This is a genomic window from Pseudomonas sp. SCB32, assembly GCF_009189165.1.
Classification (GTDB): domain Bacteria; phylum Pseudomonadota; class Gammaproteobacteria; order Pseudomonadales; family Pseudomonadaceae; genus Pseudomonas.
Map to the genome: position 1 here is coordinate 4412373 of NZ_CP045118.1, position 57671 is coordinate 4470043.

Genomic DNA, 57671 nt, shown 5'->3' on the forward strand with positions numbered 1-57671 from the left:
TCCAGCCAGCCAGTTCTGGTTGCAGGAACGCTGGATTCATCTGGAAAGCCGCCTGGGACTGACAGTCACGCCGAATATTACCGCCCCCGCGCCTTCACGCTACAGCGACAGCCCGCGCACGCTCGCCCAGTGTATCAAGCCCGGCAATGTGATCGATGACGAGGTGCGGGCCTGCGTGAAGGGGTATCGACCGAAGACCTGGTGAGCCAAAGCACCGGTATCGCATGGATCGTAGGGTGTATAACGCTCCGCGTTATACACCGATTGGCCTTGGCTGACTGTACATTTGGAGTTGGGCTTAACGTTGGAATTGCGCCCGGCTCGGCCACGGAGACAACGGTGAAATGGGCGTATCGGCTACGACTCCTCGCTCTGCCCCAACCCATGCTGGCGCAGCTTGTTGGCAATGGTGGTGTGCGACACCCCCAGGCGCTTGCCCAACTGCCGGCTGCTCGGATGCTCGCGGTAGAGGCGCTCCAGCACGGCCTTCTCGAAGCGGCCGACGATGACATCCAACCCGCCTTCCAGTGAGAAGTCGCCCAGTGGGTGCGGCGCGCCATAGTCCGGTAGGCGGATGTGCTCGGGCTTGATGGTGCTGCCCTCGCACAGCGAAACCGCCTGGAACAGCACGTTCTCCAATTGCCGCACGTTGCCCGGCCAGTGATAGCGACCAAGGCGGTCCAACGCCTGGGGCGCGAGCTTGGGCAAGGCACAGCCGATCTGCCGGCTGGCCTGGTCGAGGAAGTGCTCCACCAGCGGCTCCAGGCCATCCAGGCATTCGCGCAACGGCGGGATGTGCAGCGACAGCACGTTGAGGCGGTGGTAGAGGTCCTGGCGGAATTCGCCCTTGCTGCAGAGTTCGGACAGGTCGACCTGGGTCGCGCAGATCACCCGTACGTCGAGGTACACCTCCTCGTCACTGCCCACCCGGCGGAAGCAGCCGTCCTGCAGGAAGCGCAACAGCTTGGCCTGCAGGCGCGGGCTCATCTCGCCCACGCCGTCGAGGAACAGGGTGCCGCCGGCAGTCAGCTCCAGCAGGCCGAGCTTGCCTTCCGGGCGTGCGCCCTCGAAGGCACCGGGGCCGTAGCCGAACAGCTCCGTCTCGGCCATGGACTCGGGCAGGCCGGCACAGTTCAGCGCCATGAACGGCGACTGCCCGCGCGGGCTGGCCAGGTGGCAGGCACGGGCCAGCAGCTCCTTGCCGGTACCGGTTTCGCCTTCGATCAATAACGGTGCGTCCAGAGGCGCCATGCGCCGGGCTTCGCGCACCACCGCCGCCATTACCCGCGAGCTCTGGAAGATGCTGTCGAAGCCGCGCAGTTCCAGGCGCCGCACGTTGTAGATGCGCTCGCCGACGCGGTCGGCGCGGTGCAGCGTCAGCACGGCGCCGGCCAGCGCTTCGCTTTCATCGTGCTCGGATTGCAGCGGCGCGATATCGGCGAGGAACACGTCGCCCTTCACCTTCACCCGCAGGCCATTGATACGCGCCTTGTTGGCCCGTACCAGCTCCGGCAGATCGAGGTCCTCCACGTAGCGCGACAGGGGGATGCCCGGCACCTCGTCGACGCGCACCCCCAGCAACTGCGCGGCGGCTCGGTTGCCGGCGACGATCTGCCCGGCCATGTCGATCGACAGCACCGGGAAATCCAGCGCCGCCAGCAGCGCGTTCAACTCCAGGTGACGGCGCTCGCTGGGCATCAGGCCGACGCGCTTGACCCCGAACACGCCGGGCACCGCTTCGAGCTTGGGCTTGAGCGACTGGAACTGCAGGTTGATGAGGTTCGGACAGAGCAGGTAGATGGCGTTGCCCTGCTCGCCGCCGACTTCGCCGCGGTTGACGTTGATGCCGTAGTCAACCAGCAGGTTGAGGATGTCGCGCAGAATGCCGACGCGGTTCTGGCAGTGCACTTTGATACGCATGGCGGGCCCGTGATTGTGGTTCTGGTGGGCGTTCCGGCACGGATTTTCACAAGGCGGCCGGAAATTTCCGTCAAGAATATGTGACACATGGACGCACCTTCAAGCCATGACCGGGTGCTTTCACGCCCAAGCGTAATCATTTCTTTACAGATTTGATGACTATCCGGGTCGCCAAGGCTCTATCCGGGGGCTGTGCGCCGACATCGCTCGCGCTATTTGTGGGTCATCACAACAACAAAGGCCTCGATGCCGGAGGACTCATGAAAGCAACGCAGTACGTGGCCCGCCAACCTGACGAGAACGGTTTCATCCATTACCCGGAAGCCGAGCACCAGGTCTGGAACACCCTGATCACCCGCCAGTTGAAGGTGGTCGAAGGCCGCGCGTGCCAGGAATACCTGGACGGCATCGAACAACTCGGCCTGCCACACGACCGCATCCCGCAACTGGGTGAAATCAACCAGGTGCTGCAATCCGCCACCGGCTGGCGCGTGGCGCGGGTGCCGGCGCTGATTCCCTTCCAGACCTTCTTCGAACTGCTGGCCAGCCAGCAATTCCCGGTGGCCACCTTCATCCGTACCCCGGAAGAGCTGGACTACCTGCAGGAACCGGACATCTTCCACGAGATCTTCGGCCACTGCCCGCTGCTGACCAATCCCTGGTTCGCCGAGTTCACCCACACCTACGGCAAGCTCGGCCTGGCCGCCAGCAAGGAAGAGCGCGTGTACCTCGCCCGCCTGTACTGGATGACCATCGAGTTCGGCCTGCTCGACACCCCGCAGGGCACACGCATCTACGGTGGCGGCATCCTCTCCTCGCCGAAGGAGACCGTCTACAGTCTCTCCAATGTCCCCGAGCACCAGGCCTTCAACCCGCTGGAGTGCATGCGCACCCCCTACCGCATCGACATCCTGCAGCCGCTGTACTTCGTCCTGCCGGAACTCAAGCGCCTGTTCGAGCTGGCCCACCAGGACATCATGGCGCTGGTGCGCGAAGCCATGCAGCTGGGCCTGCACGCGCCGAAATTTCCGCCCAAGCAGGCGGCCTGATCCGCTGCAATTACCCCAATCTGCGCCTAGGACCGGACTCAATCGCGAACGTAAGATGATTCGCGAGTCCGCTCCTACGCCTCCAACAAGGCCCCTTTTGAGGAGAACCCCATGACCGCACTCACCCAAGCCCATTGCGAAGCCTGCCGCGCCGACGCCCCGAAGGTGTCCGACGAAGAACTGGCGGTACTGATCAAGCAGATCCCGGACTGGAACATCGAAGTCCGCGACGGCCACATGGAGCTGGAGCGGGTCTTCCTGTTCAAGAACTTCCGCCATGCCCTGGCCTTCACCAACGCCGTCGGCGCCATCGCCGAGAAAGAAGGCCACCACCCCGACCTGCTGACCCAATGGGGCAAGGTCACCGTCACCTGGTGGAGCCACGAACTCAAGGGCCTGCACCGCAACGACTTCATCATGGCCGCCCGCACCGACGAGGTGGCGCAAACCGCCGAGGGCCGCAAATGAGCCATTTCGCCAAGGTTACCCGCGTGCCGGGCGACCCGATCCTCGGCCTGCTCGACGCCTACCGGGCCGACCCGAACCCGGCGCGGCTCGACCTTGGCGTGGGCGTCTACAAGGACGCCCAGGGCCTGACGCCGATTCCCCGCGCGGTGAAGATCGCCGAGCAGCGCCTGGTGGAGACCGAAACCACCAAGAGCTACGTCGGCGGCCACGGTGACGCGCTGTTCGCCGCGCGCCTGTGCGAGCTGGTGCTGGGCACCGACTCGCGCCTGCTGGCCACCCAGCGCGCCGACGCCACCCAGACCCCGGGCGGCACCGGCGCCCTGCGCCTGGCGGCGGACTTCATCGCCCGTTGCCTGCCCGGCAAGAGCGTGTGGCTGAGCGACCCGACCTGGCCGATCCACGAAAGCCTGTTCGCCGCCGCTGGCGTGCGCGTGTCGCACTACCCCTACGTCGATGCCGACAATCGCCTCGATGTCGAAGCCATGGTAAGCGCCCTGGAGCGCGTGCCCCATGGCGATGTGGTGCTGCTGCATGCCTGCTGCCACAACCCTACCGGCTTCGACCTGGCCTACAACGACTGGCAGCGTGTGCTGGACGTGGTGCACCGGCGCGAGCTGCTGCCGCTGCTGGACTTCGCCTACCAGGGCCTGGGCGACGGCCTGGAAGAGGACGCCCGCGCCGTGCGGCTGTTCGCCGACAACCTGTCGGAAATGCTGATCACCAGTTCCTGCTCGAAGAACTTCGGTCTCTACCGCGACCGCACCGGCGCGCTGATCGTCTGCGCCGGCAGCGCCGCCAAGCTCACCGACGTGCGCAGCCAGCTGGCGCTGATGGCCCGCAACCTCTGGTCCACCCCGCCCGCCCATGGCGCCGAAGTGGTCGCCACCATCCTCGGCGACAAGGACCTCAAGGGGCTCTGGATGGAAGAACTGGACGGCATGCGCGCACGCATCGCCGACCTGCGCCAGGGGCTGGTGGAGGCGCTGCGGCCCCACGGGTTGGCCGAGCGCTTCGCGCACATCGCCATCCAGCGCGGCATGTTCTCCTACACCGGCCTCACGCCGGAACAGGTGCGCCGCCTGCGCGAAGAGCACAGCGTGTACATGGTCGGCAGCGGCCGTGCGAACATCGCCGGGCTCGACGCCGAACGCCTGGGAGACCTGGCGGCGGCAATCGCCTGCGTCTGCCGCTGAAGCTGCTTTCTTCCCCCTCGACCGGCCCATTGGCCGGTCTTTTTTTGATCGGCAGAAAGGTTCGATACAAGTGTCGGGACGGTAGGAGCAACTGTCTTCTGGGCTCCCGCCTTCGCGGGAGTGACGATGTCGTCCACCGCGCTCCGCAATCGTCTTCCCCGCGAACGCGGGGATCCAGAAAACAATGTAGGCGGACCTTGTCCGCGAAGGTCCGCCACTGAATTCTTGCAGCCGGATGAACACCTGTAGGAGCGAGCTTGCTCGCGAACCGCCCAACTCCGATGCGGCCGGGAAAATCTATTCGCGAGCAAGGACTTGGCTTCCCCCTCGGCCCTGCGAAAAGCAACCGCCGCACAACCCGTAGGGCATAACGCGGAGCGTTATCCGCCGTGATGGGTATCGCTTCGCTCCACACCATCCTACGGGCCCACCCGGGACAGTTGCTCCCACGCGGGCGCCTGCGCCCGTATCAGGACGGCTGGAACAGCATGTCCCCCTGACGCTTCCACCGCCCCGGCGCCTGCCCCGTCCAGCGCTGGAACGCGCGGGAGAAACTGGCCGCCTCGGCATAGCCCAGGCACTGGGCGATCTCCTGCAGGTCCATCCGTGACTCACGCAACAGGCGCTCGGCGAGACGCTGCTTGATGCCGTCGTTGAGCGTCTGCAGGCTCTGCCCCTCCTCAGCCAGGCGGCGCTGCAGGGTGCGCTCGGACAGGCCCAGCCGCCCGGCCACCTCGCAGCCCCCCAGCAGGCTGGCGGACTCACGCAGCAGCAGCTGTTGTACCAGGCGCGCGGTAGGCGTCGCGGCAAGGGTCAGCGCCAGCTCGCCGCACAACTGCTCGCACAGTTGCTCACCACTGTCGCGGGCGCTGATGTGCGCCTGCGGCAACGGCGCGAGCAGGTCCTGCCGGGCGAACAGCATCGCGTTGCGCGACGCGGCGAAGCGCGGGATGAGCCCGAACAGCTCACGGAAGGGCGTGACGTCCGCAGGCCGGGCGCCTTTCAGCTCGATGGCCAGCGGGTGCAGCGAGCGTTGCAGCAGCTCCCGCGACAGTTGCAGGCAGCCGGCGATGCCGCGCTCCACCACAAAGGGCCGGGCGTCCTCGGGTAGCACCGTGTCGTCGTAGACCAGCCAGACGCCGCGCGCCTCGGACTCGCTACTCACCGGGCAGAGGGTCAGCGCCAGGCTCTGGAAACGTCCGAAGGTCTCGAACGCCTCCTGCAAGGTACGGCTGGCGAGCATGGTGAAACCCAGGTGACCGAGGGAGGTCAGGTGGTAGCGCTGGCCGGCCGCCAACCCCAGGCCGGGACGGCCGATACGCTGCAGCACGTTGCGGATCACCGCCAGCTCCTGCCAGGCCTGGATGCGCACCGCGCGCGACTGCAGGTCCGCCAGCGCGATGGCGCTGCCCACCAGGCAGGCATCCGGCGCCAGCCCGGCTTCGCGGGCGGTATCGAGCAGGTAGCGCACTCCGGTGATTTCTCGGATCTGACGCCAGTCCATCGCGGGCTCCCTGCCAACACTCGTTGGCGGCTCTCGTTGGCGGAGAAAGTCAATTTTTGGCGCTGATCATCATGGAAGAAAGCGCGCACGCTGACCATCCTTGATGAGCCAATAACACCCACAAGAGGCCTCCCCATGTTCGAGTTCTTCTACGCCCTGCCGAGCCAGAACCGAGCGGCAGACTACCGCCACTTCAGCATCGTCCCCGCCACCGGTGCCATTGGCGCGGACGTCACCAACGTCGATCTCCGGCAGTTGGGCGAGGACGGTTACGCCGAGCTGCGCCAGGCTCTGCTGGCGCACAAGGTGCTGTTCATTCGTGGCCAGTCGCTGGGCGTGGAAGACCTCGAAGCCGTGACCCTGCGCTTCGGTGAATTCGGCCGCGAGCCCTATGTGGTCGGCATGGAGGACCATCCCCATGTGGTGCGGGTGGTCAAGGAAGCCAACGAGAAGACGCCGGTGGTCTTCGGCGGCGCCTGGCACACCGACTGGTCCTTCCAGGAGCGCCCGCCGGCCTTCACCCTGCTCTACGGCCACGACATTCCGCCGTTCGGCGGCGACACCCTCTACGCCAACCTGGCGCTGGCCTACGAATGGCTGTCGCCCAAGCTGCGCGCCCAGCTGGAAACCCTCGACGCCATCCACAGCCCGGAGCGCGCCTACGGCGCCGAGGCCAAGCACAACGACCTGATGGAAAACATGGCGGTGCGCTACGGCAACCACGACGGCGAAGTGCGCTCCCACCCACTGGTCACCCGCCATCCGGAAACCGGCAAGAAGGTCCTCTTCATCAACCCTGCCTACACCAGCGGCATCAAGGGCATGCGCCCCGCCGAATCGCAGCCGCTGCTGGACTACCTGTTCGGCATCGCCACCCAGCCCGCCTTCACCTGCCGCATGCGCTGGACCCAGGGCACCCTGGCGATCTGGGACAACCGCAGCACCTGGCATTACCCGGTGTCGGACTACCACGGCATGCGCCGCGAGATGTTCCGCACCACCGTGGTCGGCGACATCCCTTGCCGCTGAGGAGAAGCACCATGAGCACCGACAACCATCACGCCGCCGCCCGTGCCCTGGCCCAGGCGCGGGCCAGCCGAACGCCCATCGCCGCGCCGGCGGCCACCTACACCCTGGCCGGACTCGACGATGCCTACCGCGTGCAGGCGCTGGGCCTCGACCTGGCGCTGGCAGCCGGTCAACGCCTGGCCGGTGCCAAGGCCGGGCTGATCTCGCCGGTCATGCAAGCCGCGCTGAAGGTCGACGAGCCGGTCTACGGCCGTCTGCTCGCCGAATTGCGCTGCCCGAGCGGCGCACGCATCTCCCGCGAGCGCCTGCTGCAGCCGCGCATCGAAGCCGAGATCGCTCTGCTGGTAGGCCGCGACCTGCCCGCCGGAGAGCCGGACCTCGCCACCCTGCGCACCTGCCTGGACGGCGCCGTCCCCGCCATCGAGATCAACGACACCGCCGTGTCCCACTGGCAGATCGGCCTGCTCGATTCGGTCGCCGACAACCTCTGCGCGGGCCTCTACCTCACCGGCAACCAGCCGGTCGCACTGGAGAAGCTGGACGGCGCGGCGCTGGCGGTGCAGTTGCTGCGCAACGGCGCATCGGCCTTCCCGCCCACCCAGACGAATATTGCGGCGGTACTCGATATCGCCCTGTGGCTGGCTCGGCGCATGGCGCGCCTGGGGGCGCCGCTGAAGGCCGGCGACGTGCTGCTGTGCGGAGCACTGGCGCCGATGTCGCAGGTTGCGCCGGGGGATGCGTTCGAGCTGGAGATCGAAGGGCTGGGGCGGGTTGGTTGCAGCTTCGAGGGCTGATGGCCTTGGCGAGCACCAACTGGACGTCTGTCGCGCCTACAGGAACAGTACCGGTTCTGTAGACGCGAGCCTGCTCGCGAACGGAGATTCCGGCGGTGCCGGAGCTGGGCGGCTCCCCTCTATCGTAGGAGCGCGCCATGCGCGCGATCGCGGGCATGGCCCGCTCCTACGGGGTGGTCACGCGTCCGGGTTTAACCCACCTGCCCGGCCATCCAGCGCCGGTACTGGCGGGTGCGCCGCTGTGTGCGCCATTGGTCCAGCAGCAACGCGCGCAGTGGCGAGGCTTGCGGGTCGGGGCGACGGCTGTCACCCAGGCGACGCAGCTGCAACTTGACCAGTGCCATGTAGGCCAGAGCCGCCAACGGCTTGGAGCGCCAGCGGATCGGCTGCAATTGCGGCTGCGCGTCACGGCCGGCGCGCCAGTGTTCGACCAGCCCGGGCTCCAGCGCCAGCGCGGTGCCGATGCCGACCATGTCCAGGCCGCTGTCCAGCACCTGTTCGGCGACCGCCAGGCGGCGGATGCCTCCGGTGACCATCAGCGGCATCCGCGCGGTATCGCGCATTTCGCGGGCGAATTCGAGGAAATAGGCCTCGCGTGCCAGGGTGCGGCCGTCGCGTGCTTCACCCTGCATCGCCGGGGCCTCGTAGCTGCCGCCAGAGAGCTCGACCAGGTCCACCGCCTCGGCGTTCAGCCACTCGATCACCTGGCGGGCATCGCTGGCATCGAAGCCGCCGCGCTGGAAGTCCGCAGAGTTGAGCTTCACCCCGACGCTGAAGGACGCCGACACCTTGCTCCGTACCGCGCGGACGATCTCCAGCAGCAGGCGCGCGCGGTTCTCCAGCGCCCCGCCCCAACGGTCCTTGCGGCGATTGCTCAACGGCGAGAGGAACTGGCTGAGCAGATAACCGTGGGCGGCGTGGATCTGCACACCGCTGAAGCCTGCCTGTTCGGCCAGGACGGCGGTGCGGGTGAAACGTTCGATGACCTCGCGGATGTCCGCTTCGCTCATTTCCCGCGGCACGGCGAACATCTTGGAGAAGCGCCCCATCTCCAGCGGCACCACCGAGGGCGCCCACGCCCCCTGCCCCAGGTTGGCCTGCACCTGGCGGCCGGGGTGATTGATCTGCAGCCAGAATTGCGCGCCGCGCGACCGCCCGATGCGCGCCCACTGGCGGAAGCGTTCCAGCTGCCGCTCGTCCTCCAGCACCACGCCGCCGGGGCCGGTCATGGCGCGGCGGTCGATCATCACGTTGCCGCTGATCATCAGGCCGGCACCGCCCTCGGCCCAGGCCTGGTACAGGCGCATCAGTTCCGCCGAGGGAGACTGCTGGGCATCGGCGAGATTTTCCTCCATGGCGGCCTTGGCCACACGGTTGGGAATTTCACTGCCGTTGGGCAGGCGCAGGGGCTGGAAGGGGGACATGGCGCGACTCCGTGGTTGTGGTGCTGGCGAGGTTAAGTTTAAAGTTCACTTTAAGGTCAAGCCCCTTTCGGAGCCCTCCATGAAAATCGGTGAACTGGCGAGCCTCAGCGGGCTGGCGGCCTCACGCATCCGCTTCTACGAAGCCAGCGGGCTGATCGCCCCGGCACGCCGCCTGGCCAACGGCTATCGCGAGTACCCGGCGGAAACCCTGGACCTGCTGGAAATCATCCGCTGCGCCCAGCAGACCGGTTTCAGCCTGGAGGAAATCCGCCACCTGCTGCCCCAGGCCACGCCGGGCAACACCGGCCACGATGAGCTGCTCGCCGGTCTCAAGCGCAAGGTCGCCGAGATCGAGGCGCTGCAGCACCAGCTGCAGCAGAATCGCCTGCAGTTGCTGGCGGTGATCGACGGAATCGAGAACAAGCCCGAAGGCATGGCTTGTGACGCCAACGCCGAACGCATGCTGGCGCAGATGCGCGAGCGCAAGGGGCGCGTCAGCTAAGTCCGGGTAGTCGGTGCAGAACCGTGGGCTTGGAGTCTTTGGATTCCCGCGTTCGCGGGAATCCAATAGCCGCCCCCTAAGCCCCGAACCTCACTCAAATAATCTCATCCCACAAGTCGCGCCAATCCGGATTGAACGACTCGATCAGCTCCAGATTCCACTCCCGCCGCCATTTCTTCAGACGCTTCTCGCGGGTAATGGCCTCCAGCATCGAATCGTGCAACTCGTAGTACACAAGGCAGTGCACTCCATAGCGCTGAGTAAAACCCTGAACCAGCGAATGACGGTGCTCATAAGCCCGACGAACCAGATCACGGGTTCCTCCAATGTAAAGCGTGCCATTACGCTGACTGGCGAGCAGGTAGACCGCAGGTTGCAAAGGCATGGGGCGAGATCCATCCAGGTGGAGCTCACAAAGCTAGTTGGCGCCTGCCTCCGGACTGACCCAAGGACAGAAATCGAGAATCCATACGGTTAAACCCCGCTGTTTCCCACAACCACATACCTCAGTAATCCACCTTTCCCCGCCCGGCCTTGATCGTCCCGCGCTTGCTCTTGCCGTCCAGTCGGCGCGTCTTCGAGCCCAGCGTCGGCTTGGTCGGGCGGCGCTTCTTCTCCACTTTCGCGACGCTGCGGATCAGCTCCGCCAAGCGGTTCAGCGCGTCCTCGCGATTCTGCTCCTGGGTGCGGTACTGCTGCGCCTTGATCACCACCACGCCCTCGACGGTGATGCGCTGGTCGCTCAGGGCGAGCAGGCGCTCCTTGTAGAACTCCGGCAACGACGAGGCGCTGATGTCGAAGCGCAGGTGCACGGCGCTGGACACCTTGTTGACGTTCTGCCCGCCAGCGCCCTGGGCGCGGATGGCGTTCAGCTCGATCTCGGCGTCGGGGATCTGCACCGCGTTGGAAATCTGCAGCATGGCAGCGGTTCTGGCTGGAAATATCCGCAGCATATCGCGCCGCTGGCTATCTGTCGCCGAACTATCTAGGCCGCTGTCCAGAGCCTTTTCCTGACTTTCGGATCAATTTTTGTATACGAAACTGTGTACAAGTTTTTCTTGCAATGTCCTCAATTCACCATTAGAACCCTCTCCTGTCACCGGCCGCAGCGCGAACTGCGGCACGCGGGCCCCATAACAAAAACAAGATGAGGTGCAGCATGTCTTCAACCGTGTTGGCGCCAGCGGCCACTGATGCCGCCCGCCTTCAACCGCGTTCCAGCCGCCGCCTGAGCAACGGTCGCTGGCTCGCCCTCGGCACCGCGCTGATCGTCGCCCCCTGGGGCGCGGCGCAGGCCGATGATGGTCGACTCTTCGAATGGACCAGCAACTCCCTCGGGTACCGCTACGGCAAGGACTTCACCAACCCGAACAACCCGAACTACATCAGCAAGAACATCTTCAGCTTCACCCACGCGGACGGCTATCGCTACGGCAGCAACTTCTTCAGCCTGGACGTGCTGGAATCCGACAGCAACGACCCGCGCGAGGGCACCCGCGAGGGCAGTAGCGAGGAATACGGCGTATTCCGCAGCCAGCTGTATGCCTCGCGGGTGCTCGACACGCCGCTAGGCACCGGGCTGGTGAAGGACTACGCCTTCACCTTCGGCTTCGACGCCAGCCGCAACAACAACCGCGCCTCGGCGAAGAAGCGCGCCCTGGTGTTCGGCCCGACCCTCAAGTTCAACAGCCCCGGCGTGTTGGACCTCTCGCTGTTCTACTACCGCGAGAAGAACCACTCGGGCATTCCCAACGTGAAACACCCGGACCACACCTTCGACGCCACCTACATGGTCAATCTGGTCTGGCTGCGTCCGTTCCAGCTGGGCGACCACGGAGCGAAGTTCCAGGGCTTCATGAACTACACCGGGGAAAAGGGCGGGGACTACAACGACAACGACACCGCGCCGGAAACCCTGATCCGCACCTCGCTGATGTTCGCCACCCTGCCGGGCACCAAGCGCCAGCCGAACTTCTGGGTCGGCGTGGGTTACGAGTACTGGCACAACAAGTTCGGCGTGGACGGCGGTCGTGGCAGCCGCACCTCGACGCCGACGGTGAACCTGGAGTTCACCTTCTGACACGCGGTTTGTAGGAGCGCGCCATGCGCGCGATCGCGGGCGTGGCCCGCTCCTACGGGAGAACCCAGCGCGGGGAGATGGCTTTCGTAGGAGCGGACTCCGTCCGCGATTTCCGGCACGGGGCCGATCGCGGACAGAGTCCGCTCCTACACGTATGCCTGGCACCGCAACGAAACACGCGTCCATGAAAAGGCCCGGCATCTGCCGGGCTTTTTCATGGGGTCGCGAAAGCGGATCAGTTTTCCTTGCAGGCCACGCCATCCGCCGGCTCGCCGCCCTTCCAGTCCTTGTACAGGGTGGCCTCCTTGCCCTTGGTCCACCACACGTACTGGCCGGCAGCGTACTTGGCGCCGGAGGCGGAGATGACGTTGGCGAACACCAGTGCCGAGGCATCGGTGACCGGCACCACGGCGAGGCTGTTGTCGCCCTTGTTGAGGTACTGGACGCCGATCTTGCGGCCGTCCTCGCACTTGTAGGAGACGCTGCGCGATTCCAGCTTGGCATCGCCTGGCAGGACCAGCGCGTCGACCTGGGGCGCTTTCTTCTCCTCGCCGCCGCAGGCAACAAGCAGGACCGGCACGGCAGCCGCGAGCAGCCAAAGTGCTTTTTTCATGAGTATCCCCCTGACGAAAAATGGCTCGGTCACTCTAGGAAAGGTCGGTCCGCGTGGTCAATCGAACGCGGCCCAACCCTACGTAGGATCAGGCCGCTCGGTCAGTCGGCAAGCACTGCGTTGCGCTCGCCATGCGCCGCCGGCTGACGCTTGAGGCGATAGCAGCCGTACATCACCAGCAGCCACACCGGGATGGCGTAGACCGACACCTGGATGCCCGGCGTGAGCAGCATGACGCCCAGGATGAACACCACGAAGCCCAGGCACAGCCAGTTGCCCAGCGGGTAGCACACGGCGCGGAAGGCGGTGCGCTTGCCCTCGGCATCCATGCGTGCGCGGAACTTCAGGTGCGCCAGGCTGATCATCGCCCAGTTGATCACCAGCGCGGCGACTACCAGGGACATCAGCAGCTCCAGCGCGCGGGCCGGGACCAGGTAATTCACCAGTACGGCGAGGAAGGTCACCGCCGCCGACACCAGCAGCGAGCGCACCGGCACGCCACGCTCATCCACCTTGGCCAGCGCACGCGGGGCGTCGCCCTGCTCGGCCAGGCCCACCAGCATGCGACCGTTGCAATAAGTGCCGCTGTTGTAGACCGACAGCGCGGCGGTCAGCACCACGAAGTTGAGGACATGGGCGGCGGTGCTGCTGCCGATCATCGAGAAGATCTGTACGAAGGGGCTGCCGCTGTAGGCGTCGCCGGAGGCATTCAGGGTCTGCAGCAGGCTGTCCCAGGGGGTCAGCGAGAGCAGCACGGTGAGCGCACCGATGTAGAAGATCAGGATGCGGTAGATCACCTGGTTGATCGCCTTGGGGATCACCGTCTTCGGCTGGTCGGTCTCGGCGGCGGTGAAGCCGAGCATTTCCAGGCCACCGAAGGAGAACATGATGATCGCCATCGCCATCACCAGCCCGCTGATGCCGTTGGGGAAGAACCCGCCGTGGCTCCACAGGTTGCTCACCGCCGCCTGCTCGCCACCCGAGCCGCTGGCCAGCAGGTAGCAGCCCAGGACGATCATGCCGACGATGGCGACGACCTTGATGATGGCGAACCAGAACTCCGCCTCGCCGAAGGCCTTCACGTTGAACAGGTTGATGGCGTTGACCACCACGAAGAACAGCGCGGCGGTAACCCAGGTTGGTACGTCCGGCCACCAGTAGTGGATGTACTTGCCCACGGCGGTGAGTTCCGACATGCCCACCAGGATGTACAGCACCCAGCAGTTCCAGCCGGAGAGGAAGCCGGCGAAGCCACCCCAGTACTTGTGCGCGAAGTGGCTGAAGGAGCCGGCGACGGGCTCCTCGACGATCATCTCGCCGAGCTGGCGCATGATCAGGAAGGCGATGAAGCCGGCGATGGCGTAGCCGAGGATCATCGAGGGCCCGGCGGACTTGAGCACGCCGGCGGAACCGAGAAACAGCCCGGTACCGATGGCGCCGCCGAGGGCGATCAGCTGGATATGGCGATTCTTCAGGCCGCGCTGGAGCTGGCCTGCGTGTTGAGTTTCACGCGTCATGCGTCACCTGTTGTTTTTATCTGTGACGTGAATCGGCCGCCCGGCTCGTGGCTGGGCGGTGCGGGCAAGGCATTACGAACGGTGTTGCTATTTATTGGGTCCCCGCGTTCGCGGGGATGACGGGGACGAGCTACCGGCGTGTCACTCCCGCGTTCGCGGGCATGACGGGGGACGAGCTACCGGCGTGTCACTCCTGCGTTCTCGGGGATGACGGGGGACGGGCTGCCGGCGTGTCTCTGCCGCGTTCGCGGGGATGACGTGAAGCACATGCCGCTCTTCGTCATTCCCGCGAACGCGGGAACCCAGATAAAACATACTCACTGAGCGTCGGGCTGCACCTCCGGGACGGCCTGCTGGAAGGCTTCGAGGGCCTCGCAGCGTGCCGCGATGGCGAGCAGGCGCGGGCAACCGGAGAGGTCGCAGTCGAAGCGCCGGGCGTTATACAGCTGGGGAATCAGGCAGGCCTCGAAGTAACCGGGGCGCTCGCCAAGGGACAGCGGGCCGGGCCAGGCGGCGACGCCCTCCTCCACCGCACGCAGGCCGGTCTCGACCCAGTGGCGAATCCACGTGTTCTTCGCCTCGTCCGCCACGCCCAGCGGGCCGCTGAGGTACTGCAGCACGCGCAGGTTGTTCAACGGGTGGATATCGCAGGCGATGTGCAGCGCCAGGGCACGCACCTGGGCGCGTTGCAGCGGGTCGCGCGGCAGCAGGCTCGGTTGCGGATGGGTTTCTTCGAGGTACTCGAGGATGGCCAGGGACTGGGGGATGCGCGCCTCACCGTCCACCAGCAACGGTACCAGCTCCTGCGGATTGAGCGCCTTGTAGTCGTCGGCGTGCTGCTGGCCGCCGTCCTTGACCAGATGCACCGGCACCTGGCGGTAGGCCAGGCCCTTGAGACCGAGTGCGATGCGCACACGGTAGGCGGCGCTGGAGCGCCAGTAGGAATAGAGGGTCAGCATGACGGCTCTCCGGCGCCGACCGCGAATGGGAGCGGTCGGCGCGCGTGACGGTTACTTGGTCTCGGAGATCACGCCACGGCGAATCTGGTCTTCCTCGATGGATTCGAACAGCGCCTTGAAGTTGCCCTCGCCGAAGCCCTGGTTGCCCTTGCGCTGGATGATCTCGAAGAAGATCGGGCCGATCACCGTGTTGGTGAAGATCTGCAGCAGGATGCCGTCGTCGCCCGGGGCGCCGTCGATCAGGATATTCAGCTCGCGCAGCTGCTCCAGCGGCTCGCCGTGGCCGGCGACGCGGGTGTCGACCTTCACGTAGTAGGTGTCCGGGGTGACCATGAAGTCCACGCCATTGGCGCGCAGCTTGCGCACGGTGGCGTAGATGTCGTCGGTGGCCAGCGCGATGTGCTGGATGCCTTCGCCGTGGTACTCGCGGATGAATTCCTCGATCTGCGACTTGTCGTCGGCCGACTCGTTGATCGGGATGCGGATCTTGCCGCAGGGCGCGGTCATCGCGCGGGACAGCAGGCCGGTGAGCTTGCCTTCGATGTCGAAGTAACGGATTTCGCGGAAATTGGCGATGCGCTCGTAGAAGCCGGACCAGACATCCATCTGGCCACGCTTGACGTTGTGGGTCAGGTGGTCGATGGACAGCAGGCCGACGGCGTTGTCGTTGGCGCTGCGGCCTTCGATGAACTCGAAGTCGACGTCATAGATGCTGTGGCTGCCGTAGCGGTCCACGAGGTACAGCAGCGAACCGCCGATGCCTTCGACGCAGGGGATATTCAGTTCGCCGAAGTTGGCGTGGCTGCCGACCAGCTTGGCGCCCTGGGATTCGACGTAAGCGGCGGCTTGCGCGGCGTTCTTCACCCGGAAGGCCATGGCGCAGGCGCTCGGGCCGTGCTTCTTGGCGAACTCGTGGACGTGGCCGGTGGGGCTGCCGTTGAGCACGATGTTGATGTCGTTCTGCTGGAACAGGAAGACTTCCTTGGAACGGTGCTTGGCGGTCTCGGTGAAGCCCATGCCGGTGAACAGCTGACGCAGTTGTTCGATGCCCGTGGCGTCGGGAGCAGTGAATTCGACGAACTCGAAGCCGTCAGTACCGATAGGATTGTGTTGCGCGATCTTGGACACGGCGTTCATCCGGCCTCCTCGTTGTCGTTATCGGCTGGTGCGGCGCGGGGCCGTCCAGGCGTCTGGATGCCTTCATCTCAACCGTCAGCGCCCCTGCGGACAAGCCACCCCGGCGCCGCGCCAAGCGCCCCTGGCCTGGCCGCGCGGCAAGAAAACCTTACGCCGCCCAAAGCCCCCTGCGGCGCGCCGTCGCACCGTAAGGAATTCGTTACAAGGCGGTGCGCCAGCGTTCCACTGCGTACGGCCCGGCTCGCCAGCGATCACGCCCAGCGGCTACCATGCGGCGCATCTCCACCGCCGAATACCTCCATGGCCCGCGCCGCTCCACCCGACTTCGACGCCACCACGGCGTCCCTCCGTGCCCTGGCCCGCAACTATCCGCGTGGCCTGCACATCGAGCCGCACTCCCATGACTGGGGGCAGGTGCTCTATGCGATGTCCGGGGTGATGTGGGTGGAGACCGCACAGGAAGCGCTGCTGGTGCCACCCAACCGCGCCGTCTGGCTACCACCGCAGGTGCCCCATGGCATCCGCGTGGTCAGCGAACTGCAGATGCGCAATATCTACCTGCGGCCTGGGACAGCGGACTCCCTGGGCGAACAGGTACAGGCCTTCGAGGTCGGCGGCCTGCTGCGCGAGCTGATCGTGCACCTGGTCGAGCACGAGCGCGCACCGGACACCGACTATTACCAGGCGCTGTCGCACCTGGCCGTGCTGGAGCTGCAACGGGCGCGCAGCCTGTTGCTACGGGTGCCGCTGCCGGATGAGTCCGACCGCCGCCTGCTGAACCTTTGCCTGGCGGTAATGGCCGAGCCGACCCAGGAGATTTCCTTCGAGCAACACGCCGCCGACGCCGGCGCCAGCGTGCGCACCCTCGCCCGCCTGTTCCAGCGCAGCCTGGGCATGGGCTTCGCCCAGTGGCGACGGCAGGTGCAGCTGGCCACCGCGGTGGCGCAACTCAGCGAGGGCCTGCCGGTGGGCCAGATCGCCCATGGCCTGGGTTATCAGCCGGGGAGCTTCAGCGAGATGTTTCGGCGGGAGCTGGGGGTGGCGCCGTCGGAGTATTGCGGGAAGTAGTCGATCTGCAGGTGGGCATAAAGCGTTATCCACCGTCTTGTTCGGTGTTTCTGCGCCGCTTCGGCGTGTGCTGAGAGATCTTGTTTCGCCCCCTCGGGCAAGTCACTTTGCCAAACGACGGATGGCCGCCCCACGCAAAGTAACCCAAAGTCTCGTCCCGACATCCGGCCCCGGCTTCGCCGGGGTCCCCTCGCTCCGGTATCGCTCCGAGGGTCGGCGTAGAAGGGCCATCCCTGGCCCTCTACGCCTCTCGCGGCATCCATGCCGCTCGCCCCTCTGCGCAATACCTCCACTCGGCCTCCTGACGGGACTCTGCGCGCGCCGGAAACTCTGGCTGCTTCATGCTGAATGGCGCTTCGTAGGATGGCGTAGAGCGAAGCGAAACCCATCAAGGCGGATAACGCTGCGCGTTATTCGCCCTACGGGTGTTCATCCTGCAGCATGGGGGCAAAGGTGAGCCTTCGCGGACAAAGGCTAGGCGCCCCCATCTCTCCTACGAAAAGCGGTTTCCAGAGAAACTTCCGCACGCACCGGAGCGCCCCTTCAGGAGGCCGAGTGGAATCGGAGTTTCAGGGGTTGAGCGACATGGATGTCGCGAGAGCGTCGTTGGGCCATGGATGGCCCGTCGACACGGGCCCCTGAAACTGCGATGGAGCGAGGGAAACGGAGCGCAGCGTAGTAACAGCCGAAGGCTGGCCCGCAGGGTGAGCGAAGCGAATCAGTCCCGCGAAGCGGGACCCGGATGCAGGGGCAAGACCTTTGGTTACTTTGCGTGGGGCGGCCATCCGTCGTTTGAGAAAAGTGACTCGCCCGAGGGGGCGAAACAAAACCTATCAGCACACACCGAAGCGGTGCAGAAACACCCAAACAAGAAGCATCGCGGACGGAGTCCGCTCCTACGAAAAAAAAGCCCAGCACATCGATCCAATCCCACCACACATCTGTCCGATATTCCGAAGCCATTGACCGGCGCCAGCCGATCCCCCGCCCTAGACTTCATTCATCCCACTTCAACCGCCGAGCGCCGCGCGGAGAACACCATGAGCTACCTGATCTCTCTGGCCATCGGCACCGCCGTCGGCCTGGCCTACCACTTCCTCGATTTCCGCTCCCCGGCGCCGCCGCTGGTGGCGTTGGTCGGCCTGCTGGGCATGCAGATCGGCGAGAACGCCATGCCGCTGCTCAGCCGCTGGCTGCACTGACTCGACCTTCCATCCACTGTTACGGACCCGTGCCATGAAAGCCCTGCAATTCGACCGCACCGGCGACCTCGCCGCCCTGAGCCTCACCGAACTGCCCGACCCGATTCCCGCCGCCGGAGAAGTGCTGGTGGAAGTCCATGCCGCCGGCCTCAACCCCAGCGATGTGAAGAACGTGTTGGGCCGCTTCCCCTACACCACCCTGCCGCGCGTGCCGGGCCGCGACTTTGCCGGCATCGTGGTGAAAGGCCCGGCCGAGTTGCTCGGAAAATCCGTCTGGGGCACCGGCAAGGGGCTGGGCTTCACCCGCAATGGCAGCCACGCGCAACTGATGAGCGTGCCGGCCGGCGGCGTGGCACCAATGCCCGAGCGCATGAGCTTCGCCCAGGCCGCCAGCTGCGGCGTGCCCTATACCACCGCCTGGGACGCTCTGGAGCGCAGCCAGGTGGGCGCCGGCACGCGCCTGCTGGTGATTGGTTCGGGCGCCGTTGGCGCAGCGGCGATCGCCCTGGCCAAGGCCCTTGGCGCCGAGGTGCTGGGCGCGGTGCGCCGCGCCGAGTCGCAGGCGGAGCTGCAGGCGCAAGGCGTCCGGAGCATCCTGCTGGGCTCTGCCGACACCCTGCCCGCGCAGGTAGAAGAGCATTTCCCCGGCGGCGCCGAGGTGATCTTCGATACCACCGGCTTCTGGCTGCCGGCGGCGGTCTCCGCGCTGGCCACCTTCGGCCGCATCGCCATCATCGCCGCACCGGTGGACGGCCATGTGCATTTGCCGGCCCTGGCGCTGTACCGCCGTGGCGGCTCGGTGGTCGGGGTCAATTCGCTGCTCTACGACACGGTGGCCTGCGCCAACATGCTGCGCCAGTTCGGCCAGTGGTTCGATGACGGCAAGCTGCCGCTGCCCACCGGCCTGCGCGAAGTGCCGCTGAGCGAGGGGGTGCAGCGCTATCGGGAAATCAACGAGGGGAGCAGCGAGAAGATCATTCTGTTGCCCTGAGTGGTTTGTAGATCAGGTGCCCTCATTCCCACCCGCTCCCAGCGGGCAGGAGTGAGGGCAAGCCCCCAGCGCCGAGCCTACCCCGCCGCCTGCATCGGCCGCCGCCGCGAGCCGCTGTGCGCCTGCTCCAGCGCCATGCAGTGATCGAGGAACATGCGCATGTAGCCGAAGCTCTTGCAGATCGCCTCGCGCAGGGACAGGCAGCGCGGCACCGCGAGTTGCGGGCCGCAGAGGGTGCAGATGATCTCCAGCGCTTCCCACGGGTGGTCGTCGTCGTAGCGGGCGTGCATCTTCAGCCAGCGCATGGCGTCCTTGCGACTGCCGGCAGGAAGGGTGCGCTCGTAGGCGTCGGTGGAGCACACCAGCGCCGACCACTCGCCGGTAACGCCTTCGATGGCGTAGTTGGTGGCCGCCATGGCCAACGCCAGCTCATCGCTGGAGCTGGTGTGCCAGCACCAGTGGCTGAGCGCATGCAGCTCGCCCGGCACCAGTTGGGCCTTGAGCTCGGCCAGGGTCACGCCGTAGCTCTCGGCCCAGCGCAACCAGTAGTCGGCATGATTGAGTTCGACGCGGATGTTGCGCATCAGCCAGCGCCGCGCCATGTCTTCGCCAGGGCTGCGGCCGAAGCGGGTCTTGAGCAGGTTCTGCGACATGTACAGGGGGAACTGCTCCACCACCGGCCAGCCGCCGATCAGGAAGGCGCGCAGGGTCTGGCGGCTGAGCTGGCCGTCGCGCATGCGTGCGTAGAAGGGGTGGCCGACCACCGCCTGACGACTGCTCTCGCACTCCTGCACCAGGCGCTGGGCCCAGAGGGGGTAACTGGAAAGCTCCTTGAGCGGCCCACTACGAACAAAGGTCTCGTTCATCCAAGGCTCCGTTGCCGATCGATCCATGCAAGCACCGGTCAAACTGGCCTCAGATTAGTCCTCCGCGGCTCCGGCGTCACCGTCTGGAGGTTGTGTTCGCTCCAGCGGTCGCCATTTCCGTCTCCCGCAGGAAGCTGCGGTTGAAGGGTTGCGGCCGGGCGAGGCCATAGCCCTGAGCATAGTCGACGCCGATTTCCCGCAGGACTTCGAGTATTTCCATCGACTCGACGAACTCGGCCACCGTGCGCTTGCCCATGACGTGGCCGATCTGGTTGATCACCTGGACCATGGCCCGGTCGATCGGATCGTCGAGCATGTCCTTGATGAAGCTGCCGTCGATCTTCAGGTAGTCCACCGGCAGGTGCTTGAGGTAGACGAAGGAGGACATGCCGGCGCAGAAGTCGTCGAGGGAGAAGCGGTAGCCCAGGGCCTTGAGCTCCTGGATGAAGCGCGTCGCGTTGACCAGGTTGGCGATCGCGCTGGTTTCGGTCACCTCGAAGCAGATGCTCGCCGGGGCGATGCCATAGCGCGGCTGCAGGTCGCGCAGGAAGTCGAGGAAAGTGTCATCGCCGATGGTCGCTCCCGACAGGTTGATCGCGCAGGTATGGATCGGCTCGTAATCCCCTTCCATCGCACGGGCTGCCAGGGTCTTGAAGGCACTCTCGACCACCCAGCGGTCGATGTCGGGCATCAGTCCGTAGCGCTCCGCGGCGGGAATGAAGTTGATCGGGGCCACCAGGCGGCCACTTTCATCGTTCAGGCGCAGCAGCAACTCGACATGGGCGCCCTCGTCCGCGCGCGCATCGACCGGGAAGATCGCCTGCGCATAAAGACAGAAGCGCTCCTCGTCGAGGGCCAGGCGGATGCGCTGGACCCACGCCATCTCGCCCACACGGGTCGACAGCTCGGTATCGTCGGGGCGGAACACCTGGGCGCGATTGCGGCCCTTCTCCTTGGCCATGTAGCAGGCCATGTCGGCGCAGCGCAGCGCCTCCTCGACGGACACCAGCATCGACGAGACATGCACCACGCCGATGCTGACGGTGATGTTGAACGGCCGGGTTTCCCAGATGAAATGCAGGCCCTGGATGGTCAGGCGGATACGTTCGCCGATCTGTTCCGCCATTTCCGGCGGGCAGTTCTCCAGCAGGATGCCGAACTCGTCGCCGCCCAGCCGCGCCAGGGTGTCGCCGTCGCGCAGGCACTGCTGCAATACCGAGCACACCTGGCGCAGCAGCTCGTCGCCGGCGGCATGGCCGCAGGTGTCGTTGACCAGCTTGAACTGGTCCAGGTCCAGGTACATCAGCGCATGGCGGTCATCCATGTGCACCGAGCGTTCCATCGCCTGCTTTAGGCGGAATTCGAACTCGCGGCGGTTGGTCAGGCCGGTCAGCGCATCGTGGGTTGCCTGCCATGACAGGCTGGCCATGTACTGGCGCTCGCGGGTCATGTCATGCATCACCAGCACCACGCCGACCACCCGACCGTCAGCATGGATCGGCGTGCCCACCAGCGTCACCGCCACGCTGGTACCGTCCAGGCGCTGGATCAGCTTGCTCGACTCACTGCCGCCATCCACTTCGCCACGCAGGATCTGCCCCACCAACGGCAGGCCTTCTTCCTGATTGGCCTCGTCGAATATCCGCAGCAGCGAGCGCAACGGCAGGCCGACCGCCATGTTGCTGTCCCAGCCAATCAACCGCTCGGCGGCGGGGTTGAAATAGGCGATGCACTCCTGGGCATCGAGGGTCACCACACCGTCGCCGATCGCCGCCAGGGTGGTCTGCGCGCGCTCCTTCTCGGCGTCCAGGGCGCTTTCGAAGGCCCGCTGCTGACGCACCAGCTTGAGAGTCCGCCAGATCGCCAGGAGGATCAGCGCCAGCCCCGCCAGGCAGTTGACCACCAGCAGCACCCACATCAGCATCCGCGAACCCTTGCCCAGGGCGGCGGAGAAGGCCATGGCCGCTGGCGTCACACCTTCGTTGATGCCCTGGATGCGGTTGTTCCAGTAACTCAGGTCGCCGGGGTTGACCGTGCCGGCACGGATGCTCGCGTGCATCTCGTCGGCCACCTGCAGGAGCTGGTCGAGGAAGGTGTCGCCGACGATCCAGCGCTTCACCGCCTCGTCGAAGAAGCTGTACTCGTGGAAGTAGCGGTACAGCCAGATCAGGCTGTTGACGTCATCGGGGTGATTGCCGCCATCCAGCGCGCCGCGCCGCGCCTGCTCGATATCCGGCGGGTCCTGGTCGAGGGCCGCGCGGAAGGTGCGGTCACCCAGGGGAATGGCAATCGCTGCCTCGTAGCGGCGGTAGTCTTCCGGGTCGCGGGTCTGGCCATAACGCTGCAGGTAGTGGATGGCATCCTTCTGCCCCTTCGACCAGAGGCTTTCGCCACCCACGTACGCCCGCACGCCGGAAAGAATGTACAGACTGCCGGCGCCGATCAGCGCCTGCAACAGCACCACGGCCATGAACGGCCATATCAGCCGTAGCAGCCGTGTTCTTCGACGGTTCGGCAAAAGCCCCGAGGCATCCATAGCGTGCTTCAACTTCCTTCTTCTTATCCCTGACAAGCTGCACCGGGCGGTTCAGGCTCGCGCCGCCAAGGGGAAATTCTGCGTTACTACCTTTTACTCATAGCCGATCACGGAGAATCCTCAAACCGCATAGCAGGGCCCTTGGTCGGCTGACGAAGTGTTGTTCTGGTGAAACTCTGACGGCCCGATGCCTCGCCCTGCCCATCTGCGCCACTCGTCGGAAGCCCTGCACCCGACCAACGGCCAGCCATGGCGCCGTACCCCGGTGCCTTGCGCGAAGAAAGGCCATGAGCCATACCTCTGCCAATCGTGCAATCTGCAAGCCTGGAGTAACCCCATGCCGAGTCGGGATATGGACGTGCTGTACGACCAGCTGGTGGGACTTTCCTATGAATGCGTGCTCGACGAGAGCGCCTGGCTGCCCTTGCTCTCCGGCCTGCTCGGCGCCACCGGCCGCCAGCAGGGCGCCCTGCTGTTCTGGGACCAGACCCAGGCAGGCGCACTGGCGAGCGAGATCAACCTGTGCGATCCCGGCGCCATCGAGCTGTACAACCGCGACTACTGCAATATCGATCCGTCCAAGGGCTTCATGGTCCACCGCCCCGTGGGCAACTGGTACCACGACCTGGTGGAGTTCGGCCCGGAGCGCATCCGCCGCGACCCCTACTATCAGGAATTCCAGCTGCCCAACGACATGCTCAACGTGTCCTGCCTGAAGCTCAACGAGCAGGCCAGCGCCGGCATCTACCTGTCGGTGCTGACCAGCGTCGGTGCGCGCTATCCCACGCCCGACGAACAGGCCCTGCTGAACCGCCTGAGCCAGCACCTGGTCCGCGCGGCGCGGATGTTCGAGCGGATCGGCGACATGCGCCAGGAGCTTTCCAAGCGCGACCTGCTGCTCGACCAGCATCCCACGCCACTCTGGCTGCTCGATGGCAACACCCGCGTGCTCTATGCCAACCAGGCCGCACAGCAGCAGCTGCGGCAACAGAAAGCGGCCTTCTATGAAGTCTTCGGCCGTCTGCACTACCGCCGGCACAATGCCCGCCTGCAGGCACTGGTGCGCCACGCCGCTCCTCGCCAGGGCAAGGGGAAGGCGGGCTGGTTGCCGCTGAGCGACAGCAGCGCGCTCGAACTGCTGGTCACCCCGGTGCCGGCCGAAGCCGGCTTCAACCAGGCCTTCCAGCGGCCACTGGCCCTGCTCGCCCTGCTCGACCCGCAGCGCCAGAGCCGGCTGCTCGGCGAACTGTTCGGCCTTACTCCGGCCGAGCAGCGCCTGGGCGACCTGCTGGTGCGCGGGCTCTCACCGGAGCAATGCACCGAGCACCTGGGCACCTCCATCAATACCGTGCGCAGCCAGTTGCGCGCGCTGTTCCGCAAGACCCACACCAGCCGCCAGGCCGAGCTGGTCAGCCTGTTGGTGCGCCTGGGCCAGCGCTGATCCAAGCGGCGTCATCATTCATTCAGATGATGGACTAGGGTCGCGTCCCCCCTAACGTGGTGACTGAAACACCGGCCCGGAGGGGGGCCGGCCACGCAATCGGCATCCCAGGTGGACGGCAATGGACAATCGGACCCAGCAGAATCCGGAATCGATCAAACAGGCCATCGAAGAACTCGAACAGCAACTGCGCCGTATCAAGGACAGCAACTCCCAGTTGCTGGCGCTGGCCACCGGTCACTCCGCGCCCGTGGAGCAATCCCGGGTGCTGCCCTTCCCCCGTCGGCGCGAGCGGCCCATGGGTGAAGGCGCCGGCAACGCCGTGCTGCTGGACTACCTCTACGGTATCGACAGCAGCCTGCCCTCGCTGCTGCCCGACGGGCCCACCGACGAGCTGTTCCGCTACGCCAGCTCGGCGCCGGCCTCGCGCGCCCTGCGCTCGCGACGCCAGTTGCTGGCCCGGGAGATCGACCGCACCTGCGAGCAACTCGGCGGCCAGGCACGCATCCTCTGCGTGGGCTGCGGCCACCTGCGCGAGGCGGACCTTTCGCGGGCGCTGCGCAACGGTCACTTCCGTGAGTTCGTCGCCCTCGACACCCCGTTGCAGTCGCTGCAAACCGTGGAGTCCTGCTACGCCTCGCAGGGCATACGGGCGGTGCAGTGCAGCCTGGACGAGCTGTTCTACAGCCGGGCCGACCTGCGTCATTTCGACCTGATTTACTGCGCCGGGCTCTATGAAGTTCTCGATGACCAGGACGCCCGCGACCTCACCCGCAACCTGTTCGCCCGCCTGCTGCCGGGTGGGCGCCTGCTACTGAGCAACTTCCTGCCGGGGATACCGGATATCGCCTACCTCGAAGGGCTGCTGGACTGGCAGCCGCACTACCGCAGCGACGCCGCGATGATCGACCTGCTGCAGGGCGTGACCTACAACGACATCGCCCACACCCGGATCTTCCATGACCTGGGCCACTGCGTGACCTTCCTGGAAGTCACCCGCTACGGCTGATCAGTTCTGCTGCAAATGGCCATACAGGCGGGCATACAGCCCGCCTTCGGCGATCAGTTGCTGATGGTCGCCGTCTTCGGCAATGCGCCCGCCGTCGAACACCAGCACCCGGTCGGCCTGCTTAACCGCCGACAGGCGGTGGGCGATGATCAGGGTGGTGCGCCCTTCGAGGAAGCGCCCCAGCGCCTGGTGCAGGGCGTACTCGGTGGCGGCGTCCAGCGCCGAGGTCGCCTCGTCGAGGATCACCACCTTGGGCTCGGCCAGCACCATGCGGGCAATGGCCAGGCGCTGCCGCTGGCCACCGGAGAGGCGCACGCCGGAGCGGCCCACCACACTGTCCAGGCCTTGCGGCAGGGTGAGGATGGTGTCCGCCAGCTGCGCCACTTCCAGCGCGCGCCAGCAGGCTTCGTCGCTGCGCTCGCGGCCCATGGTCAGGTTGGCGCGCACCGTGTCGTTGAACAGCGCCGGATGCTGCAGCACCACGGCCACATGCTCGCGCACGCACTCAAGGCCAATCTCCTCCAGCGCCACGCCGCCATAGCGGATGCTGCCGGATTGCGGCTGGTAGAGGCCGAGCATCAGTTGCACCAGGGTGCTCTTGCCGCCGCCGCTGGCGCCGACTATGGCGACCTTCTCGCCGGGAGCGATATCCAGGTCCATGCCGTCGAGAACCCGCTCGTCGCGGTAGGCGAAGCTCAGGTCGCGCACCTGGATGCCGACATTGTCCTGGCCGACGAAGGGATCGCGGCGCGGCGGATACTGCGGCTCGTCGGCACGCGCCAGCAGCTCGTTGATACGGCTCAGCGCGCCGCCGGCGGCGTAGTAGGCGTATTGCAGGCTGAGCAGTTGCTCCACCGGGCCGATCATGAACCAGAGGTAGCTGAACACCGCCAGCATCTGGCCGATGGACAGGTCGGAGAACAGCACGGTGAGCATCGCCGCGGCGCGGAACAGGTCGATACCGAACTGGAACAGCAGGCCGCTGGCGCGCCCGGCGGCATCGCTCTTCCACTGCGAAGCCACCGCATAGTCGCGCACCTCGCGGGCACGCACGCCCAGACGGCCGAGGAAGAAGCCCTGGCGGTTGCCGGCACGCACTTCCTGGATCGCCTCCAGGGTTTCGGTGAGGGCCTGGGTGAAGCGCGCGGTGCTGTCGTTCTCCAGCTTCTTCAGGTGCTTCACACGCTTGCCCAGCTGCACCGTGGCGAAGATCACCAGCGGGTTGAACAGCAGGATCAGCAGCGCCAGCTTCCAGTGCATCCAGATCAGGATGCCGGCGGTGCCGCAGAGAGTCAGCAACGCCACCAGGAAGCGGCTCAGGGTGTCGCCGACGAACTTGTCGAGCGTATCGAGATCGGTCACCAGGTGCGCGCTGACCGAGCCGCCGCCGAGAGTCTCGTATTCGCTCAGGGCGATGCGCTTCAGGCGCTCGATCAGGCGCAGGCGGATGCGGTACACCACATCCTTGGACAGCCGCGCGAAGAGCCGCGCCTGCAACACGTTGAAGACCAGTGCGCAGCTGCGCAGCGCCAGAGTCACCAACAGCATCAGGCCGATATATCCAGCGGGTTTGTGCCAGCCATCAGGCAGCCAGTGGTTCATCACCTGCAGCGCGGCGTCGCCCTTGCCCAGCAGTACTTCGTCCACCAGCAGCGGCAGCAGCAGCGGGATCGGCACACTGCACGCGGTGGCCAGTACGGCGACCAGGTTGGCGAGCAGCAGGGCCTTGCGGTGATGGAAAGCGAGGCGGCGAATCTCCGCCCAGCTCAGGCGGTCAGCGGACAGCTCAGGCATGCCGCCCGCGCTCCAGCCAGCGATCCAGCAGCGGCGCCAGTTCGCTCAGGGGCTGGTAGCCGTTGGTCAGCAGGGCCAGTTGGCCATCGCGCTCGGCCAGCAGGGTGGGGAAGCCGGCGATGCCCAGGTCGCGGGCCCAGGAGAAGTCGGCGAGGGTCGCCAGGTGGTTGTCCTGGCTGTCGAAGGCTTCGGCGAATTCGATGCGCGGAAGACCCGCGCGCTCGGCCAACTCGGTAAGCACGCTGGCCTGGGTGACATCACGGCCTTCGGCGTAGAACGCCTGCTGGATCTCGCCGACCAGCGCCCAGGCACAATCTTCATCCAGGCGGCGAGCGGTCACCACCGCCCGGCAGGCCGGCTCGGTGTCGTAGACGAAACCATCGGGCAGCGCGCCCTCGAAGCGAAACGGCTGGCCGGTGGCGTCATGCACCGCCTGCCAGTGTTCGAGGATATAGCGCTTGGTGGCCGGCTCCAGCGCCGCGCCCTGGCCGGTGCGCAGCCCGCCCATCACCAGTGCCAGCGGCACGCCGGCGGCGCGCGCCTGCTCTACCAGCTTCTCGGCCACCGGGGCGAAGCCCCAGCACCAGGAGCACATCGGGTCCATCACATAGAGCAGGCGGCTGGTCACGTATCAGTTCTCCGCGCGGGGGTCACGGCCAATGGGATGCGGCTGGTTACGCTCGCGCGCCAGCTCGATCTGCTTCTGCCGCTCGCGGGCGCTGGCGCGGGTTTTCTCCGACAGCGAATCCCAGCAATGCGGGCAGCTTATGCCTGGAGCGTAATGCTCCGAGGCGCGATCCTCGGCCGAGATCGGATTGCGGCAGGCATGGCACTGATCGTAGTCGCCTTCGGACAGGTCATGGCGCACGGTCACGCGGTTGTCGAACACGAAGCAGTCGCCGCGCCAGAGGGTCTCGGCCTCGGGCACTTGCTCCAGGTACTTGAGGATGCCGCCCTTGAGGTGGAACACCTCCTCGAAGCCTTCGTTGAGCATGTAGCTCGACGCCTTCTCGCAGCGGATGCCGCCGGTGCAGAACATGGCGACCTTCTTGTGCGTGGCCGGGTCGTAGTGCTCGCGGATGTACTCGGGGAACTCGCGGAACGACTTGGTCTTCGGGTCGATGGCGCCCTCGAAGGTGCCGATGGCCACTTCGTAGTCGTTGCGGGTGTCGATCAGCAGCACTTCCGGATCGGAAATCAGCGCGTTCCAGTCCTTGGGCTCGACGTAGGTGCCGACCTTGGCGTTCGGGTCAACGCCCGGCACGCCGAGGGTGACGATTTCCTTCTTCAGCTTCACCTTGGTGCGGTAGAAGGGTTGTTCGTCGCAGTAGGACTCCTTGTGGTCCACGTCGGCCAGGCGCGAGTCGTTGCGCAGCCAGGCCAGCAAGCCGTCGATACCGGCGCGGGTGCCGGAGACGGTGCCGTTGATGCCTTCCTCGGCGAGCAGCAGGGTGCCCTTCACGCCGTTGTCCAGCAGGGCCTGCAGCAGGGGTTCGCGCAGGGCGACGTAGTCGGGCAGGGAGACGAACTTGTACAACGCCGCGACGACGATTCGATCGGTGGTCATGCATCACTCCAGTGGTCGCCCGCGTAAAGGGCGGACCGGGTCTTTGAATAACAACAGCTGAAAATGACAGCGCCGGCGAAAGCCGGCGCTGGGAGTCGCATTCTACCGGAGCGGGGCGTTGCCCGCATCCCGCCGCCGATCAGGGCAGCCTGCAGTCAGTGCAGATCGTGCTTGCTGCCGCCACGGCAGGTCGGCGAATCCGGCGCCTGCCCCTGCTGCGCCCACTCCTCGGGGGTGTAGGTGTGCAGGGCCAGGGCGTGGAACTGCCCCATCAGGTCACCCAGGGTGGCGTAGACCTTCTGGTGCCGCTTCACCGCGTTCAACCCGGCGAACACCGGGCTGACGATCACGGCCTTGTAGTGCGTTTCCTGCCCGCGACTGTGCATGTGGCTCTCGTCGAGCACGTCGAGGTGCTGCGGTTCGAGGGCGCCCAGGGCGGTCTGGATACGGTCACGCATGCTCATTTCAGGCCTCGTACGCTAACGAGTGAATCAGGGCTTCTTGGCCGGGGCGGACGATGCGGCCGGGGCCTTCACGCCCAGTTCCTTGTCCATGTCGGCCATCAGCTTGTTCACCGGCTCCACGGCGGTCTGCAGCTTGGCCTGGGTCAGCTGGGCGGATTCGGCGGTCAGGCGCGGCATCTTCTCCAGCATCTTGCGGCCGACCGGCGAGGCGTAGAACTCGTTGATCTGCTTGAGCTCGGACTCGCTGAAGTTGCTGGTGTAGAGCTTGATCAGCTCGGGCTTGAGCTTGTCCCAACCTACCGCGCGATCGAGCTCGGCATTGGCCTTGGCCTGGTAACGCTCCAGCACGGGCTTCTTGCTGTCGGGCGCGTTGGAAGCGGCGAAGCGCTGGGCGAGCATCTGCTGGACCTGCGCATAGACCGGCACGGTGAGCTTGTCGGCGTGAACCTGCTTGAGGAATTTCTCCGCCTCGGTGTTGGCGTCGGCCAGGGCGACAGTGCTGAAGCCCACCAGTAGTGCTGCGGTGCAGAGAGTACGAAGAGCGGTCATTGGGCAGTCCTTGAGTCTGAAAGTGTGTCCGGGTGGGACCCGACATTCTGCGCCTAAGTTCGGAAAGTGCTCAAGTGACCGCCGAACTGCACGGAAGTGACCCACTTCTCTTGTCGACCTTTCAGCAAACCGTCATGCTGCTTCGCGTTGCCACATGGATGTGTCCAATGAATACCTTCACCTACGTGCCGCCCTATGCGAACTCGCCGCCCCTGTGCGACCCGCGGGGCCGCCTGAACGACGCCGCCATCGGCTGGTCGAGCCGGCCACAGACGCTCTGCAACCTGCCGGGCAACCCGGGCCGGCGCAAGCGCTGGAATCACTGGTGCATCAATGCACCGGGCTGGATGCTCTCGCTGACCATCGCCGACCTCGACTACCTGGGCTACGGCGCCATCTACTTCCTCGACCTGGAAAGCGGCCGCTCGGTGCACCGCACCCAGATCACGCCCCTGGGCCGGGGCTGCGAGCTGCCCGACGTGCCCAACCAGAGCCACAACTTCCAGCATGGCGACCTGTGCCTGAGCTTCGCCGAACAACCCGGCCAGCTGCGCATCACCGCCAGCGCCCCCGACCTCGGCGGCCAGCGGCTGAACCTGGCGCTGGAAGTCCAGCGCCCCGCGCACCTGGAGTCGGTCAACCTGGTCGTGCCCATGGCCGGCCAATGCTTCCATGCCTGCAGCCGGCAAATGGGCCTGCCGGTGCGCGGCAGCCTGCAACTTGGCCGCAGCGTCTACCAGTGCAGCGCCGGCGAAAGTTTCGCCGCGCTGGACTTCGGCCGGGGCGTGTGGCCCTTCCGCACCCACTGGACACGCGCCGCCTTCGCCGCCCCCGGCGGCATCGCCGGTAACTTCGGCAGCGGCTGGACGGACCACTCCCCGCTCAAGGAAAACGCCCTGTGGTTCGGCGGCGAGCTGCAGCGCCTGGAGCACGACATCGAGATCCACCAGGCACCTCACGATCCGCTGGCGCCGTGGCGCCTGCGCAGCCCCTGCGAGCGTGTCGACCTCACCTTCACCCCGCGCAAGCTGCACCGCGCCTGTCCGCGCCTGGGGCCGCTGTTCGCCGAGACCAGCCAATGGTTCGGCCACTTCGACGGCTCCCTGCGCAGCCTCGACGGCGAGCACGTTCCGGTACGCGAGGCGCTGGGCTGGGTCGGCGCGACCCAGGCGCGCTGGTGAAGCCGCTCTATCAAGGCAATTGATCCGACGCGGAACCCGGAGCCCCGACAACGGCCTAAACTGGCCGAGTCATTCCAGGAGGAACGCATCATGAGCCGCACCGAAACCGACAGCCTCGGTCCTATCGAAGTCCCCGACGATGCCTATTGGGGCGCACAGACCCAGCGCTCGCTGGAAAACTTCGCCATCGGCGGCCAACGCATGCCGCTGGCCGTGGTGCATGCCCTGGCGCTGGTGAAGAAGGCTGCGGCGCGCGTGAACGCGCAGCTGGGCGAACTGCCGGAGAACATCACCAGCCTGATCGAAGAGGCCGCCGATGAAGTCCTCGCCGGCGAGCACGACGACCAGTTCCCGCTGGTGGTCTGGCAGACCGGCAGCGGCACACAGAGCAACATGAACGTCAACGAAGTGATCGCCGGTCGCGCCAACGAGATCGCCGGCAACTCGCGTGGCGGCAAGTCGCCAGTGCACCCCAACGACCACGTGAACCGCGCGCAGAGCTCCAACGACAGTTTCCCCACCGCCATGCACCTCGCCGCCGCGCGGGCCGTGCATGACGACCTGCTGCCGGCCATCGCAGAGCTCAGCGGCGGCCTGGCCCAGCAGGCCGCCCGCCACGCCAAACTGGTGAAGACCGGCCGCACCCACCTGATGGATGCCACGCCCGTCACCTTCGGCCAGGAGCTCTCGGCCTTCGTCGCCCAGCTGGACTATGCCGAGCGCGCCATTCGCGCGGCGCTGCCGGCGGTCTTTGAGCTGGCCCAGGGCGGCACCGCCGTCGGCACCGGGCTGAATGCGCCGAAGGAATTCGCCGAGGCCATCGCCGCCGAGCTGGCTGACCTTTCCGGCCTGCCCTTCGCCTCCGCGCCGAACAAGTTCGCCGCGCTGGCCGGCCACGAACCGCTGGTGACCCTGGCCGGCGCGCTGAAGACCCTCGCCGTGGCGCTGATGAAGATCGCCAACGACCTGCGCCTGCTGGGTTCCGGCCCGCGCGCGGGCTTCGCCGAGGTGAAACTGCCGGCCAACGAGCCTGGCTCCTCGATCATGCCCGGCAAGGTCAACCCGACCCAGTGCGAGGCGCTGTCGATGCTCGCCTGCCAGGTGTTCGGCAATGACGCGACCATCACCTTCGCCGCAAGCCAGGGCCATCTGCAGTTGAACGTGTTCAAGCCGGTGATTATCCACAACCTGCTCGAATCGGTGCGCCTGCTCGCCGACGGCTGCCGCAACTTCAACAGCCACTGCGTGGCCGGCATGGAGCCGGACGCGGCGAAGATGCGCGAGCACCTGGAGCGCGGCCTGATGCTGGTCACCGCGCTGAATCCGCACATCGGCTACGACAAGGCCGCCACGATTGCCAAGAAGGCCTACACCGAAGGCAAGACCCTGCGCGAAGCGGCGCTGGAGCTGGGCTACCTGACAGACACCGAGTTCGACCAGTGGGTGCGCCCGGAAACCATGCTGGAGGCGGGTCAGAATGGTTGATGCGGTCAAGTCCGGCGCTACCCCCCTCGAGGGCGACGGCAAGCGCGTGCTGCTGGTGCTCGGCTCGCCCAAGCCCGGCGGCTTCTGCCATGCGCTGGCCGAAGCCTACGCCCAGGGGGCCCGCGCCAAGGGCCACGTGGTGCACACGCTGAAGCTCGGCGAGATGAACTTCGACCCGGTGCTGCGCGGCGGCTACGAGCAGAGCCAGAGCCTGGAGCCGGATGTGCTGGAAGCGCAACGGCAGATCCACTGGGCACAGCACCTGGCGTTCATCTACCCGGTCTGGTGGGGTGGCCTGCCGGCGCTGCTGCAAGGCTTTTTCGACCGCGTGCTGCAACCGGGCTTCGCCTTCCGCTACCGCTCGGCCGAATCCCGTGAGTTCGAACCGCTGCTAGGCGGGCGCAGCGCCGACCTGCTGGTCAGCCATGACCAGACCCACTGGCACTACCGCCTGCGCCAGGGGGCTCCGGCCCATCGCCAGATGACCCGCTGCATCCTCGCGCCCTGCGGTATCGAGTTCCACCACCTGGAGGAATTCAGTCCGATCCGCGGCTCCAGCGAAGAACAGCGCCAGGGCTGGCTGCGCCGGGCGGAGCAGTTGGGCACACAGGTGTAAGCACCGCGGAGGGTAGGCGACCACTACCCTCCCCTCCAATCATCAGCCGTTTTCCCTGCCGTCTTGGGATTTCTCCGACCTCCCTTTCGTAAGCGCCTTCCTTAGGATGCCGACGCCCACCCCCGGGCCTCTCTTTCTCCTCTGGAGGCAATATGCTTCGTAAATGCAGTGCCGAACTGATCGGCACGTTCTGGCTGGTGTTCGGTGGTTGCGGCAGCGCCATCTTCGCGGCCCACGCTATCGGCGTGCTGGGTGTTGCCCTGGCCTTCGGCCTGACCGTGGTGACCATGGCCTATGCCATCGGCCCGATCTCCGGCTGTCACCTCAACCCCGCCGTCAGCCTGGGCCTGTGGGCCGGCGGTCGTTTCCGCACCGCTGAACTGGTGCCGTACATCATCGCCCAGTGCATCGGCGGCGTTCTCGCCGGCGGCGCGCTGTACCTGATCGCCACCGGCAAGGCCGGCTTCGATCCGCTGGCCGGCTTCGCCGCCAACGGTTACGCCGAAGGCTCGCCGAGCGGCTACAGCCTGCAGGCCGCGCTGATGACGGAAGTGCTGCTGACCGCGTTCTTCCTGTTCGTGATCATGGGCGCCACCGACAAGAAGGCTCCGGCTGGCTTCGCCCCGCTGGCCATCGGCCTGACCCTGGCGCTGATCCACCTGATCAGCATCCCGATCACCAACACCTCGGTAAACCCGGCGCGCAGCCTGGGCGTGGCGATCTTCGCCGATCCGCTGTTCATGAAGCAGCTGTGGCTGTTCTGGGTCGCCCCGCTGGCTGGCGGCGTGATCGGTGCGCTGGTCTACCGCCTGGTGCGTCCGGCCAACGACTGATCGGCCCTGCATCGCCGACACGAAACGGGCGCCATCAGGCGCCCGTTTTCGTTGGAGCTTCGCGATAGTGCGCAAACGGCGGATAAAGCGTTCCGCTTTATGCGCCATACAACCTGATTGGTTTCTGTGCTGACAATGACGGGCGCCTTCGGGCGCCCGTTTTCGTTTTGGATGCAAGCCCACGCGTAGGGCGCATAACGCCCCTGGCGTTATCCGCCGTTGGCCGGCTTCGGTAGAGGACGGCGTTGCGGCGCCAAGCAGGATCAGACGTTGGCGATACGTTCCCGCCGCGCGCGGTAACTGCGCAGCAATGACGGCGCCAGTGCAGTCAGCGCCGAGCCGCTCACCACCAGCAGTGCGCCGAGGTAGGCCAGGCCATTGAGGTCTTCCGGGTGCACGTAGTCGGGCCACAGCGATGCAGCCAGCGCCACCGAGGCGAAGGTCACCAGCGGGGTGATGGCGAGCGTGGCGCTGACGCGGGACGCCTCCCAGTGCGCCAGGGCCTCGGCGAAGGCGCCATAGGCGACCAGGGTGTTCAGGCAGCAGGCCAGGAGCAGCCAGCCCTGCAGCGGGCTCAACTGCAGCGCTTCCAGCGGATGCGCCCAGGGGGTGAGCAGCGCGGCGCAGCCGAGGTAGATCACCATCATCACCTGCACCGAGGTCCAGTGCGTCAGCAGTTGCTTCTGTGCCAGGCCGTAGGAGGTCCAGACGAAAGCGGCGAAGACCACGATCAGCACGCCGGTGGTGTAGTGCCCCATCGAGCCGAACAGCTCCGCCAGGCGCTGGTTGAAGAACAGCCCGAAGCCGGTCAGCAGCACCGCGAGCCCCAGGGCCTGGCCGATGCTGAAGCTTTCCTTGAACACCAGCAGGCTGCCCAGCAGCAGGAGGATCGGCGCGATCTGGATCACCAGCTGGGTGGTACCCGGCGTGAGCATGCGCAGGCCGATCAGGTAGAACACGTAGTTACCGGTCAGGCCGAGAATGGCCGCCACCACCAGTCCCGCGCCACGCCGGCCAATGGGGCGCAGCGCCGGCAACTGGCGGGTCAGCGTCAGGTAGACGAGCAGCACGCCGCCGGAGACCACCAGGCGATACCAGGTCACGGTGACCGGGTCCATGGTCTTCAGGACTTCCTTGAGCTTGATCGGCAGGATGCCCCAGAGCACGGCGGTGATCAGGGCGAGAAACAGGCCGAATTGCCAGCGGCCGGAAGTCACGTGCATGGGAGCCTCGACGCGTGTGCGGTTCGCCATGCTAAGTCATGGCGCTATCACGCCATAGGAACAGTTGCGCTATGCAACTGTTCCGGTCGCCCGGCGACAACGCCGTGTCGCTCCCGGTCAAGAAGCTAGACCAGGCCCGACAGGCGCAGCAGCCACCAGATGAGGATCAGCAACTGGACGAAGAAGGCGGCGAAGCGAATCCACACCGCCAGCGGCGAAGTGCTGATCAGGTGCACCACCGACTGCACGACTCGCGCGCCCAGCAGGGTCGGCGCCAATGGATCGGTCACCAGGGTCTGGCCGGCGACCATCGCATAGAGCAGTACGGCGGCGAACAGCGGCACGTTCTCCACGCAGTTGGCGTGGGCACGCGCCAGGCGCTGGCCGAAGGCGCCGGGCGTGTTGCTGCCGTCGGCGGCGAAGGCGTTGACCTTCATGCGGCCGCTCATCACCAACAGGCCGCGCTGGTTGACCAGCAGCAGGACCAGCAGCACGGTCCAGGCGACCAGGCCGAGCAAGGCGAAAGCGGAGGGACTCAGGGACATGCGGGACTCCTTTCTCTTGTTGGTTTGAGCGGGAGTCTAGGGGAAATAGAGTAATTGCTCTAGCCAGAGATCACCGACGCAAAGATTGGCTCTGCGTAGGATGGGTGGAGCCTGCGATACCCATCGATCCCACGCCCCGCAGCATGGGTATCGCTGCGCTCCACCCATCCTACAAGAGCCCTCCGGACGCTTCGGCGAATTCGGAGCTCGCTTCTACGAAAAAGAAAACGGGCAGCCCGTCGCCGGACTGCCCGCCCTCCTCTCTTGCTCGCATCACAGCTTGGCGATGGACACCTCGGTGGATTTCACGAAGGCGATCACCTCGCTGCCAATGGCCAGTTCCAGCTCGCGCACGGAACGGGTGGTGATCACCGAGGTGACGATGCCGGCGGCGGTCTGCACGTCGATTTCCGACAGCACATCGCCTTCGACGATTTCCTTGATGGTGCCTTTGAACTGGTTGCGGACGTTGATGGCTTTGATGGTCATGGCGTAGCTCCTTGGGAGAATGGGGGTGTCACGGATGAACGTTGGATCAAAGTGCCCAGCGCAATTGCGTGGGCAGTGGGGATAGGGGTTCCGGCTCGGGCGGTTGTGCGGGCAGCGACAACACGCGTTCGAGCACTTCGGCTTCCAGCGCGGCCAGGCGCGCCGAGCCGCGAGCGCGGGGCCGGGGTAGCTCGACGGGCAGGTCCAGGCCGATCTCGCCGTCCTCGATGAGGATCACCCGGTCGGCGATGGCCACGGCTTCGCTGACGTCGTGGGTGACCAGCAGCACGGTGAAGCCATGCTGCTGCCACAGGCGCTCGATCAATTGCTGCATCTCGATGCGGGTCAGGGCATCCAGCGCGCCCAGCGGTTCGTCGAGCAGCAGCAGGCGCGGCCGGTGGATCAGGGCGCGGGCCAGGGCCACGCGCTGCTTCTGTCCACCGGACAATCCCGCCGGCCACTCGTTGGCGCGATCGGACAGGCCGACGGCTTCCAGGGCTTCCAGCGCTTTGGCGCGCCAGTCCCCTTTCAGGCCGAGGCCGACGTTGTCGATCACTCGCTTCCAGGGCAGCAGACGCGAATCCTGGAACATCAGGCGAGTGCCCTCGCGGGCGCTTTCCAGCGGCGCCGAGCCTGCCAGCAATTGACCTTCGCTGGCACTGTCGAGCCCGGCGAGCAGACGCAGCAGCGTGCTCTTGCCACAACCGCTGCGGCCGACGATGGCGACGAACTGGCCGGCGGGAATACGCAGGTCGATACCCTTGAGCACCTCGCGTTCGCCGAAACGCTTGACCACGCCTTCCACCACCAGCGGGATGCCCGGCTTGAGTTGTTGCGGCCCATGCTTTGGCAACAGCGTATTCAGGGCATTCATGCGGCACCCGCCTTGCTCTGGTAGGCCGGGTGCCAGCGCAGCCAGATACGTTCCAGGCCACGGGCGGCGAGGTCGGCCAGCTTGCCGAGCACGGCGTAGAGAAGGATCGCCAGCACCACCACGTCGGTCTGCAGGAACTCCCGGGCGTTCATCGCCAGGTAGCCGATGCCGGCGTTGGCGGAGATGGTCTCGGCGACGATCAGGGTCAGCCACATGAAGCCCAGGGCGAAGCGCACACCGACCAGGATCGAGGGCAGCGCGCCGGGCAGGATCACCTGGCGGAACAGCCCGAAACCGGACAGCCCGTAGCTGCGCGACATTTCCAGCAGCCCTGGATCGATGTTGCGGATGCCGTGGTAAGTGTTGAGGTAGATCGGGAACAGCGTGCCGAGAGCAACCAGGAATATCTTCGCCGACTCGTCGATGCCGAACCACAGGATCACCAACGGGATCAGCGCCAGGTGCGGCACGTTGCGGATCATCTGTACCGAACTGTCGAGGAAGCGCTCGCCCCACTGCGAAAGGCCGGTGATCAGGCCCAGGGCGAGACCGATGACGCCGCCGATGACGAAGCCGACGGCGGCGCGCCAGGTGCTGATCGCCAGGTGCTGCCAGAGCTCGCCGCTGACCACCAGGCGGTAGCCGGCCTCGGCCACCGCGCTGGGCGCGGGCAGGATGCGGCTGGAGAGCCAGCCGGTCTCCACCGCCAGTTGCCAGATCAGCACCAGGCCCACCGGCAGGGCCCAGGGCGCGAAGCGCTGGGCGATTGAATTCAGAGAGTTTCTTGCCATTTTCGCTTTCCACCTGTGCATCGTTTACTGGGCTCTCGCGTTCGCGGGAGTGACGAGACGGAGGTACCGCGCCAGCGTCATCCCCGCGAACGCGGGGACCCAGTCGTAGGGCGGATGAAGCGGAACGCTTCATCCGCCGTTCGGGATCGGCGGCGGATAACGCTGCGCGTTATTTGCCCTACGTTTGTTCAGCTCGCAGCCGCCTTGGGCAGCTTTTTAGGAGGTAGAGAATCATTGGCCACCATCTCGCCGAACGGGCTGACGTAGCCCCGCGCTTGCGGCGCCTGCGGGCGGGCGATGTCCAGATGCGGGAAGAGCAGTTCGGCGACCCGGTAGGACTCTTCCAGGTGCGGGTAGCCGGAGAAGATGAAGGTGTCGATGCCGAGGTCCGCGTACTCCTTCACGCGGGCCGCCACGGTCGGGCCATCGCCCACCAGCGCGGTACCGGCACCGCCACGCACCAGGCCGACACCGGCCCAGAGGTTGGGGCTGACTTCCAGATTGTCCTTGCTGCCGCCGTGCAGGGCGGCCATGCGTTGCTGGCCGACGGAATCAAAGCGCGCAAGCGAGGCCTGGGCACGGGCGATGGTGTCGTCGTCCAGGTGAGAGATCAGGCGGTCAGCGGCCTGCCAGGCCTCCTCGTTGGTCTCGCGGACGATCACGTGCAGGCGGATGCCGAAGCGCACGCTGCGGCCCTGTCTGGCAGCCTTCTCGCGCACCTGGGCGATCTTCTCGGCGACGGCGGCCGGCGGCTCACCCCAGGTCAGGTACAGCTCGACCTGCTCGGCGGCGAGGTCCTGGGCGGCATCGGAAGAGCCGCCGAAATACAGCGGCGGACGCGGCTGCTGGATCGGCGGATAGAGCAGCTTGGCACCCTTCACTTGCAGGTGCTTGCCGTCGTAGTCGACGGTCTCGCCTTCCAGCACGCGGCGCCAGATGCGGGTGAATTCAACCGAGGCCTCGTAGCGTTCGGCGTGGCTCAGGTGCAGGCCGTCACCGGCCAGTTCGTCCGGGTCGCCGCCAGTCACCAGGTTGAACAGCGCGCGCCCGCCGGAGAGCCGATCGAGGGTTGCGGCCTGGCGAGCGGCCACGGTCGGGGAAATGATGCCCGGACGCAGGGCGACCAGGAACTTCAGGCGCTGGGTCACCGGGATCAGCGAGGCGGCGACCAGCCAGGAGTCCTCGCAGGAGCGGCCGGTGGGGATCAGCACGCCGCCGAAACCAAGGCGGTCGGCAGCCTGGGCGACCTGTTGCAGATAACCGTGGTCCACGGCGCGGGCGCCTTCTGCGGTGCCCAGGTAGTGGCCGTCGCCGTGGGTCGGCAGGAACCAGAAGATGTTCAGACTCATCGCAGTAACTCCAGATAAGCGCGCCGGCGTGGCGTAGCCGCGCGATGAAAAGTGTCGGTTCAAGGTTTTTCTGGGTTCCCGCGCTCGAGGGAATGACGCCGGGGAGTACGGTGCCCGCCCCGTCATTCCCGCGCACGCGGGAACCCAATGAACAGTTACTGGGCGGCAGCGACCTTGGCCGGTGCCGTCCACACCACGTCCTTGATGCTCAGCGCCTTCGGGATCAGCTTCAGCTGGGTGAAGGTGTCGGCGATCTTCTGCTGCGCGGCGGTGACTTCCGGGGTGATCGGCTGGGCGCCGTAGCCCTGGCGTTTCACGGCAGTGAGGGTGATGTCCGCCGGCAGGCCGAGCAGCGGCGCGACCTGGTCGGTGACCTGCTGCGGGTTGTGCTGCGACCACTCGCCTACCGAGCGCACTTCGTCGATCAGGGTGGTGATCACCTGCGGGTGGTGGTCCGCGTAGAGGCGGGTCGCCAGGTAGAACTGGTGGTTATCCACAAGACCGGTGCCGTCGACCAGGGTGCGGGCAGAAAGCTGCTTCTCGGCGGCGGCCTGGTACGGGTCCCAGATCACCCAGGCGTCGACGCTGCCGCGCTCGAAGGCGGCGCGGGCGTCGGCCGGCGGCAGGTAGACAGGCTGGATATCGGTGTACTTCAGGCCGGCCTTCTCCAGGGCGCGCACCAGCAGGTAGTGCACGTTGGAGCCCTTGTTCAGGACGACCTTCTTACCCTTGAGTTCGGCGACGGATTTGATCGGCGAATCCTTGGGCAGGAGGATCGCTTCGCTGCTCGGCGCTGGCGGTTCGTGGGCGACGTAGACCAGATCAGCGCCAGCGGCCTGGGCGAACACCGGCGGGGTTTCGCCGGTGACGCCGAAGTCGATGCTGCCGACGTTCAGGCCTTCCAGCAGCTGCGGGCCGCCGGGGAATTCGGTCCATTGCACCTTGACGCCCTGCTCGGCCAGGCGCTTCTCCAGCGTACCGCGGGCCTTGAGCAGCACCAGGGTGCCGTATTTCTGGTAGCCGATACGCAGGGTACCGGGTTGTTCTTGCGCCTGGGCGTTGTAGGACAGGGCCGCGATCAGCAGGGCCGCCAGTCCACTACGCAAAGTGAGGGTCCGCATGGGAGTGCTCCTTTATCGAGTGTGCTTGCCGGACCTGCGGTCCCGTTATCGGGACAGTAAGGGCCTTGTCGTGTTGTCCGGGAATCGTCGCCTGCCGGGTCGGGGCTTGGCGTTCGTCTCCCTGAGATGTCTTGGTTCAGATGCTCCAGCGGGCGTTGATCAGCCGTTCGTTGAGCAGGTTCGGGTCGATGGGTTTGGGACGGCGTGCCAGGGCGCCGTGGAACTGTTCCAGGGCATCCAGCAGGCGATGCTCCAGGGCCGGGTCGAGGCGTGCCGGGGCGTTGCCTTCGGGGTATTGCACCTGGTTGTCCTCGGCGAACACGCCGTGCAGGGTTTCCTGGGCCTTGAGCGCGGCGAGCACGGGCTTGAGCGCGTAGTCCACCGCCAGCATGTGGGCGTTGCTGCCGCCGGTGGCCAGGGGCAGCACTACCTTGTGGCTCAACGCCCGCTCCGGCAGCAGGTCCAGCAGGACCTTCAGCGCGCCGGCGATGGACGCCTTGTACACCGGCGTGGCGACCACCAGGCCATCGGCACGGGCCACCTGCTCGATCAGCTCGATGACTCGCGGGCTGTCGAAGCGCGCATGCAGCAGGTCCTCGGCGGGGAAGTCGCGCACGCCGTAGGAACGCACTTCGGCGCCGTGGGCGTGCAGCCAGTTCCGCGCGACGTCCACCAGGACGCCGGAACGGGAACGCTGGCTGGGGCTGCCGGCAAGGGTGACTACGTACATCTGCGCGATTCCTTATAACGATTAGAGCGATTTAATAAACGCCCTGCTAACCAATGTGCATAGACCTTAACAGTCCATCTAATATTCCAATAAATGTTATTTATTCATTTGGTTATTCTTTTTTGTTAGATATTGAAGGGGGGGCGCGCCATGCGCGCGAATCGCGGGCATGGCCCGCTCCTACGGGTGGAATCCTGGTGCAGACGTAGGGCGTACAACGGTTCGCGGTTGTACGCCCTACGCCCGTGCAGGATCAGATCACATGGGACTGCTGCAGCTCGGTCAGCGCTTCGCCGCGCAGGTAAGCCAGTTCCACCGCACGGCGGTCGCGCGGGCGTGGCAAGGGGACGGGGAATTCGCGGCGCAGGCGGCTGGGGCTGCCGCCCAGCAGCAGGACGCGGTCGCTGAGGTAGAAGGCTTCGTCCAGGTCGTGGGTAACCAGCAGGATGCTGATGTCGTACTCCACCGCCAGGTCCTGGATCAGGTCCTGCAGGCGGATGCGGGTGAAGGCGTCCACCGCGCTGAAGGGTTCGTCCAGCAGCAGTACCTGCGGCCGACCGTAGAGGCCCCGGGCGATGGCCGCGCGCTGGGCCATGCCGCCGGAGAGCTGTTTGGGCAGCAGGTCGCCCTTGCCCTCCAGCCCCACGTCGCGCAGCAGGTGCTCGATGCGGTGATCGTCCGCCAGCCAGCCGTCGGCGAAGCCGATGTTCTGCGCCACCGTCAGCCAGGGCAGCAGGCGCGGCTCCTGGAACACCACGCCGATGCCACCGCCACCACGGCCAGAATCGCCGCCCGGGCCGAAGCCCAGCAGCGGGTTTCGATCCAGCACCCCGCTGAACTCGGCGTCCAGCCCGGCGGCGATACGCAGCAAGGTGCTCTTGCCGCAGCCGCTGGGGCCGAGCAGGCTGACCACTTCGCCCGGAGCAAGGCTCAGGCTGACGTCGTCCAGCACCTTCACGCCGGAGAAGCTCTTGCGGATATCGCGCAGTTCCAGCAAAGCGCTCATCAGGCGTCTCCATTGCCCAGGAAGGTGTCGCGCCAAGCCAGCGCGCGGGACTCCAGCGCCTTGAGCAGGCTGTCACTGAGCTTGCCGAGCACCGCCAGCACCAGGATGGCGGCAATGACGATGTCCGGCCGCGACGTCTCCCGGCCGTCGCTGAGCAAATAGCCCAACCCCTGGGTGGCGGCGATCAGTTCGGCGGCGACAAGGAACATCCAGCTCAGGCTCAGCGCGCCGCGCAACCCGGTGAACAGGCTCGGCAGCGCCGCCGGAAGGAGAATGCGCCGCACCAGGGCGAAGGGCGACAGGTGATACAGGCGCCCCAGCTCCACCCACTTGCGGTCGACGTTACGCACGCCGGCCACCAATGCGAGATACACCGGGAAGAACGCGCCGAGGGCGATCAGCACGATCTTCGGCGTCTCGTCGATGCCCAGCCAGAGCAGCAACAGCGGTACCCAGGCGAGGCTGGGGATTGCCCGCAGCGCCTGGAAGGTCGGCTCCAGATAGGCCTCGGCACGCTGGCTGAGGCCGACCCAGGTGCCAATCAGGATGGCCGCCGCAGTACCTATGGAGAAGCCGGCGGCCACTCGAGCAAGACTCGCCGCCACATGCTTCCAGAGCTCGCCCTGGGCCAGTTGCCAGAGTGTCAGCGCGACGCTGCTGGGCGCCGGCATCTGGTGCTCGGCTAGCCAGCCGACGCGCACGGCCAGCTCCAGCGCGGCACAGAGCAGCAATGGCAGCAACCAGGCGCGCCAGCTCAAGCGGGGCCAGCGCAGTTTCAGTGCGCGGTGCTGGCGGGCGAGGCGCAGGCTCTGGGTCGGCAGGCTCTGGAGTGGCATGGATTATTGCTCCGCCTTGGCGACGGCAGGTTTGCCGATCACTTCACCGGCCAGTTGCGGAGCGATCAGCTGATCGACCACGGCAGTGACGTCGGTCCCCGGACGCACCAGTTGCTCGTCCACCAGGATGGGCGCGGCGGCCTTCAGCGCGGCGATCTGCTCGGCGCCTGGCAGCGGCTGGCTGAAGTCGGTGCGCGAGAGTTGCAGCCTGGCCACTTCCAGCGGCAGCTTGGCTTCCTCGGCGAGCAGCTTGGCGGTCTCCTCCGGATGGGCGATGGCCCACTGGCGCGCTTCTTCATAGGCGGCGATGACCTGCCTGATCAGCTCAGGCTGCTCTTGCTCGAACTTCTCGGTGACGCTGAGCACGCCGTAGCTGTTGAAGTCGAGGTTGCGGCACAGCAGCCGCGAACCGGCCTGCAACTCGCTGGCGGCCATGTGCGGATCGAGGCCGGCCCAGGCGTCCACCCTGCCCTGCTCCAGCGCGGCGCGGCCGTCCGGGTGCTGCAGGTGGACGATCTCGACGTCGCTCTTGTCCAGCCCCGCCTGCTGCAGGCTGCGCAGCAGGAACAGGTAGGGGTCGGTGCCCTTGGTGGCGGCGATCTTCTTGCCCTTGAGGTCGGCGACGGACGTGAGCGGCGAATCCTTGGGCACCACCAGCGCGGTCCACTCCGGGCGGCTGGCGATGTAGACGGTCTTCAGCGGGCTGCCATTGGCGCGGCTGAGTACGGCGGCCAACCCTGCGGTGGAGGCGAAATCGGTACTGCCGGCGTTGAGGTATTCCAGCGAGCGGTTGCTGCCCTGGCTGAACACCCAGCGCACTTGCGTGCCTTGCGGCTTGAGGGACTTTTCCAGCCAGCCGAAATGCTTGAGCACCAGGCTGGTGGGCGCGTAGTAGGCGTAGTCCAACCGCACCTCTTTCGGTGCGTCGGCGGCTTGGGCGAAGCTGTTGCAGGCGCCGATCGGCAGGCTCGCGAGAAGAGCGACGGCCAGGCTGCGGCGCCAGGTGGAATGACCCATGGTCGTTCTCCTTGGCGTGGGCTGACGTCTTCTCCCCGTGTGGCGGGCAAGTCAGAACTGGAAGAAAAAAGCGCGGCGTGGTCCGCGTGAAAACTGAAAAGAATGGGCCGGCGAACCGGCCCCATTACCCTGCTCGAGGTTGAAACTTCGAGACCCGGAGCGCGCGAGCTGGAGCCAGGCAAGGCGCCAGCGGCAGTGAGAACGGAGTGTGCTACGGCACATGAGCATCTCGCTGTCGCTGGCAACGCAGGCTGGCCGACGCGCAGCCGCTTCGAATCACTTGTTCGGTTGCGGCGTCAGGCGCAGGTACGGCCTGACGGCACGATAGCCTTTGGGGAAGCGCTGCTTGATCTCGTCCTCGTCCTTGAGCGAGGGCACGATCACCACCTCGTCGCCGTCCTGCCAATTGCCCGGCGTGGCGACCTTGTGGTTGTCAGTCAGTTGCAGCGAGTCGATCACCCGCAGGATCTCGTTGAAGTTGCGCCCGGTGCTCGCCGGGTAGGTGATGGTCAGGCGCACCTTCTTGTTCGGATCGATGACGAACAGCGAACGCACGGTCAGGGTGTCGTTGGCGTTCGGGTGGATCAGGTCGTACAGCTCCGACACCTTGCGGTCGGCGTCGGCGATGATCGGGAAGTTGACTCGGGTGTTCTGGGTCTCGTTGATGTCGTCGATCCACTTCACGTGGGAGTCCACCGGGTCGACCGAGAGGGCGATGACCTTGACGCCGCGCTCGGCGAACTTGTCTTTCAGCTTGGCGGTGAGACCAAGCTCGGTGGTGCACACCGGGGTGAAGTCGGCCGGGTGGGAGAACAGCACGCCCCAGTTGCCACCCAACCACTCGTGGAAACGAATGCGGCCTTCGCTGGATTCCTGTTCGAAGTCGGGGGCGATGTCGCCAAGTCGCAAGCTCATAGGTATCTCCTTGTTCGTGTTGGGGTCCACTATGCACAGGGCCGATATCTATTAAAAAGAATATATTTTGATTTTATTATAACCAAATACAACACACCAACCCTACCCAAACGGCATTCTTCCCCCCGCCCTTCAACATGGACAACAGCGCTCGAACCCTCCCTGTCTGCCTGTTTCGCCCCTGACACGAAACCCTGCCGTTCGTCGCAAGCCCGGTAGTGCAAGGGTTCGCCGCATACACTCGTAAGTAATTGATCCTTTTGTACAGGAGGCGACTTCATGGTCGGCCAACGGTCCAACGACTCTCACGCGGCAACCCACTACCGCAGCGACCGTGTTACTTCGGTCAATGGCCAGTACTTCTTCTCCACCCGGGAAGGAACACTGGAAGGACCGTTTTTCACTCGCTTCGATGCAGAGCGCGAGGTAGCGAAGTACATCGAACGCATGAAGCAGGCAGCCGGTCTGTTCGTACGTGTAGCTCGCTGATCCGGTGTAGCGGGAGAGGAAACACCGGGCGTTTGCCTTGGCATCCGTCCGCCCTTTTCGTTTAGCCGGAAAAAGCCGTACACGAGCAAGCTCGCCCCTGCGGACTCTCGCCGACCAGTTCCCCCACAGAATGAAAAAAGCCCCCGGCATCTGTGCCGGGGGCTCTTTTGTCGTACCCGGCCCGCTTGCGTGGAGCGGGCCGGGAAACACGGTGTCGAACGGGGCTCAGCGCACCGCTTCGAACAGGCCGGTAGCGCCCATGCCGCCGCCCACGCACATGGTGACGATGCCGTAGCGCAGGTTGCGACGCTGCAGTTCGCGCACCAGGTGGCCGACCTGGCGCGAGCCGGTCATGCCGAAGGGGTGGCCGATGGAGATGGAGCCACCGTTGACGTTGTACTTCTCGTTGTCGATGCCCAAGCGATCACGGGCATAGAGGCACTGGGAAGCGAAAGCTTCGTTGAGCTCCCAGAGGTCGATGTCGTCGATCTGCAGGCCTTTGGCCTTGAGCAGCTTGGGCACCGAGAACACCGGGCCGATGCCCATTTCGTCCGGCTCGCAGCCAGCAACGGTGAAGCCACGGAAGAAAGCCCTGGGTTTCAGGCCCAGGTCCAGCGCCTTGTCCAGGCTCATTACCAGGGTCATGGAGGCGCCGTCGGAAAGCTGCGAAGCGTTGCCGGCGGTGACCGAGCCGTCCTCGGCGAACACCGGCTTGAGGGAGTTCAGGCCTTCGATCGTGGTATCCGGACGGTTGCAGTCGTCGCGATCCACCACGCCGTCGAGCACTTGCTTCTCGCCGGTGGCCTTGTCTTCCACCAGGTACTTCACGCTCATCGGCATGATTTCATCGTTGAACAGCCCCTCGGCCTGAGCGCGAGCGGTGCGCTGCTGGCTCTGCAGGGCGTAGAGATCCTGCTGTTCGCGGGTGACGTTGTAGCGGCGGGCGACGATCTCGGCGGTCTGACCCATGGGGTAGTAGATGCCGGGGAACTCGGCCTGCAGGCGCGGGTTCACGAAGTTGTCGCGGTTCTGCTTGCCCATGGTCAGGGTGATGGACTCGACGCCACCGGCAACCATGATGTCGCTGCACCCCGATGCCACCTGGTTGGCGGCAATGGCGATGGCCTGCAGGCCGGAGGAGCAGTAGCGGTTCAGGGTCATGCCGGCGACATGGATGCCGAGCCTGGACAGCACCGCCGCGTTGCGGCCGATGTTGTGCCCCTGGGCACCTTCGTTGGAGCCGGCGCCCACCACGCAGTCGTCCACCAGCAGCGGGTCGAGGTCGCTCCGCGCGAGCAGCGCGTCGATGCAGTGGGCAACCATGTCGTCCGGACGGGTCATGTTGAACTTGCCCCGGATGGACTTGGCCAGGCCGGTACGGACGCTGTCGACGATCACCACTTCGCGCATGGGAAACCTCGTTGCTTGTTGTTCGATGAAGAGGAAGGTGTGGCCCCGAGCATAGGTGGCAGCGAGGACACATCGCGATGATCATTCACCAGCCGTATAGGCTTGCCCCCACCCTCGTTGGGCGGGCAAAAACGAAACCGCCGCCCGGAGGCGGCGATTTCGCGGGTGAAGCGACGGCGGTCAGGCGTCCGTCTTGACCACGTGGTCGCCGAGAAGGCCGTCGAGCACCTTCTGGGTATCGCCCGCCGAGAGCACACCGCTACCCGCGTGGCCGGCGTACTTGGCGGACAGGTCGACGTTGGCCAGGTCGATGGTCTGGGTCACCGGGCCGGTGCCGGTGGGCATGACGCCGATGCTGGTGGTGCCGGAGGTCACCGTGAAGTTCAGGTACTGCGCCAGGGACGCCGAGTTGGCGTGCTCGCCCTGCAGCAGGTCGGCCAGGTTCAGCGTGTCACCTTCGGCGATGCTGAAGTCCTTGATCACATCGTGACCGGTGTCGCCCGCCTTCCAGACGAACTGATCCGCGCCGGTACCGCCGAACATGATGTCGTCGCCGGGGCCGCCGATCAGCGTGTCATTACCACCCTGGCCGAACAGCAGGTCGTTGCCGGCGCCCCCTTCGAGGATGTCATTGCCGCCACGGGGATCGCCGGCGACGTTGAGCTCCTGGGCATGGGCGGCGATGTAGTTGAGCAACTGTCCGGTGCTGGGCGCCGTCCCGCCGTTGGTGGCGGTCAGATAGTCCACCAGGGATTGGAGCCCACCGCCGTTGTGAGTGCCCGCGGCATGGCCCGCCCAGGCCAGATTATCGGTGTTGATGGAGTCGCCGAAGAGGATGTCATTGCCCGCGCCACCGATCAGATGGTCATTGCCGACCGGTTGTCCGACACCACCTTTATCCCCTACCAGCACGTCACTGCCACTGCCGGGGCCGCCCACGATATCGCCGCTCTTGTCGGCATCGAGCGGGTTCGGAATGGTGTGCGGGGTGGTCGAGGAGCCACTGTCGTCGGCATTGCTGCCCACCACCAGCAAGGTCGGCGTGTTCATTTCCAGGCCGAGATTCACCGTGGCATGGTCACCATCGCCGTCAGTCGCGCCAACGCCGAAGTGGAGCGCCAGATCAGGCGGCAGGATGGAGCGATCGGCGGAAACGGTCTGAACCCGGTAGTCGCCACTGCTGCTGCTCAGGATCACCGTGCTGAAGCCACTATCGGCCAGTTGGGCGGCCGACCCGGTGAGGAAGTGCCCATTGGTCAGCAGGTTCCAGGTCGTGGTGTCGCCCTCGCCGGTGCCGGTTGGCGGTACGTAGGTGCCAGTAGCCAACACCACCCCGGCGGTACTCAGCACACTCCAGGTAAGGGTGTCCTTGCTGGAGAGCTTCTGGACCTGGAAGGAGGCGTTGTAGACCGTATCGCTGAATGCAATGTTGAGGTGCTCGCCGGCATCGATGGTGTTATTCCCGACCCCCATGCCGTTGGAGGACGGGTTCACCAGAGCATCGGGACTGGTGAAGGTTGCCGCGAGTCCGGACGAGGTCAGGGTGAACGACGGTCCCGGCCCGCTCGCATTGATCTGGGTCAGGTCATAACCCACCGAAGCAGTAGGCCGCGAGTTGAGCACATCGAAGCTGTAGCTACCGTCGCCGTTGACCTGGAGGGTGAAGAAGATCTTGTTGTTACCGTCCAGGGCGGTCAACAGGGAGCCGCCACCCGTCAGGCTGGAGACCTCGTAGTGCAGGCCAGTGGGTGCGGTATTGCCGCTCAGGTCGAAGCCTCCGGAGCCGTCGGCGCCAAAATTGACATCCAGGGTGCCCGCCAGGTGGAAGCCCTTGGCATCGAAGACGTTCTGGATGGGCGGCTGGATGTTCACCACCGGGCCATCGTCGGCGAAGGCCACCTTGCCACCGAGGTCGAGGCTCGCCGAAGAGGTGGCCTTGTCACCGTCGAAGTCGGTGATGCTGGCTGTGCCCTGCAACTGCACCAGGCCCGCGTTGAGCACGGCCTGCTGGGTGTCATAGTTGCTATAGCTGCCCGGCAGTGCATGGTCGATCGCGCCGTACTGGTTCAAGGTGACGTCACCGGTACTGCTGTTCGCCGACAGCGCGAAGATGGTGTTGCCGGCGCCCACCAGACCGACGCTACTGGCCGTGCTGCCAACGACCTGGCCACTGATGGTGTACAGGTAGATGGCATGCCCGCCGCTGCTCAACCCGGAGAAACTTCCCTGCGCCACCCCCGTGCTCAGCTGCAGGGCATAGGTCCAGGTCACCGCCGATGCCGGGGTGTCGGCGCCAGCGCTCACCTGCATGATGTTGAAGGCACCGGAGAAGTTTGCGGTGGCGCTGTCGGAGATCGGATTGTTGCCGACAGGAATGGTCAGGTGATCATAGGTCAACAGGCTTCCCAGCTGCGCGCCGCTGAGGCCGATCGTGATGCTCGGGCCGTCGTCGTCGAAGGTCACCTTGCTGCCCAGATCGACGCTCGCCGTGGAGCTGGCCTTGTCGCCGTCGAAGTCGGTGATGCTGGCGGTGCCTTGCAGGCTCACCAGGCCAGCCCCCAGGGAGACCTGCAGGTCATGGCCTGGCTGGGTATGGTCGAGTTCGGCGTACTGGGTCAGGGTGACCTTGCCGCTGCCATCGACGCTCAGGCCGAAGATAGTGTTGCTGGCGTTCACCGCACCCTGGGTGCTGGCGGTGCTGCCCACGACCTGGCCGCCGATCTGGTACAGGTAGATCGCCTGGCCGGCGCTGGACAGCCCGGAAGCGCTGCCACCGGCAACGTCCAGGTGCACGGCGTAGCTCCAGCTCACCGCTGAAGCCGGGGCGTCGGCGCCGGCACTCTGCTGGGTGATGTTGAAGGCCCCGGAGAAGTCCACCGTGGCCTGGTCGGAGTTGTTGCCGATGGTCAGGGCGTCATGGGTCTCCAGCGCACCGATCTGGGCGCCGCTCGCGCCAACGGTGATGCTCGGGCCGTCGTCGTCGAAGGTGACCTTGCCACCGAGATCGAGGCTCGCCGTGGAGCTGGCCTTGTCGCCATCGAAGTCGGTGATGCTGGCCGTGCCTTGCAGGCTCACCAGGCCGCTGCCCAGGGAAACCTGCAGGTCATTGGCCGGCTGGGTATGGTCGAGCTCGGCGTACTGGGTCAGGGTGACCTTGCCGCTGCCGTCGACGCTCAGGCCGAACACGGTGTTGCTGGCGTTCACCGCACCCTGAGTGCTGGCGGTGCTGCCCACCACCTGCGTACCCATCTGGTACAGGTAGATCGCCTGGCCGGCGCTGGACAATCCGGAGGCGCTGCCGCCGGCAACGTCCAGATGCACCGCGTAGCTCCAGCTCACGGCAGAAGCCGGGGTATCGGCGCCCGCACTCTGACTGGTGACGCTGAAGGCGCCGGAGAAGTCCACCGTGGAGTGATCGGAGGCGTTGCCAATGGTCAGCGCGTCATGGGTTTCCAGAGCGGCGATCTGGGCGCCGCTCAGCCCCACGCTGATGCTCGGGCCATCGTCGTCGAAGGTGACCTTGCTACCCAGATCGACGCTTGCCGTGGAGCTGGCCGTGTCGCCGTCGAAGTCCGTGATGCTGGCGGTACCCTGCAGGCTGACCAGACCGCTGTCCAGGGAGATCTGCTGATCATGGCCCGGCTGGGTATGGTCGAGTTCGTGGTACTGGGTCAGGGTCACCTTGCCGCTGCCGTCGACGCTCAGGCCGAACACGGTATTGCTGGCGTTCACCGCCCCCTGGGTGCTGGCGGTGCTACCCACGACCTGGTCGCCGATCTGGTACAGGAAGATTGCCTGTCCGGCGCTGGACAACCCGGAAGCGCTGCCACCGGCAACGTCCAGATGCACGGCATAGCTCCAGCTCACGGCCGAAGCCGGGGTGTCGGCGCCCGCGCTCTGATTGGTGATGGTGAAGGCCGCGGAGAAGTCCGCCGAGGCGCTGTCGGAGTTACCGCCAATGGTCAGGGCGTCATGGGTTTCCAGAGCACCGATCTGGGCGCCGCTCGCGCCAATGGTGATGCTCGGACCGTCGTCGTCGAAGGTGACCTTGCCGCCGAGGTCGAGGCTCGCGGTGGAGCTGGCCTTGTCGCCGTCGAAATCGGTGATGCTGGCGGTGCCTTGCAGGCTCACCAGGCCGCCGCCGAGGGAGACCTGCAGGTCATGGCCCGGCTGGGTGTGGTCGAGCTCAGAGTACTGGGTCAGGGTGACCTTGCCGCTGCCATCGACACTCAGGCCGAACACCGTGTTGCTGGGGTCCACCGCCCCCTGGGTGCTCGCGGTGCTGCCCACGACCTGGTCACCCACCTGGTACAGGTAGATGGTCTGGCCGCCACTGGTCAGGCCGGAGGCCGTGCCCGCGCTCACATCCAGGTGTACGGCGTAGCTCCAGCTCACGGCGGACGCCGGTGCATCGGCACCCGCACTCTGACTGTTAATGCTGAAGGCGCCGGAGAAGTCCACCGTGGCGCTGTCGGAGTTGGCGCCGATGGTCAGGGCGTCATGGGTTTCCAGACCGCCCACCTGGGCGCCGCTGAGACCCACGCTGATGCTCGGGCCATCATCGTCGAAGGTGACCTTGCCGCCGAGATCGAGGCTCGCCGTGGAGCTGGCCTTGTCACCGTCGAAGTCAGTGATGCTGGCGGTGCCCTGCAAGCTGACCAGGCCGCTGTCCAGGGAGATCTGTTGGTCATGGCCCGGTTGGATATGGTCGAGCTCGTGGTACTGGGTCAGGGTCACCTTGCCGCTGCCGTCGACGCTCAGACCGAAGATGGTGTTGCTGCCATCCACGCCGGCCTGGGTACTCGCGGTACTGCCCACGACCTGGTTGCCAATCTGGTACAGGAAGATCGCCTGGCCGGCGCTGGACAGCCCGGAGGCGGTGCCGCCGGCAACGTCCAGGTGCACGGAGTAGCTCCAGCTCACCGCTGAAGCCGGGGCGTCGGCACCCGCACTCTGATTGGTGATGCTGAAGGCACCGGAGAAGTCCGCCGAGGAGCTGTCGGAGGCGCCGCCGATGGTCAGCGCGTCATGGGTTTCCAACCCACCGAGCTGGGCACCGCTCAAGCCAATGGTAATGCTCGGGCCGTCATCGTCGAAGGTGACCTTGCCACCCAGATCGAGGCTCGCCGTGGAGCTGGCCTTGTCGCCGTCGAAGTCGGTGATGCTGGCGGTGCCCTGCAGGCTGACCAGGCCAGTGCCCAGGGAGACCTGCAGGTCATTGCCCGGCTGGGTGTGGTCGAGTTCGGCGTACTGGGTCAGGGTGACCTTGCCGCTGCCGTCGACACTCAGGCCGAACACGGTGTTGCTGGCGTTCACCGCACCCTGGGTACTGGCGGTGCTGCCCACAACCTGATCGCCAATCTGGTACAGGAAGATTGCCTGTCCGGCGCTGGACAACCCGGAAGCGCTGCCACCGGCAACATCCAGGTGCACGGTGTAGCTCCAGCTCACGGCCGAAGCCGGCGTGTCGGCACCCGCGCTCTGATTGGTGATGCTGAAGGCGCCGGAGAAGTCCACCGTGGCATGGTCGGAGTTGTCACCGATGGTCAGGGCGTCATGGGTCTCCAGAGCGTCGATCTGTGCGCCGCTCAAACCCACACTGATGCTCGGGCCATCGTCGTCGAAGGTGACCTTGCCGCCCAGATCGAGGCTCGCGGTGGAGCTGGCCTTGTCACCGTCGAAGTCGGTGATGCTGGCCGTGCCCTGCAGGCTCACCAGGCCGCTGCCGAGGGAGACCTGCAGGTCATGGCCCGGCTGGGTGTGGTCGAGCTCAGAGTACTGGGTCAGGGTGACCTTGCCGCTGCCATCGACACTCAGGCCGAACACCGTGTTGCTGGGGTCCACCGCCCCCTGGGTGCTCGCGGTGCTGCCCACGACCTGGTCACCCACCTGGTACAGGTAGATGGTCTGGCCGCCGCTGGTCAGGCCGGAGGCCGTGCCCGCGCTCACATCCAGGTGTACGGCGTAGCTCCAGCTCACCGCCGAGGCCGGTGCATCGGCACCCGCACTCTGATTGGTAATGCTGAAGGCGCCGGAGAAGTCCACCGTGGCGCTGTCGGAGTTGTCGCCAATGGTCAGCGCATCATGGGTTTCCAGACCGCCCACCTGGGCGCCGCTGAGGCCCACGCTGATGCTCGGACCATCGTCGTCGAAGGTCACCTTGCCGCCCAGGTCGAGGCTTGCAGTGGAGCTGGCCTTGTCACCATCGAAGTCGACGATGGTTGCAGTGCCCTGCAGGCTCACCAGACCGCTGTCGAGGGAGACCTGCTGGTCATGACCCGGTTGGATATGGTCAAGCTCGTGGTACTGGGTCAGGGTGACCTTGCCGCTGCCATCGACGCTCAGGCCGAACACGGTGTTGCCGGCATCCACACCGGCCAGGGTGCTGGCGGTGCTGCCCACTACCTGTGAGCCAATCTGGTACAGGTAGATCGCCTGGCCGGCACTGGAGAGTCCGGAGGCCGTGCCGCCGGGCACATCCAGGTGCACGGCGTAGCTCCAGTTCACCGACGAGGCCGGAGTATCGGCGCCCGCGATCTGCTGGGTGACGACGAAGGCGCCGGAGAAGTCCACTGTGGCGCTATCGGAGGCGCCACCGATGGTCAGGGCGTCATGGGTCTCCAGATTGCCCACCTGGGCATCGCTGAGGCTGATGTTGCTGCTCGGGGTGTCGTCGTCGAAGGTGACCTTGCCGCCGAGATCGAGGCTCGCCGTGGAGCTGGCCTTGTCGCCGTCGAAGTCGGTGATGCTCGCCGTGCCATGCAGGCTCACCAGGCCGCTGTCCAGGGAGACCTGCTGATCATGGGCGGGCTGAATGTGGTCGAGTGCGGCGTACTGGCTCAGGGTGACCTTGCCACTGCCGTCGACGCTCAGGCCGAACACGGTGTTGCTGGCGTTCACAGCCGCCTGGGTGCTCGCGGTGCTGCCCACAACCTGGTCGCCGATCTGGTACAGGTAGATGGCATGGCCGCCGCTGGACAACCCGGAAGCGCTGCCGCCGGGAACGTCCAGGTGCACGGTGTAGCTCCAGCTCACGGCCGAAGCCGGGGTGTCGGCGCCAGTGCTTTGCTGGGTGATGCTGAAGACGCCGGAGAAGTCCACCGTGGAATGGTCGACGGCTCCGCCGATGGTCAGGTGATCATGGGTTTCCAGACCGCCCACCTCACCACCGCTGAGGCCGACACTGATGCTCGGGCCGTCATCGTCGAAGGTGACCTTGCCGCCCAGATCGAAGCTCGCCGTGGACGTGGCCTTGTCACCGTCGAAGTCGGTGATGCTGGCGGTGCCCTGCAGGCTCACCAGGCCGCTGCCCAGGGATATCTGCTGGTCATGGCCCGGCTGGGTATGGTCGAGCTCGGCGTACTGGGTCAGGGTGACCTTGCCGCTGCCATCGACGTTCAGGCCGAAGATGGTGTTGCCGGCGTTCACTCCCGCCTGGGTGCTCGCGGTGCTGCCCACGACCTGAGAACCGATCTGGTACAGGTAGATCGCCTGGCCGGCGCTGGACAGCCCGGAAGCGGTGCCGCCGGCAACATCCAGGTGTACGGCGTAGCTCCAGCTCACCGCTGAAGCCGGCGTATCGGCGCCGGTGCTCTGCTGGGTGATGCTGAAGGCGCCGGAGAAGTCGACCGTGGCGCTGTCGGAATTATCGCCGATGGTCAGCGCGTCATGGGTTTCCAGGCTGCCCACCTGGGCACCGCTGAGCCCCACGCTGATGCTCGGACCATCGTCGTCGAAGGTCACCTTGCCGCCCAGGTCGAGGCTTGCAGTGGAGCTGGCCTTGTCACCATCGAAGTCGACGATGGTTGCAGTGCCCTGCAGGCTCACCAGACCGCTGTCGAGGGAGACCTGCTGGTCATGACCCGGTTGGATATGGTCAAGCTCGTGGTACTGGGTCAGGGTGACCTTGCCGCTGCCATCGACGCTCAGGCCGAACACGGTGTTGCCGGCATCCACACCGGCCAGGGTGCTGGCGGTGCTGCCCACTACCTGTGAGCCAATCTGGTACAGGTAGATCGCCTGGCCGGCACTGGAGAGTCCGGAGGCCGTGCCGCCGGGCACATCCAGGTGCACGGCGTAGCTCCAGTTCACCGACGAGGCCGGAGTATCGGCGCCCGCGATCTGCTGGGTGACGACGAAGGCGCCGGAGAAGTCCACTGTGGCGCTATCGGAGGCGCCACCGATGGTCAGGGCGTCATGGGTCTCCAGATTGCCCACCTGGGCATCGCTGAGGCTGATGTTGCTGCTCGGGGTGTCGTCGTCGAAGGTGACCTTGCCGCCGAGATCGAGGCTCGCCGTGGAGCTGGCCTTGTCGCCGTCGAAGTCGGTGATGCTCGCCGTGCCATGCAGGCTCACCAGGCCGCTGTCCAGGGAGACCTGCTGATCATGGGCGGGCTGAATGTGGTCGAGTGCGGCGTACTGGCTCAGGGTGACCTTGCCACTGCCGTCGACGCTCAGGCCGAACACGGTGTTGCTGGCGTTCACAGCCGCCTGGGTGCTCGCGGTGCTGCCCACAACCTGGTCGCCGATCTGGTACAGGTAGATGGCATGGCCGCCGCTGGACAACCCGGAAGCGCTGCCGCCGGGAACGTCCAGGTGCACGGTGTAGCTCCAGCTCACGGCCGAAGCCGGGGTGTCGGCGCCAGTGCTTTGCTGGGTGATGCTGAAGACGCCGGAGAAGTCCACCGTGGAATGGTCGACGGCTCCGCCGATGGTCAGGTGATCATGGGTTTCCAGACCGCCCACCTCACCACCGCTGAGGCCGACACTGATGCTCGGGCCGTCATCGTCGAAGGTGACCTTGCCGCCCAGATCGAAGCTCGCCGTGGACGTGGCCTTGTCACCGTCGAAGTCGGTGATGCTGGCGGTGCCCTGCAGGCTCACCAGGCCGCTGCCCAGGGATATCTGCTGGTCATGGCCCGGCTGGGTATGGTCGAGCTCGGCGTACTGGGTCAGGGTGACCTTGCCGCTGCCATCGACGTTCAGGCCGAAGATGGTGTTGCCGGCGTTCACTCCCGCCTGGGTGCTCGCGGTGCTGCCCACGACCTGAGAACCGATCTGGTACAGGTAGATCGCCTGGCCGGCGCTGGACAGCCCGGAAGCGGTGCCGCCGGCAACATCCAGGTGTACGGCGTAGCTCCAGCTCACCGCTGAAGCCGGCGTATCGGCGCCGGTGCTCTGCTGGGTGATGCTGAAGGCGCCGGAGAAGTCGACCGTGGCGCTGTCGGAATTATCGCCGATGGTCAGCGCGTCATGGGTTTCCAGGCTGCCCACCTGGGCACCGCTGAGCCCCACGCTGATGCTCGGGCCATCGTCGTCGAAGGTGACCTTGCCGCCCAGATCGAGGCTCGCCGTGGAACTGGCCTTGTCGCCATCGAAGTCAGTGATGGTCGCCGTGCCCTGCAGGCTTACCAGTCCGCCATCGAGGGAAACCTGCTGGTCATTGCCCGGCTGGTTATGGTCGAGTTCGGCATACTGGGTCAGGGTCACCTTGCCGCCGCCGTCGACGCTCAGGCCGAACACGGTATTGCCGGCATTCACTCCCGCCTGGGTGCTGGCGGTACTGCCCACCACCTGGGAGCCGATCTGGTACAGGTAGATCGCCTGACCCGCGCTGGACAGTCCGGAGGCGGTGCCGCCCGGAACATCCAGGTGCACGGTATAGGTCCAGCTCACGGCCGAAGCCGGGGTGTCGGCGCCGGTGCTCTGCTGGGTAATGCTGAAGGCGCCGGAGAAGTCGGCCGTGGAGCTGTCGGAGTTGGCGCCGATGGTCAGCGCATCATGGGTTTCCAGACCACCGATCTGCGCGCCGCTCAGGCCGATCGTGATGCTCGGACCATCGTCGGTGAAGCTGACGCGGCCACCCAGGTCCAAGGTGCTGGAAGAGGTCGCGCTGTCGCCGTCGCGGTCGGTGACGACCACGGTCCCTTGCAACTGCACCAGGCCCAGGTCGAGCACGGCGTGCTGGCTGGCGAAGTTGGCATCGCTGCCCGGCTGCGCGTGGTCGATGGCGCTGTACTGGGTCAGCGTGACCACACCGGAGTTGCTGTTCACTGACAGCGAAAAGACGGTGTTTTGCACCGTGATGCCGGCAATGCTGGCCGAAGTGGAGGCGACGATGACGCCGCCTACGTTGTGCAGGTAGATGGCGGCGCCGCCGCTGGTCAATCCGGAGTTGCTGCCATCGGCACCGACCAGCTTGAGGCTGTAGGTGAGCGCGGTGCTGCCGGCCCCATCGGCGCCGTAGTTGGTGTTGACCTGGAAGGCCCCACTGAAATCGACGCTACTGTGATCGGAAGCCCCACCCACTGTCGCCGCGTCGTGCGTTTCCAGCGAGCCGGACACACCGCTGTTGGCGGACAGCTCAGCCTGCGGCACCGAGTCGACGATGCCGACGGCCAGGTTACTGGTGGTGCTCACCCCGGTGCCGTCCGTGACGGTGTAGGGCACGTTGATGGTCAGGGTGTCCTGCCCCGCGGTCGGATGGTCGATCGGCTGCAGCAGGGTGAGCTGGACGGCACCGGTATTGATGTCCGTCAGCGTCAGGGTGAACACCGGAGTGCCATTGGCGCTGGCCGTGAGCGTATGGCCGTCGGGGCTGACGGTGTAGGTCAGCGGCACGCCGCCGGAAGTGATAGTGGGCAGGCCGGCGGTACCCCAGGAGAAAGTACCTACCCCGTGATTGCCGAAGCTGTAGTTCAGGCTGCTGCTCTGCGTCGCGCCACCGGCGCCGCCCAGGGAGTCCTCGCCGATACTGACGGTACCGGGGCCGGAAGCGGGTTGATCATCGACCCGGCCGCCAACGCGCGGCTCCAGGAACAGAGGCCCCCATGTCAGCGGCCCGGTGGGATAGCCGATATCCGGACCGACATGCCCGGCGACTTCCGTCAGGAGTACGAAGGAATGCCCGCCACCCGGCTTGCCGTTGGCGGCGCCTGCGGCACCGGCGCTCGGGCCGGCGGCAGTGGCTTCGGCCGCCTTGGTCGGGTCCACGCCCGCCGCGATGGCCGCTTGCAGGGCCTTCACGTCAGTGACGTCCTGCTTGCTCGGTGTTGCGGGATGCTGGGCGACGGCTTGCTGCTGACC

At 65.9% G+C, this 57671-nt stretch carries 47 protein-coding genes and 1 pseudogene (2 of these 48 cut by a window edge); 18 read left to right on the forward strand and 30 right to left on the reverse strand.

Annotated features, from left to right (window positions below):
* Positions 1–205, forward strand: the 3' portion of a protein-coding gene (locus GA645_RS20115) for a hypothetical protein (RefSeq protein WP_152224730.1). It extends 170 nt beyond the left edge of the window; 205 of the gene's 375 nt are visible here — the last part of the coding sequence; the start codon falls outside the window, past its left edge; it ends in the stop codon at positions 203–205.
* Between the two features lie 152 nt (positions 206–357).
* On the opposite strand, the gene GA645_RS20120 is transcribed toward GA645_RS20115, so the two are convergent.
* Positions 358–1920: a sigma-54-dependent transcriptional regulator gene (locus GA645_RS20120; RefSeq protein ID WP_152224731.1), complete on the reverse strand. Its 1563-nt coding sequence runs from the start codon at positions 1918–1920 to the stop codon at positions 358–360.
* 260 nt (positions 1921–2180) lie between these two features.
* On the opposite strand from GA645_RS20120, the gene phhA reads away from it, so the two are divergent.
* The 3 genes from phhA (at position 2181) to GA645_RS20135 (ending at position 4630) form a co-directional block, all read left to right on the forward strand.
* Positions 2181–2969, forward strand: a complete 789-nt coding sequence (gene phhA, locus GA645_RS20125; protein ID WP_152224732.1) for a phenylalanine 4-monooxygenase — start codon at positions 2181–2183, stop codon at positions 2967–2969.
* Between the two features lie 111 nt (positions 2970–3080).
* On the forward strand, positions 3081–3437 hold the full coding sequence (locus GA645_RS20130; RefSeq protein ID WP_152224733.1) for a 4a-hydroxytetrahydrobiopterin dehydratase: 357 nt from the start codon (positions 3081–3083) through the stop codon (positions 3435–3437).
* Positions 3434–4630, forward strand: a complete 1197-nt coding sequence (locus GA645_RS20135) for an amino acid aminotransferase (RefSeq protein WP_152224734.1) — start codon at positions 3434–3436, stop codon at positions 4628–4630. Before GA645_RS20130 ends, GA645_RS20135 begins: the two co-directional genes overlap by 4 nt.
* 469 nt (positions 4631–5099) lie before the next feature.
* Here the strand turns inward: GA645_RS20135 and GA645_RS20140 are convergent, their stop codons facing one another.
* Positions 5100–6134 (reverse strand): AraC family transcriptional regulator, encoded by a 1035-nt coding sequence (locus tag GA645_RS20140; protein WP_152224735.1) that lies wholly within the window; start codon positions 6132–6134, stop codon positions 5100–5102.
* A gap of 135 nt (positions 6135–6269) precedes the next feature.
* On the opposite strand from GA645_RS20140, the gene GA645_RS20145 reads away from it, so the two are divergent.
* Positions 6270–7163, forward strand: a complete 894-nt coding sequence (locus GA645_RS20145; RefSeq protein WP_152224736.1) for a TauD/TfdA family dioxygenase — start codon at positions 6270–6272, stop codon at positions 7161–7163.
* An 11-nt stretch (positions 7164–7174) separates the two neighbouring features.
* A complete protein-coding gene (locus tag GA645_RS20150; RefSeq protein WP_152224737.1) occupies positions 7175–7957 on the forward strand; it encodes a 2-keto-4-pentenoate hydratase in 783 nt (260 codons plus the stop codon).
* Between the two features lie 191 nt (positions 7958–8148).
* Here GA645_RS20150 and GA645_RS20155 read toward each other — a convergent pair whose 3' ends face one another.
* On the reverse strand, positions 8149–9381 hold the full coding sequence (locus tag GA645_RS20155; protein ID WP_152224738.1) for an NADH:flavin oxidoreductase/NADH oxidase family protein: 1233 nt from the start codon (positions 9379–9381) through the stop codon (positions 8149–8151).
* Positions 9382–9460: 79 nt separating this feature from the next.
* Here GA645_RS20155 and GA645_RS20160 point away from each other — a divergent pair, with 79 nt between their 5' ends.
* Positions 9461–9883, forward strand: a complete 423-nt coding sequence (locus GA645_RS20160) for a MerR family transcriptional regulator (RefSeq protein ID WP_152224739.1) — start codon at positions 9461–9463, stop codon at positions 9881–9883.
* A gap of 94 nt (positions 9884–9977) precedes the next feature.
* Here GA645_RS20160 and GA645_RS20165 read toward each other — a convergent pair whose 3' ends face one another.
* Together GA645_RS20165 and arfB are read right to left on the reverse strand one after the other, a co-directional pair.
* Positions 9978–10268 carry a GIY-YIG nuclease family protein gene (locus tag GA645_RS20165; RefSeq protein ID WP_218572334.1) on the reverse strand — a complete coding sequence of 97 codons (291 nt, stop codon included), beginning with the start codon at positions 10266–10268 and terminating at the stop codon, positions 9978–9980.
* A 121-nt stretch (positions 10269–10389) separates the two neighbouring features.
* Positions 10390–10803 carry an alternative ribosome rescue aminoacyl-tRNA hydrolase ArfB gene (arfB, locus tag GA645_RS20170; RefSeq protein WP_152224740.1) on the reverse strand — a complete coding sequence of 138 codons (414 nt, stop codon included), beginning with the start codon at positions 10801–10803 and terminating at the stop codon, positions 10390–10392.
* Between the two features lie 239 nt (positions 10804–11042).
* Here arfB and GA645_RS20175 point away from each other — a divergent pair, with 239 nt between their 5' ends.
* Complete coding sequence (locus GA645_RS20175) at positions 11043–11963, forward strand: nucleoside-binding protein (RefSeq protein ID WP_152224741.1); 921 nt, start codon at positions 11043–11045, stop codon at positions 11961–11963.
* Between the two features lie 235 nt (positions 11964–12198).
* Here the strand turns inward: GA645_RS20175 and GA645_RS20180 are convergent, their stop codons facing one another.
* The 4 genes from GA645_RS20180 to hppD form a co-directional block, all read right to left on the reverse strand.
* Complete coding sequence (locus GA645_RS20180; RefSeq protein WP_152224742.1) at positions 12199–12576, reverse strand: MliC family protein; 378 nt, start codon at positions 12574–12576, stop codon at positions 12199–12201.
* 101 nt (positions 12577–12677) lie between these two features.
* Positions 12678–14093: an amino acid permease gene (locus tag GA645_RS20185; RefSeq protein ID WP_152224743.1), complete on the reverse strand. Its 1416-nt coding sequence runs from the start codon at positions 14091–14093 to the stop codon at positions 12678–12680.
* Between the two features lie 317 nt (positions 14094–14410).
* Positions 14411–15052, reverse strand: coding sequence for a maleylacetoacetate isomerase (gene maiA, locus GA645_RS20190; RefSeq protein WP_152224744.1), 642 nt, complete (start codon positions 15050–15052; stop codon positions 14411–14413).
* A 51-nt stretch (positions 15053–15103) separates the two neighbouring features.
* Positions 15104–16189 carry a 4-hydroxyphenylpyruvate dioxygenase gene (gene hppD, locus GA645_RS20195; protein WP_152224745.1) on the reverse strand — a complete coding sequence of 362 codons (1086 nt, stop codon included), beginning with the start codon at positions 16187–16189 and terminating at the stop codon, positions 15104–15106.
* Between the two features lie 300 nt (positions 16190–16489).
* Between hppD and GA645_RS20200 the strand changes: the two genes are divergently transcribed.
* The 3 genes from GA645_RS20200 to GA645_RS20210 all read left to right on the forward strand — a co-directional run bounded on the left by GA645_RS20200 (position 16490) and on the right by GA645_RS20210 (position 19450).
* On the forward strand, positions 16490–17257 hold the full coding sequence (locus GA645_RS20200; protein ID WP_152224746.1) for a helix-turn-helix domain-containing protein: 768 nt from the start codon (positions 16490–16492) through the stop codon (positions 17255–17257).
* 1040 nt (positions 17258–18297) lie between these two features.
* Positions 18298–18459, forward strand: coding sequence for a DUF1427 family protein (locus GA645_RS20205; protein WP_152224747.1), 162 nt, complete (start codon positions 18298–18300; stop codon positions 18457–18459).
* 34 nt (positions 18460–18493) lie between these two features.
* Positions 18494–19450 (forward strand): zinc-binding alcohol dehydrogenase family protein, encoded by a 957-nt coding sequence (locus GA645_RS20210; RefSeq protein WP_152224748.1) that lies wholly within the window; start codon positions 18494–18496, stop codon positions 19448–19450.
* 77 nt (positions 19451–19527) lie between these two features.
* Here GA645_RS20210 and GA645_RS20215 read toward each other — a convergent pair whose 3' ends face one another.
* On the reverse strand, positions 19528–20316 hold the full coding sequence (locus GA645_RS20215; RefSeq protein ID WP_152224749.1) for a TenA family transcriptional regulator: 789 nt from the start codon (positions 20314–20316) through the stop codon (positions 19528–19530).
* A gap of 76 nt (positions 20317–20392) precedes the next feature.
* Positions 20393–22786, reverse strand: coding sequence for an EAL domain-containing protein (locus tag GA645_RS20220; protein WP_152224750.1), 2394 nt, complete (start codon positions 22784–22786; stop codon positions 20393–20395).
* Positions 22787–23189: 403 nt separating this feature from the next.
* Here GA645_RS20220 and GA645_RS20225 point away from each other — a divergent pair, with 403 nt between their 5' ends.
* The gene (locus GA645_RS20225; RefSeq protein ID WP_256675980.1) at positions 23190–24293 is read left to right on the forward strand and encodes a helix-turn-helix transcriptional regulator; all 1104 of its coding nucleotides are present in this window, start codon (positions 23190–23192) and stop codon (positions 24291–24293) included.
* 121 nt (positions 24294–24414) lie between these two features.
* Positions 24415–25302, forward strand: coding sequence for a class I SAM-dependent methyltransferase (locus GA645_RS20230; protein ID WP_152224751.1), 888 nt, complete (start codon positions 24415–24417; stop codon positions 25300–25302).
* Here GA645_RS20230 and GA645_RS20235 read toward each other — a convergent pair whose 3' ends face one another.
* The 5 genes and pseudogenes from GA645_RS20235 to GA645_RS20255 form a co-directional block, all read right to left on the reverse strand.
* Positions 25303–27096 carry an ABC transporter ATP-binding protein gene (locus tag GA645_RS20235; protein ID WP_152224752.1) on the reverse strand — a complete coding sequence of 598 codons (1794 nt, stop codon included), beginning with the start codon at positions 27094–27096 and terminating at the stop codon, positions 25303–25305.
* A complete protein-coding gene (locus GA645_RS20240; protein WP_152224754.1) occupies positions 27089–27724 on the reverse strand; it encodes a DsbA family protein in 636 nt (211 codons plus the stop codon). The genes GA645_RS20235 and GA645_RS20240 overlap by 8 nt, the downstream gene beginning before the upstream one ends.
* A 3-nt stretch (positions 27725–27727) precedes the next feature.
* Positions 27728–28663, reverse strand: a complete 936-nt coding sequence (locus GA645_RS20245; protein WP_152224756.1) for a rhodanese-related sulfurtransferase — start codon at positions 28661–28663, stop codon at positions 27728–27730.
* A 155-nt stretch (positions 28664–28818) separates the two neighbouring features.
* Entirely contained in the window at positions 28819–29127 is a 309-nt protein-coding gene (locus GA645_RS20250; protein ID WP_152224758.1) for a BolA family transcriptional regulator, read from the reverse strand.
* Between the two features lie 27 nt (positions 29128–29154).
* A pseudogene (locus GA645_RS20255) lies at positions 29155–29722 on the reverse strand (DUF2059 domain-containing protein).
* A gap of 121 nt (positions 29723–29843) precedes the next feature.
* Here GA645_RS20255 and GA645_RS20260 point away from each other — a divergent pair.
* The 4 genes from GA645_RS20260 to aqpZ all read left to right on the forward strand — a co-directional run bounded on the left by GA645_RS20260 (position 29844) and on the right by aqpZ (position 33791).
* Positions 29844–30857, forward strand: a complete 1014-nt coding sequence (locus tag GA645_RS20260; protein ID WP_152224762.1) for a DUF2804 domain-containing protein — start codon at positions 29844–29846, stop codon at positions 30855–30857.
* A 90-nt stretch (positions 30858–30947) separates the two neighbouring features.
* The gene (locus GA645_RS20265) at positions 30948–32342 is read left to right on the forward strand and encodes a class II fumarate hydratase (RefSeq protein WP_152224764.1); all 1395 of its coding nucleotides are present in this window, start codon (positions 30948–30950) and stop codon (positions 32340–32342) included.
* On the forward strand, positions 32335–32958 hold the full coding sequence (locus tag GA645_RS20270) for an NAD(P)H-dependent oxidoreductase (protein WP_152224766.1): 624 nt from the start codon (positions 32335–32337) through the stop codon (positions 32956–32958). Before GA645_RS20265 ends, GA645_RS20270 begins: the two co-directional genes overlap by 8 nt.
* 152 nt (positions 32959–33110) lie before the next feature.
* A complete protein-coding gene (gene aqpZ, locus GA645_RS20275) occupies positions 33111–33791 on the forward strand; it encodes an aquaporin Z (protein ID WP_152224768.1) in 681 nt (226 codons plus the stop codon).
* Positions 33792–34054: 263 nt separating this feature from the next.
* Here the strand turns inward: aqpZ and GA645_RS20280 are convergent, their stop codons facing one another.
* The 12 genes from GA645_RS20280 to GA645_RS20335 all read right to left on the reverse strand — a co-directional run bounded on the left by GA645_RS20280 (position 34055) and on the right by GA645_RS20335 (position 44687).
* The gene (locus GA645_RS20280; protein ID WP_152224770.1) at positions 34055–35014 is read right to left on the reverse strand and encodes a DMT family transporter; all 960 of its coding nucleotides are present in this window, start codon (positions 35012–35014) and stop codon (positions 34055–34057) included.
* Positions 35015–35139: 125 nt separating this feature from the next.
* Entirely contained in the window at positions 35140–35559 is a 420-nt protein-coding gene (locus GA645_RS20285; RefSeq protein ID WP_152224772.1) for an MAPEG family protein, read from the reverse strand.
* Between the two features lie 273 nt (positions 35560–35832).
* Positions 35833–36048: a molybdopterin-binding protein gene (locus GA645_RS20290; protein WP_152224774.1), complete on the reverse strand. Its 216-nt coding sequence runs from the start codon at positions 36046–36048 to the stop codon at positions 35833–35835.
* A 46-nt stretch (positions 36049–36094) separates the two neighbouring features.
* A complete protein-coding gene (gene ssuB / locus GA645_RS20295; RefSeq protein ID WP_152224776.1) occupies positions 36095–36922 on the reverse strand; it encodes an aliphatic sulfonates ABC transporter ATP-binding protein in 828 nt (275 codons plus the stop codon).
* On the reverse strand, positions 36919–37713 hold the full coding sequence (ssuC, locus tag GA645_RS20300; RefSeq protein ID WP_152224779.1) for an aliphatic sulfonate ABC transporter permease SsuC: 795 nt from the start codon (positions 37711–37713) through the stop codon (positions 36919–36921). The genes ssuB and ssuC overlap by 4 nt, the downstream gene beginning before the upstream one ends.
* A gap of 188 nt (positions 37714–37901) precedes the next feature.
* The gene (gene ssuD, locus GA645_RS20305; RefSeq protein WP_152224781.1) at positions 37902–39062 is read right to left on the reverse strand and encodes an FMNH2-dependent alkanesulfonate monooxygenase; all 1161 of its coding nucleotides are present in this window, start codon (positions 39060–39062) and stop codon (positions 37902–37904) included.
* A 155-nt stretch (positions 39063–39217) separates the two neighbouring features.
* Complete coding sequence (locus GA645_RS20310; protein WP_152224783.1) at positions 39218–40183, reverse strand: sulfonate ABC transporter substrate-binding protein; 966 nt, start codon at positions 40181–40183, stop codon at positions 39218–39220.
* 136 nt (positions 40184–40319) lie between these two features.
* Entirely contained in the window at positions 40320–40913 is a 594-nt protein-coding gene (gene ssuE, locus GA645_RS20315; protein ID WP_152224785.1) for an NADPH-dependent FMN reductase, read from the reverse strand.
* 253 nt (positions 40914–41166) lie between these two features.
* Positions 41167–41919, reverse strand: a complete 753-nt coding sequence (locus tag GA645_RS20320) for an ABC transporter ATP-binding protein (protein WP_152224787.1) — start codon at positions 41917–41919, stop codon at positions 41167–41169.
* A complete protein-coding gene (locus GA645_RS20325) occupies positions 41919–42740 on the reverse strand; it encodes an ABC transporter permease (RefSeq protein ID WP_152228219.1) in 822 nt (273 codons plus the stop codon). Before GA645_RS20325 ends, GA645_RS20320 begins: the two co-directional genes overlap by 1 nt.
* Before the next feature lie 18 nt (positions 42741–42758).
* Positions 42759–43772: an aliphatic sulfonate ABC transporter substrate-binding protein gene (locus GA645_RS20330; protein ID WP_152224789.1), complete on the reverse strand. Its 1014-nt coding sequence runs from the start codon at positions 43770–43772 to the stop codon at positions 42759–42761.
* 276 nt (positions 43773–44048) lie between these two features.
* On the reverse strand, positions 44049–44687 hold the full coding sequence (locus GA645_RS20335; RefSeq protein ID WP_152224791.1) for a peroxiredoxin: 639 nt from the start codon (positions 44685–44687) through the stop codon (positions 44049–44051).
* A 279-nt stretch (positions 44688–44966) separates the two neighbouring features.
* Here GA645_RS20335 and GA645_RS20340 point away from each other — a divergent pair, with 279 nt between their 5' ends.
* A complete protein-coding gene (locus GA645_RS20340) occupies positions 44967–45176 on the forward strand; it encodes a DUF6316 family protein (protein ID WP_152224792.1) in 210 nt (69 codons plus the stop codon).
* A gap of 225 nt (positions 45177–45401) precedes the next feature.
* Here GA645_RS20340 and GA645_RS20345 read toward each other — a convergent pair whose 3' ends face one another.
* On the reverse strand, positions 45402–46586 hold the full coding sequence (locus GA645_RS20345) for a thiolase family protein (protein ID WP_152224794.1): 1185 nt from the start codon (positions 46584–46586) through the stop codon (positions 45402–45404).
* A gap of 180 nt (positions 46587–46766) precedes the next feature.
* Positions 46767–57671, reverse strand: the 3' portion of a protein-coding gene (locus GA645_RS20350) for a retention module-containing protein (RefSeq protein WP_152224797.1). The gene runs 240 nt beyond the window's last position; the window shows 10905 of its 11145 coding nt (coding positions 241–11145); the start codon falls outside the window, past its right edge — the gene reads right to left on this strand; the stop codon is at positions 46767–46769.

Coding starts and splice junctions, on each gene's coding strand:
- GA645_RS20310 (WP_152224783.1), bottom strand. CDS start 40,183: ATGCGGACCCTCACTTTGCGTAGTGGACTGGCGGCCCTGCTGATCGCG.
- GA645_RS20345 (WP_152224794.1), bottom strand. CDS start 46,586: ATGCGCGAAGTGGTGATCGTCGACAGCGTCCGTACCGGCCTGGCCAAG.
- GA645_RS20210 (WP_152224748.1), top strand. CDS start 18,494: ATGAAAGCCCTGCAATTCGACCGCACCGGCGACCTCGCCGCCCTGAGC.
- GA645_RS20130 (WP_152224733.1), top strand. CDS start 3,081: ATGACCGCACTCACCCAAGCCCATTGCGAAGCCTGCCGCGCCGACGCC.
- GA645_RS20250 (WP_152224758.1), bottom strand. CDS start 29,127: ATGAGCATGCGTGACCGTATCCAGACCGCCCTGGGCGCCCTCGAACCG.
- GA645_RS20145 (WP_152224736.1), top strand. CDS start 6,270: ATGTTCGAGTTCTTCTACGCCCTGCCGAGCCAGAACCGAGCGGCAGAC.
- GA645_RS20150 (WP_152224737.1), top strand. CDS start 7,175: ATGAGCACCGACAACCATCACGCCGCCGCCCGTGCCCTGGCCCAGGCG.
- GA645_RS20205 (WP_152224747.1), top strand. CDS start 18,298: ATGAGCTACCTGATCTCTCTGGCCATCGGCACCGCCGTCGGCCTGGCC.
- GA645_RS20220 (WP_152224750.1), bottom strand. CDS start 22,786: ATGGCCGTGGTGCTGTTGCAGGCGCTGATCGGCGCCGGCAGTCTGTAC.
- GA645_RS20270 (WP_152224766.1), top strand. CDS start 32,335: ATGGTTGATGCGGTCAAGTCCGGCGCTACCCCCCTCGAGGGCGACGGC.
- GA645_RS20245 (WP_152224756.1), bottom strand. CDS start 28,663: ATGACCACCGATCGAATCGTCGTCGCGGCGTTGTACAAGTTCGTCTCC.
- GA645_RS20200 (WP_152224746.1), top strand. CDS start 16,490: ATGGCCCGCGCCGCTCCACCCGACTTCGACGCCACCACGGCGTCCCTC.
- hppD (WP_152224745.1), bottom strand. CDS start 16,189: ATGAACGCCGTGTCCAAGATCGCGCAACACAATCCTATCGGTACTGAC.
- GA645_RS20235 (WP_152224752.1), bottom strand. CDS start 27,096: ATGCCTGAGCTGTCCGCTGACCGCCTGAGCTGGGCGGAGATTCGCCGC.
- GA645_RS20140 (WP_152224735.1), bottom strand. CDS start 6,134: ATGGACTGGCGTCAGATCCGAGAAATCACCGGAGTGCGCTACCTGCTC.
- GA645_RS20165 (WP_218572334.1), bottom strand. CDS start 10,268: ATGCCTTTGCAACCTGCGGTCTACCTGCTCGCCAGTCAGCGTAATGGC.
- GA645_RS20215 (WP_152224749.1), bottom strand. CDS start 20,316: ATGAACGAGACCTTTGTTCGTAGTGGGCCGCTCAAGGAGCTTTCCAGT.
- maiA (WP_152224744.1), bottom strand. CDS start 15,052: ATGCTGACCCTCTATTCCTACTGGCGCTCCAGCGCCGCCTACCGTGTG.
- GA645_RS20340 (WP_152224792.1), top strand. CDS start 44,967: ATGGTCGGCCAACGGTCCAACGACTCTCACGCGGCAACCCACTACCGC.
- ssuB (WP_152224776.1), bottom strand. CDS start 36,922: ATGAATGCCCTGAATACGCTGTTGCCAAAGCATGGGCCGCAACAACTC.
- GA645_RS20175 (WP_152224741.1), top strand. CDS start 11,043: ATGTCTTCAACCGTGTTGGCGCCAGCGGCCACTGATGCCGCCCGCCTT.
- GA645_RS20330 (WP_152224789.1), bottom strand. CDS start 43,772: ATGGGTCATTCCACCTGGCGCCGCAGCCTGGCCGTCGCTCTTCTCGCG.
- GA645_RS20225 (WP_256675980.1), top strand. CDS start 23,190: ATGCCGAGTCGGGATATGGACGTGCTGTACGACCAGCTGGTGGGACTT.
- phhA (WP_152224732.1), top strand. CDS start 2,181: ATGAAAGCAACGCAGTACGTGGCCCGCCAACCTGACGAGAACGGTTTC.
- GA645_RS20160 (WP_152224739.1), top strand. CDS start 9,461: ATGAAAATCGGTGAACTGGCGAGCCTCAGCGGGCTGGCGGCCTCACGC.
- GA645_RS20265 (WP_152224764.1), top strand. CDS start 30,948: ATGAGCCGCACCGAAACCGACAGCCTCGGTCCTATCGAAGTCCCCGAC.
- GA645_RS20260 (WP_152224762.1), top strand. CDS start 29,844: ATGAATACCTTCACCTACGTGCCGCCCTATGCGAACTCGCCGCCCCTG.
- GA645_RS20180 (WP_152224742.1), bottom strand. CDS start 12,576: ATGAAAAAAGCACTTTGGCTGCTCGCGGCTGCCGTGCCGGTCCTGCTT.
- ssuD (WP_152224781.1), bottom strand. CDS start 39,062: ATGAGTCTGAACATCTTCTGGTTCCTGCCGACCCACGGCGACGGCCAC.
- ssuE (WP_152224785.1), bottom strand. CDS start 40,913: ATGTACGTAGTCACCCTTGCCGGCAGCCCCAGCCAGCGTTCCCGTTCC.
- GA645_RS20135 (WP_152224734.1), top strand. CDS start 3,434: ATGAGCCATTTCGCCAAGGTTACCCGCGTGCCGGGCGACCCGATCCTC.
- aqpZ (WP_152224768.1), top strand. CDS start 33,111: ATGCTTCGTAAATGCAGTGCCGAACTGATCGGCACGTTCTGGCTGGTG.
- GA645_RS20285 (WP_152224772.1), bottom strand. CDS start 35,559: ATGTCCCTGAGTCCCTCCGCTTTCGCCTTGCTCGGCCTGGTCGCCTGG.
- GA645_RS20155 (WP_152224738.1), bottom strand. CDS start 9,381: ATGTCCCCCTTCCAGCCCCTGCGCCTGCCCAACGGCAGTGAAATTCCC.
- GA645_RS20320 (WP_152224787.1), bottom strand. CDS start 41,919: ATGAGCGCTTTGCTGGAACTGCGCGATATCCGCAAGAGCTTCTCCGGC.
- GA645_RS20185 (WP_152224743.1), bottom strand. CDS start 14,093: ATGACGCGTGAAACTCAACACGCAGGCCAGCTCCAGCGCGGCCTGAAG.
- GA645_RS20230 (WP_152224751.1), top strand. CDS start 24,415: ATGGACAATCGGACCCAGCAGAATCCGGAATCGATCAAACAGGCCATC.
- GA645_RS20120 (WP_152224731.1), bottom strand. CDS start 1,920: ATGCGTATCAAAGTGCACTGCCAGAACCGCGTCGGCATTCTGCGCGAC.
- GA645_RS20280 (WP_152224770.1), bottom strand. CDS start 35,014: ATGCACGTGACTTCCGGCCGCTGGCAATTCGGCCTGTTTCTCGCCCTG.
- arfB (WP_152224740.1), bottom strand. CDS start 10,803: ATGCTGCAGATTTCCAACGCGGTGCAGATCCCCGACGCCGAGATCGAG.
- GA645_RS20335 (WP_152224791.1), bottom strand. CDS start 44,687: ATGAGCTTGCGACTTGGCGACATCGCCCCCGACTTCGAACAGGAATCC.
- GA645_RS20290 (WP_152224774.1), bottom strand. CDS start 36,048: ATGACCATCAAAGCCATCAACGTCCGCAACCAGTTCAAAGGCACCATC.
- ssuC (WP_152224779.1), bottom strand. CDS start 37,713: ATGGCAAGAAACTCTCTGAATTCAATCGCCCAGCGCTTCGCGCCCTGG.